This window comes from Aliiglaciecola sp. M165, assembly GCF_007197995.1.
Classification (GTDB): Bacteria; Pseudomonadota; Gammaproteobacteria; order Enterobacterales; family Alteromonadaceae; genus Aliiglaciecola.
This window is the reverse complement of record NZ_VKKH01000003.1, coordinates 346,029-402,778: the sequence shown is the minus strand read 5'-3', so window position 1 is coordinate 402,778 and position 56,750 is coordinate 346,029. Positions and strand designations below refer to the sequence as shown.

General features: G+C 43.0%; 61 protein-coding genes, 1 tRNA gene and 1 other annotated feature (1 of these 63 only partly in view). Of the genes, 27 read left to right on the top strand and 35 right to left on the bottom strand.

Going from position 1 to position 56,750, the window contains the following annotated elements:
* The 8 genes from apt to FM019_RS07360 form a co-directional block, all read left to right on the top strand.
* A protein-coding gene (apt, locus tag FM019_RS07395; RefSeq protein ID WP_143835282.1) for an adenine phosphoribosyltransferase crosses the window boundary here: on the top strand, positions 1–119 show its final stretch. Its footprint begins 418 nt before the window's first position; 119 of the gene's 537 nt are visible here — the last part of the coding sequence; its start codon lies beyond the left edge, outside the window; the stop codon is at positions 117–119.
* 6 nt (positions 120–125) lie between these two features.
* Positions 126–2,708: a DNA polymerase III subunit gamma/tau gene (gene dnaX / locus FM019_RS07390; RefSeq protein WP_143835281.1), complete on the top strand. Its 2,583-nt coding sequence runs from the start codon at positions 126–128 to the stop codon at positions 2,706–2,708.
* 25 nt (positions 2,709–2,733) lie between these two features.
* Positions 2,734–3,060 (top strand): YbaB/EbfC family nucleoid-associated protein, encoded by a 327-nt coding sequence (locus tag FM019_RS07385; protein ID WP_143835280.1) that lies wholly within the window; start codon positions 2,734–2,736, stop codon positions 3,058–3,060.
* 23 nt (positions 3,061–3,083) lie between these two features.
* A complete protein-coding gene (gene recR / locus FM019_RS07380; protein ID WP_143835279.1) occupies positions 3,084–3,683 on the top strand; it encodes a recombination mediator RecR in 600 nt (199 codons plus the stop codon).
* Positions 3,684–3,805: 122 nt separating this feature from the next.
* The gene (gene htpG / locus FM019_RS07375) at positions 3,806–5,728 is read left to right on the top strand and encodes a molecular chaperone HtpG (protein WP_143835278.1); all 1,923 of its coding nucleotides are present in this window, start codon (positions 3,806–3,808) and stop codon (positions 5,726–5,728) included.
* Between the two features lie 206 nt (positions 5,729–5,934).
* The gene (gene adk / locus FM019_RS07370; RefSeq protein WP_143835277.1) at positions 5,935–6,579 is read left to right on the top strand and encodes an adenylate kinase; all 645 of its coding nucleotides are present in this window, start codon (positions 5,935–5,937) and stop codon (positions 6,577–6,579) included.
* 51 nt (positions 6,580–6,630) lie between these two features.
* Positions 6,631–7,032, top strand: coding sequence for an MAPEG family protein (locus FM019_RS07365; RefSeq protein WP_260681558.1), 402 nt, complete (start codon positions 6,631–6,633; stop codon positions 7,030–7,032).
* Between the two features lie 157 nt (positions 7,033–7,189).
* On the top strand, positions 7,190–8,161 hold the full coding sequence (locus FM019_RS07360; protein ID WP_143835276.1) for a YncE family protein: 972 nt from the start codon (positions 7,190–7,192) through the stop codon (positions 8,159–8,161).
* Between the two features lie 88 nt (positions 8,162–8,249).
* Here FM019_RS07360 and FM019_RS07355 read toward each other — a convergent pair whose 3' ends face one another.
* From FM019_RS07355 to hisG, 11 genes are all read right to left on the bottom strand, one after another.
* Positions 8,250–8,687 carry an Hsp20 family protein gene (locus tag FM019_RS07355; RefSeq protein ID WP_143835275.1) on the bottom strand — a complete coding sequence of 146 codons (438 nt, stop codon included), beginning with the start codon at positions 8,685–8,687 and terminating at the stop codon, positions 8,250–8,252.
* Positions 8,688–8,876: 189 nt separating this feature from the next.
* Positions 8,877–9,521 carry a signal peptidase I gene (gene lepB, locus FM019_RS07350; protein ID WP_143835274.1) on the bottom strand — a complete coding sequence of 215 codons (645 nt, stop codon included), beginning with the start codon at positions 9,519–9,521 and terminating at the stop codon, positions 8,877–8,879.
* 119 nt (positions 9,522–9,640) lie between these two features.
* On the bottom strand, positions 9,641–10,333 hold the full coding sequence (locus tag FM019_RS07345) for an aspartate/glutamate racemase family protein (RefSeq protein ID WP_143835273.1): 693 nt from the start codon (positions 10,331–10,333) through the stop codon (positions 9,641–9,643).
* Positions 10,334–10,482: 149 nt separating this feature from the next.
* Entirely contained in the window at positions 10,483–11,103 is a 621-nt protein-coding gene (hisIE, locus tag FM019_RS07340; RefSeq protein WP_143835272.1) for a bifunctional phosphoribosyl-AMP cyclohydrolase/phosphoribosyl-ATP diphosphatase HisIE, read from the bottom strand.
* A gap of 46 nt (positions 11,104–11,149) precedes the next feature.
* A complete protein-coding gene (hisF, locus tag FM019_RS07335; RefSeq protein WP_143835271.1) occupies positions 11,150–11,944 on the bottom strand; it encodes an imidazole glycerol phosphate synthase subunit HisF in 795 nt (264 codons plus the stop codon).
* The gene (hisA, locus tag FM019_RS07330) at positions 11,926–12,663 is read right to left on the bottom strand and encodes a 1-(5-phosphoribosyl)-5-[(5-phosphoribosylamino)methylideneamino]imidazole-4-carboxamide isomerase (RefSeq protein ID WP_143835270.1); all 738 of its coding nucleotides are present in this window, start codon (positions 12,661–12,663) and stop codon (positions 11,926–11,928) included. Before hisA ends, hisF begins: the two co-directional genes overlap by 19 nt.
* A complete protein-coding gene (hisH, locus tag FM019_RS07325; protein ID WP_143835269.1) occupies positions 12,660–13,277 on the bottom strand; it encodes an imidazole glycerol phosphate synthase subunit HisH in 618 nt (205 codons plus the stop codon). The genes hisA and hisH overlap by 4 nt, the downstream gene beginning before the upstream one ends.
* Positions 13,277–14,347 carry a bifunctional histidinol-phosphatase/imidazoleglycerol-phosphate dehydratase HisB gene (gene hisB / locus FM019_RS07320; RefSeq protein ID WP_143835268.1) on the bottom strand — a complete coding sequence of 357 codons (1,071 nt, stop codon included), beginning with the start codon at positions 14,345–14,347 and terminating at the stop codon, positions 13,277–13,279. Before hisB ends, hisH begins: the two co-directional genes overlap by 1 nt.
* The gene (gene hisC, locus FM019_RS07315) at positions 14,344–15,459 is read right to left on the bottom strand and encodes a histidinol-phosphate transaminase (RefSeq protein WP_143835267.1); all 1,116 of its coding nucleotides are present in this window, start codon (positions 15,457–15,459) and stop codon (positions 14,344–14,346) included. Before hisC ends, hisB begins: the two co-directional genes overlap by 4 nt.
* Complete coding sequence (hisD, locus tag FM019_RS07310; RefSeq protein WP_143835266.1) at positions 15,459–16,763, bottom strand: histidinol dehydrogenase; 1,305 nt, start codon at positions 16,761–16,763, stop codon at positions 15,459–15,461. The genes hisC and hisD overlap by 1 nt, the downstream gene beginning before the upstream one ends.
* Positions 16,764–16,766: 3 nt before the next feature.
* Positions 16,767–17,666, bottom strand: a complete 900-nt coding sequence (hisG, locus tag FM019_RS07305; RefSeq protein ID WP_143835265.1) for an ATP phosphoribosyltransferase — start codon at positions 17,664–17,666, stop codon at positions 16,767–16,769.
* A gap of 70 nt (positions 17,667–17,736) precedes the next feature.
* Positions 17,737–17,853, bottom strand: a sequence feature (His leader region).
* Positions 17,854–18,165: 312 nt separating this feature from the next.
* On the opposite strand from hisG, the gene FM019_RS07300 reads away from it, so the two are divergent.
* The gene (locus tag FM019_RS07300; RefSeq protein ID WP_143835264.1) at positions 18,166–18,453 is read left to right on the top strand and encodes a hypothetical protein; all 288 of its coding nucleotides are present in this window, start codon (positions 18,166–18,168) and stop codon (positions 18,451–18,453) included.
* Positions 18,454–18,934: 481 nt separating this feature from the next.
* Here the strand turns inward: FM019_RS07300 and FM019_RS07295 are convergent, their stop codons facing one another.
* Positions 18,935–19,258: a hypothetical protein gene (locus FM019_RS07295; protein ID WP_143835263.1), complete on the bottom strand. Its 324-nt coding sequence runs from the start codon at positions 19,256–19,258 to the stop codon at positions 18,935–18,937.
* 120 nt (positions 19,259–19,378) lie between these two features.
* Here FM019_RS07295 and FM019_RS07290 point away from each other — a divergent pair, with 120 nt between their 5' ends.
* A complete protein-coding gene (locus tag FM019_RS07290; RefSeq protein ID WP_143835262.1) occupies positions 19,379–20,281 on the top strand; it encodes a LysR substrate-binding domain-containing protein in 903 nt (300 codons plus the stop codon).
* On the opposite strand, the gene FM019_RS07285 is transcribed toward FM019_RS07290, so the two are convergent.
* A complete protein-coding gene (locus tag FM019_RS07285) occupies positions 20,282–20,527 on the bottom strand; it encodes a DUF6482 family protein (protein ID WP_143835261.1) in 246 nt (81 codons plus the stop codon).
* A 63-nt stretch (positions 20,528–20,590) separates the two neighbouring features.
* On the bottom strand, positions 20,591–21,820 hold the full coding sequence (locus tag FM019_RS07280) for a saccharopine dehydrogenase family protein (RefSeq protein ID WP_143835260.1): 1,230 nt from the start codon (positions 21,818–21,820) through the stop codon (positions 20,591–20,593).
* 123 nt (positions 21,821–21,943) lie between these two features.
* Between FM019_RS07280 and FM019_RS07275 the strand changes: the two genes are divergently transcribed.
* Complete coding sequence (locus FM019_RS07275; protein ID WP_143835259.1) at positions 21,944–23,044, top strand: DUF2855 family protein; 1,101 nt, start codon at positions 21,944–21,946, stop codon at positions 23,042–23,044.
* 26 nt (positions 23,045–23,070) lie between these two features.
* On the opposite strand, the gene FM019_RS07270 is transcribed toward FM019_RS07275, so the two are convergent.
* The 7 genes from FM019_RS07270 to FM019_RS07240 form a co-directional block, all read right to left on the bottom strand.
* A complete protein-coding gene (locus tag FM019_RS07270) occupies positions 23,071–23,892 on the bottom strand; it encodes a formyl transferase (protein ID WP_143835258.1) in 822 nt (273 codons plus the stop codon).
* 51 nt (positions 23,893–23,943) lie between these two features.
* Entirely contained in the window at positions 23,944–24,123 is a 180-nt protein-coding gene (locus FM019_RS07265; RefSeq protein WP_143835257.1) for a DUF2897 family protein, read from the bottom strand.
* Positions 24,120–24,800 carry a M15 family metallopeptidase gene (locus tag FM019_RS07260; protein ID WP_143835256.1) on the bottom strand — a complete coding sequence of 227 codons (681 nt, stop codon included), beginning with the start codon at positions 24,798–24,800 and terminating at the stop codon, positions 24,120–24,122. The genes FM019_RS07265 and FM019_RS07260 overlap by 4 nt, the downstream gene beginning before the upstream one ends.
* A complete protein-coding gene (gene dapE, locus FM019_RS07255; protein ID WP_143835255.1) occupies positions 24,797–25,927 on the bottom strand; it encodes a succinyl-diaminopimelate desuccinylase in 1,131 nt (376 codons plus the stop codon). The genes FM019_RS07260 and dapE overlap by 4 nt, the downstream gene beginning before the upstream one ends.
* Positions 25,924–26,268, bottom strand: a complete 345-nt coding sequence (locus tag FM019_RS07250) for an ArsC family reductase (RefSeq protein WP_185969219.1) — start codon at positions 26,266–26,268, stop codon at positions 25,924–25,926. Before FM019_RS07250 ends, dapE begins: the two co-directional genes overlap by 4 nt.
* Positions 26,269–26,339: 71 nt before the next feature.
* On the bottom strand, positions 26,340–26,846 hold the full coding sequence (locus FM019_RS07245) for a PTS glucose transporter subunit IIA (RefSeq protein WP_143835254.1): 507 nt from the start codon (positions 26,844–26,846) through the stop codon (positions 26,340–26,342).
* Entirely contained in the window at positions 26,846–27,229 is a 384-nt protein-coding gene (locus FM019_RS07240; RefSeq protein ID WP_143835253.1) for an ACT domain-containing protein, read from the bottom strand. The genes FM019_RS07245 and FM019_RS07240 overlap by 1 nt, the downstream gene beginning before the upstream one ends.
* A 254-nt stretch (positions 27,230–27,483) precedes the next feature.
* Between FM019_RS07240 and FM019_RS07235 the strand changes: the two genes are divergently transcribed.
* Positions 27,484–27,876, top strand: coding sequence for a VOC family protein (locus tag FM019_RS07235; protein ID WP_143835252.1), 393 nt, complete (start codon positions 27,484–27,486; stop codon positions 27,874–27,876).
* On the opposite strand, the gene FM019_RS07230 is transcribed toward FM019_RS07235, so the two are convergent.
* Positions 27,868–29,175, bottom strand: a complete 1,308-nt coding sequence (locus FM019_RS07230) for a hypothetical protein (RefSeq protein ID WP_143835251.1) — start codon at positions 29,173–29,175, stop codon at positions 27,868–27,870. The genes FM019_RS07235 and FM019_RS07230 overlap by 9 nt on opposite strands.
* Positions 29,176–29,397: 222 nt before the next feature.
* Here FM019_RS07230 and FM019_RS07225 point away from each other — a divergent pair, with 222 nt between their 5' ends.
* A complete protein-coding gene (locus FM019_RS07225) occupies positions 29,398–30,462 on the top strand; it encodes a patatin-like phospholipase family protein (RefSeq protein WP_143835250.1) in 1,065 nt (354 codons plus the stop codon).
* Between the two features lie 122 nt (positions 30,463–30,584).
* Positions 30,585–30,661, top strand: a tRNA-Val gene (locus tag FM019_RS07220).
* Positions 30,662–31,088: 427 nt separating this feature from the next.
* On the opposite strand, the gene FM019_RS07215 is transcribed toward FM019_RS07220, so the two are convergent.
* From FM019_RS07215 to FM019_RS07205, 3 genes are all read right to left on the bottom strand, one after another.
* The gene (locus FM019_RS07215; RefSeq protein WP_143835249.1) at positions 31,089–32,042 is read right to left on the bottom strand and encodes a transposase; all 954 of its coding nucleotides are present in this window, start codon (positions 32,040–32,042) and stop codon (positions 31,089–31,091) included.
* 410 nt (positions 32,043–32,452) lie between these two features.
* Positions 32,453–33,226, bottom strand: coding sequence for a hypothetical protein (locus FM019_RS07210; RefSeq protein ID WP_143835248.1), 774 nt, complete (start codon positions 33,224–33,226; stop codon positions 32,453–32,455).
* Between the two features lie 187 nt (positions 33,227–33,413).
* Complete coding sequence (locus FM019_RS07205) at positions 33,414–34,178, bottom strand: hypothetical protein (RefSeq protein ID WP_143835247.1); 765 nt, start codon at positions 34,176–34,178, stop codon at positions 33,414–33,416.
* A gap of 288 nt (positions 34,179–34,466) precedes the next feature.
* Here FM019_RS07205 and FM019_RS07200 point away from each other — a divergent pair, with 288 nt between their 5' ends.
* Positions 34,467–35,162, top strand: a complete 696-nt coding sequence (locus FM019_RS07200; RefSeq protein ID WP_143835246.1) for a PEP-CTERM sorting domain-containing protein — start codon at positions 34,467–34,469, stop codon at positions 35,160–35,162.
* A 160-nt stretch (positions 35,163–35,322) separates the two neighbouring features.
* Here the strand turns inward: FM019_RS07200 and FM019_RS07195 are convergent, their stop codons facing one another.
* Positions 35,323–36,330, bottom strand: a complete 1,008-nt coding sequence (locus FM019_RS07195; RefSeq protein WP_143835245.1) for a catalase family peroxidase — start codon at positions 36,328–36,330, stop codon at positions 35,323–35,325.
* 338 nt (positions 36,331–36,668) lie between these two features.
* On the opposite strand from FM019_RS07195, the gene FM019_RS07190 reads away from it, so the two are divergent.
* Complete coding sequence (locus FM019_RS07190) at positions 36,669–37,781, top strand: PQQ-dependent sugar dehydrogenase (RefSeq protein WP_260681562.1); 1,113 nt, start codon at positions 36,669–36,671, stop codon at positions 37,779–37,781.
* Positions 37,782–38,129: 348 nt separating this feature from the next.
* On the opposite strand, the gene FM019_RS07185 is transcribed toward FM019_RS07190, so the two are convergent.
* The 6 genes from FM019_RS07185 to FM019_RS07160 form a co-directional block, all read right to left on the bottom strand.
* Positions 38,130–39,086 (bottom strand): DUF3080 family protein, encoded by a 957-nt coding sequence (locus FM019_RS07185; RefSeq protein ID WP_143835243.1) that lies wholly within the window; start codon positions 39,084–39,086, stop codon positions 38,130–38,132.
* A 101-nt stretch (positions 39,087–39,187) separates the two neighbouring features.
* Entirely contained in the window at positions 39,188–39,391 is a 204-nt protein-coding gene (locus tag FM019_RS07180; RefSeq protein WP_143835242.1) for a CPXCG motif-containing cysteine-rich protein, read from the bottom strand.
* Between the two features lie 8 nt (positions 39,392–39,399).
* On the bottom strand, positions 39,400–40,143 hold the full coding sequence (locus tag FM019_RS07175; RefSeq protein ID WP_143835241.1) for a pteridine reductase: 744 nt from the start codon (positions 40,141–40,143) through the stop codon (positions 39,400–39,402).
* Between the two features lie 95 nt (positions 40,144–40,238).
* A complete protein-coding gene (locus FM019_RS07170; protein ID WP_143835240.1) occupies positions 40,239–41,099 on the bottom strand; it encodes a fructosamine kinase family protein in 861 nt (286 codons plus the stop codon).
* Between the two features lie 142 nt (positions 41,100–41,241).
* On the bottom strand, positions 41,242–41,763 hold the full coding sequence (locus tag FM019_RS07165) for a DUF1993 domain-containing protein (RefSeq protein ID WP_143835239.1): 522 nt from the start codon (positions 41,761–41,763) through the stop codon (positions 41,242–41,244).
* 97 nt (positions 41,764–41,860) lie between these two features.
* The gene (locus tag FM019_RS07160) at positions 41,861–42,532 is read right to left on the bottom strand and encodes a hypothetical protein (protein WP_143835238.1); all 672 of its coding nucleotides are present in this window, start codon (positions 42,530–42,532) and stop codon (positions 41,861–41,863) included.
* 193 nt (positions 42,533–42,725) lie between these two features.
* Between FM019_RS07160 and thrS the strand changes: the two genes are divergently transcribed.
* The 4 genes from thrS (at position 42,726) to rplT (ending at position 45,914) form a co-directional block, all read left to right on the top strand.
* Complete coding sequence (gene thrS, locus FM019_RS07155; RefSeq protein WP_143835237.1) at positions 42,726–44,642, top strand: threonine--tRNA ligase; 1,917 nt, start codon at positions 42,726–42,728, stop codon at positions 44,640–44,642.
* A 19-nt stretch (positions 44,643–44,661) separates the two neighbouring features.
* Positions 44,662–45,201 carry a translation initiation factor IF-3 gene (gene infC / locus FM019_RS07150; protein ID WP_143835236.1) on the top strand — a complete coding sequence of 180 codons (540 nt, stop codon included), beginning with the start codon at positions 44,662–44,664 and terminating at the stop codon, positions 45,199–45,201.
* Positions 45,202–45,341: 140 nt separating this feature from the next.
* Positions 45,342–45,539 (top strand): 50S ribosomal protein L35, encoded by a 198-nt coding sequence (rpmI, locus tag FM019_RS07145; RefSeq protein ID WP_133470421.1) that lies wholly within the window; start codon positions 45,342–45,344, stop codon positions 45,537–45,539.
* Between the two features lie 18 nt (positions 45,540–45,557).
* Entirely contained in the window at positions 45,558–45,914 is a 357-nt protein-coding gene (gene rplT / locus FM019_RS07140) for a 50S ribosomal protein L20 (RefSeq protein ID WP_143835235.1), read from the top strand.
* 3 nt (positions 45,915–45,917) lie between these two features.
* On the opposite strand, the gene FM019_RS07135 is transcribed toward rplT, so the two are convergent.
* Positions 45,918–46,364, bottom strand: coding sequence for a hypothetical protein (locus FM019_RS07135; RefSeq protein ID WP_143835234.1), 447 nt, complete (start codon positions 46,362–46,364; stop codon positions 45,918–45,920).
* A 178-nt stretch (positions 46,365–46,542) separates the two neighbouring features.
* Here FM019_RS07135 and FM019_RS07130 point away from each other — a divergent pair, with 178 nt between their 5' ends.
* From FM019_RS07130 to FM019_RS07110, 5 genes are all read left to right on the top strand, one after another.
* Positions 46,543–46,797, top strand: coding sequence for a hypothetical protein (locus tag FM019_RS07130; RefSeq protein WP_143835233.1), 255 nt, complete (start codon positions 46,543–46,545; stop codon positions 46,795–46,797).
* A 719-nt stretch (positions 46,798–47,516) separates the two neighbouring features.
* Positions 47,517–48,497, top strand: coding sequence for a phenylalanine--tRNA ligase subunit alpha (gene pheS / locus FM019_RS07125; RefSeq protein WP_143835232.1), 981 nt, complete (start codon positions 47,517–47,519; stop codon positions 48,495–48,497).
* A gap of 14 nt (positions 48,498–48,511) precedes the next feature.
* Positions 48,512–50,899, top strand: coding sequence for a phenylalanine--tRNA ligase subunit beta (gene pheT / locus FM019_RS07120; protein WP_143835231.1), 2,388 nt, complete (start codon positions 48,512–48,514; stop codon positions 50,897–50,899).
* Positions 50,900–50,903: 4 nt separating this feature from the next.
* Positions 50,904–51,206: an integration host factor subunit alpha gene (gene ihfA, locus FM019_RS07115; protein ID WP_143835230.1), complete on the top strand. Its 303-nt coding sequence runs from the start codon at positions 50,904–50,906 to the stop codon at positions 51,204–51,206.
* Positions 51,207–51,348: 142 nt separating this feature from the next.
* Entirely contained in the window at positions 51,349–51,957 is a 609-nt protein-coding gene (locus tag FM019_RS07110; RefSeq protein ID WP_143835229.1) for a hypothetical protein, read from the top strand.
* Between the two features lie 45 nt (positions 51,958–52,002).
* On the opposite strand, the gene FM019_RS07105 is transcribed toward FM019_RS07110, so the two are convergent.
* The gene (locus FM019_RS07105) at positions 52,003–53,460 is read right to left on the bottom strand and encodes an MFS transporter (protein ID WP_143835228.1); all 1,458 of its coding nucleotides are present in this window, start codon (positions 53,458–53,460) and stop codon (positions 52,003–52,005) included.
* A gap of 244 nt (positions 53,461–53,704) precedes the next feature.
* Between FM019_RS07105 and nagZ the strand changes: the two genes are divergently transcribed.
* Together nagZ and FM019_RS07095 are read left to right on the top strand one after the other, a co-directional pair.
* Positions 53,705–54,721, top strand: coding sequence for a beta-N-acetylhexosaminidase (gene nagZ, locus FM019_RS07100; RefSeq protein WP_143835227.1), 1,017 nt, complete (start codon positions 53,705–53,707; stop codon positions 54,719–54,721).
* Entirely contained in the window at positions 54,711–56,090 is a 1,380-nt protein-coding gene (locus FM019_RS07095) for an SLC13 family permease (RefSeq protein ID WP_143835226.1), read from the top strand. Before nagZ ends, FM019_RS07095 begins: the two co-directional genes overlap by 11 nt.
* A gap of 17 nt (positions 56,091–56,107) precedes the next feature.
* Here the strand turns inward: FM019_RS07095 and FM019_RS07090 are convergent, their stop codons facing one another.
* On the bottom strand, positions 56,108–56,692 hold the full coding sequence (locus tag FM019_RS07090; protein ID WP_143835225.1) for a DsbA family protein: 585 nt from the start codon (positions 56,690–56,692) through the stop codon (positions 56,108–56,110).
* Positions 56,693–56,750: the final 58 nt, after the last annotated feature.

Here is a 56,750-nt window from a genome sequence, read left to right as displayed (position 1 = left end):
TAGGTGGTATCGCTGAACATGCTGGCTTTATTATTTCATTACCTGACCTAGGTGGTGAAAAGCGTTTAAATGATCATGGTGTAACGTGTCACTCGTTATGTCATTTTGATGGTGAATAACGTCTGATGGCTTATCAAGTTCTGGCCCGAAAATGGCGACCTAGTCGCTTTTCCGAATTAGTCGGGCAAGAGCATGTTGTCAGTGCGATATCAAATGCACTCGATAATAACCGATTACATCATGCCTACCTGTTTACTGGCACCCGGGGTGTTGGTAAAACCACTATCGCACGGATTTTTTCAAAAAGTTTAAACTGTGATAAAGGCATGAGCGCTAACCCCTGTGGTGAGTGTCATACCTGTAAAGAAATAGAAAACGGTAGCTTCGTCGATTTATTGGAAATCGATGCTGCGTCACGCACTAAGGTTGAAGATACCCGTGAATTGCTCGATAACGTGCAGTACAAGCCGACACGTGGTGATTTCAAAGTCTATCTTATCGACGAAGTGCATATGCTCTCTAAGCATAGTTTCAATGCATTGTTAAAAACCCTTGAGGAACCACCTCCTCATGTCAAGTTTCTGCTCGCTACAACGGATCCCCAAAAGTTACCGGTAACAATATTGTCCCGTTGTTTGCAGTTTAATCTCAAAGCGCTTTCACGAGAACAGATTAGCCAGCAATTAACCCATGTTCTGACGCAAGAGCAGATCACCTTTGAGCCTTCAGCGATTCAACAACTGTCCAGAGCTGCTCAAGGTAGTATGCGCGATGCGCTGAGTCTAACCGATCAGGCGATTGCCCAAGGAAATGGCAATGTCAGTGCTCAAGTTGTAACTGACATGTTAGGCTTGATGGATAAAGGGCAGGTTTTAAAACTTGTTCATAGTGTGTTTAATAATGATGCCCAAGAAGTTATGGCGCTCGTTGAAAAGCTCGCAGCACATGCAATTGATTTTGAGAACGTTTTAGCTGAGATGATGAGCTTGCTGCATCAAGTGGCGTTGACGCAATTTGTGCCAGAAGCGTGCAAATTGGAAACCGGCTCAGCCAGAGCGATATTCCAGTTATCTAAAATGCTCCCCCCTGAGCAAGTTCAGCTAGCCTATCAAATTGCTTTACAAGGTAAAAAAGATTTACCCTTTGCTGCTGATGCGCGAGTGGGTTTAGAAATGACCTTGTTGCGCATGTTGGCATTTAATCCATCGCCTTTGAATTTGTCTTCGCAAGAAACAAATGACTTAGCCGTTGAACAGGTTAAATCTGATCACCAAGACGGTTCATCAGCTCAAACCAAACAATCGATAGACGCTCTTAACGTTGAGCAAGAGACGCTGTTAAAACAGGCTCAAGCGTTGGGTGCACAGATAAAAAGCACTGAAGTAGATGCCTCTGAAAGCGAAGCAGTTGAGTCTTCAAAAGCGATTGAAAGTGATTTAATACCAGACTCTGAGCCAGAAACTGACAAGGCTGAAATAAAGCCTGTAGTGCCAGTTGAAGCAACTTCTGCGTCCTTCTTTGAAAAGCCAGACTACAACGAAGAGCGCTTTTCTGAAGAGATGCCTCAAGGTGAGTCCAGCCTTGCTGACTTTTATGCAGAGGAAAACATGGCCGCTGTTGCCCAGCCGTCATTACCAACTCCAGACAATTCGATTGACCTTAGCCATCAAGCTGAAATGGCAAAGCAAATGGACCACAACACAAGTAGTGAATCTTTGATCACGTCAACACAGAACTTGATCGCACTAAAAAATCAATTAGCGCAAAAAGAGATTGCTTCGGAGGTAGCTGATACTCCAGTAAAAAAGTCTGAGCTGGAATTCAATCCCAAGCAATTTGCTGCCAAAAAGCTAGATTCACAAACGGCTCCAACCTCAATTCCCTCGCTTGGTGAGAATTCAACCGCTGCTGAATTTGAAGATAGTCTCAAAAATGAATCAAGCCCGGAAATACAGCAGGTTGAGACGGTTGCCGAAGAAAAGGCTTTTCAAGAATCTGCCTTGTACTCCAGCGATGTCGACGATTCTGCAACAATGGAAAACCTTTCACTTGATCAACCTATTGCTGACGAGTCTGAAAAGGTTTTAACAACCACAGAGCCAGCAAAAAATGAACCTGAATTGCCTGTTGCTTCACAACAACAGAGCAGTGATACTCCGCCGTGGAGTGAAGAATCATCCAATCCAATAACGCTTGAATCAGCTCCACCACCAGAGCAGAGCGAACTGGCGGAAGCATTCGACCCTATGGCTCACTTGAATGAGCCTATTGAAGTAGAAGTTGATTTTGATGTCCCAGCTTTTTTGCAAAGCGGTGAAAAAGTCACGGCAGCACAACAACTGGATACCTGGAGTCAATTAATCGAGCAAATGCAAGTGACCGCGTTGACCAAACAATTAGCGCTGCACTCGGCTTATGAAAAAAATGCTCAGGTTGTAACCTTGAAGTTGCTGGATTCGAAACCACATCTAGATACAGAGTCGGCACGAAATCAACTTCAGCAGGCGCTAAGTCAGCTTTTTAATGAAGACATTGAGTTGATTGTTGAGCACACTCAACCCATCAATACGCCTTTTGCTGTGCAGCAAACCATTAATCAAGTGCGTATGCAACACGCAAGGAAAGTGGCTGACAATGATGAAAATATTAATCGATTAAAGTCGACGTTTGCCGCGCATGTGGTGGATGACAGTATAAAACCAAGATAATTTAGTAAGATAAGAGAGACAAATTATGTTTAAAGGTGGCATGGGTAATATCATGAAGCAAGCTCAGCAAATGCAAGAGCGTATGCAGCAAACCCAAGAAGACCTGGCGAAAATCGAGGTGACAGGCGAAGCTGGAGCAGGGATGGTTAAAGTGACTATGACCTGTAACCACAATGTCAGACGTGTCGATATCGACCCTTCGCTGATGGATGATGATAAAGAAATGATTGAAGATCTGGTTGCGGCCGCAATCAATGACGCAGTTCGCAGAGTTCAAGAAACCAGTAAAGAAAAAATGAGTGAAGTGACTGGTGGTATGCCGTTGCCGCCTGGCTTTAAGATGCCGTTTTAATCATCAGGCGATAAAATTCAAACATGAAATTCAGTCCTCTTATTTCTGAGTTAATCAGTTCTTTGACACATTTGCCGGGTGTTGGCAAAAAAAGTGCTCAGCGAATGGCGTTTCATTTGCTTGAGCGCAATCGCAAGGGGGCGCTGCAACTTTCACAAGTGCTGCATGATGCGATGGAGCACATCAAGCACTGCCAATCATGCCGGACCTTTACCGAGTCTTCGCTGTGCGAAATATGTGATGATCCAGGTAGAGAAGCGTGTGGGCAACTCTGTATAGTAGAGTCTCCTCAAGATGTATTGTCTATCGAGCAAACTGCAGAATTTAAAGGGCGTTACTTTGTATTGATGGGGCACTTGTCACCTATTGACGGTATTGGGCCAAATGAAATTGGTTTGGACGAACTGGAACAACAGCTAGCGTCAGGAAAATTTCAAGAGGTTATCCTGGCTACCAACCCGACGGTTGAAGGTGAAGCGACCGCACACTACATCGCGCAGATGTGTAAAGCAAAGCAAATCAGCGCAACCCGTCTAGCCCATGGAATGCCTGTTGGTGGCGAACTAGAATATGTTGATGGTAACACTCTTGTCCATGCATTTACGGGGCGTCGCGCGCTCTAGTACGCCTCTTTCATTCCATTTAGCCAAATCCTTATTTAAATAAAAAAAGATGCTTGAAATGCATTGAATTGGCCTCATCTTCTTAGCCAAGTAGTTTTGTGATAATTAGGAGAAATTTGTTTATGGCTGAAACAGCTCATCAAGAAACGCATGGATTTCAAACGGAAGTAAAACAGTTACTTCAATTGATGATCCATTCACTTTACTCAAATAAAGAAATATTTTTACGTGAATTAGTTTCCAATGCTGCTGATGCTGCAGATAAATTACGATTCAAAGCGCTATCTGACTCAAGCCTTTTTGAAAATGATGGTGACTTAGCAGTTAAACTCAGTGCAGATAAAGAGGCTAAAACCATAACCATTTCTGATAATGGTATTGGTATGAGCAAAGAAGATGTCATCGAACATCTAGGAACGATAGCAAAGTCGGGTACTAAAGAGTTCTTTAGCAATCTTTCAGGTGATCAAGCAAAAGATTCACAGTTAATTGGCCAATTTGGTGTTGGCTTCTATTCTGCGTTTATTGTTGCAGACAAGGTAACAGTGCGCAGTCGCAAAGCGGGTGATTCAGCAGATAAAGGTGTTGAATGGGAGTCTGCAGGCGAGGGCGAATTTACCACAAAAGACATCGAAAAAGCTGAACGTGGAACAGAAATCGTTCTGCACCTAAGGGAAGACGAAAAAGAATTTGCAGATGACTGGCGCTTGCGTTCAATCATAACCAAATATTCTGAGCACATTGGTATCCCTGTTAAAATGTGGAAAGACGAAGTGCCAGAGTCAGACGGACCCGATGGTGAAAAAATTGCAGCCCAGCCCGGAGAGTGGGAAGCAGTCAATAAAGCCACTGCACTGTGGACCCGTGATAAGTCTGAAATCAGCGCTGAAGAATACAATGAATTTTACAAGCACGTGTCACATGATTTTACTGATCCTTTGCTGCATGCACACAATAAAGTCGAAGGTAAAACTGAATATACTAGCCTGCTTTATATCCCTTCAAAGGCTCCCTTTGACCTTTGGAATCGTGAACAAAGCCATGGCTTAAAGCTTTACGTACAACGAGTTTTCATTATGGATGACGCAGAGCAGTTTATGCCTGTTTACCTGCGTTTTGTGAAAGGTTTACTTGATTCAAACGATCTGCCTTTGAACGTTTCTCGTGAAATTCTTCAAGACAACAAAATCACGCAGGCTATCCGTCAAGGCTGCACCAAACGTGTTCTGCAGATGCTAGAACGTCTGGCTAAAAATGATGCCGACAAATATCAGCTGTTCTGGAAAGAATTTGGTAACGTGCTCAAAGAAGGCCCAGCTGAAGATTTTGCTAACAAAGACAAAGTTGCAGGCCTACTGCGATTTGCTTCGACTGAGAACGACAGTGACGCACAAACCGTGTCATTGGAAGATTACATCGGCCGAATGAAAGAAGGTCAAGACAAGATCTACTTTATAACTGCTGACAGCTACCAAGCAGCTAAATCAAGCCCGCATCTTGAGATCTTCCGCAAAAAAGGCATCGAAGTATTGCTTATGTCAGATCGTATTGACGAATGGCTAATGTCTCACCTTAGTGAATTCCAAGAGAAACAGTTCCAGTCAATTGCGCGTGGCGCGCTTGATCTGGGTGATTTGGAAGACGAAGAGAGCAAAAAAGAGCAAGAGCAGGCAGAAAAAGAAGTTGAAGGTTTGCTCGAACGTGTGAAAACGGCTCTAGGCGACAAAGTCGTCGACGTAAAATTTACTCACAGATTAACCGATTCACCTGCTTGTATCGTCACCGATGAGAGTGGCATGTCGACTCAGATGATCAAATTAATGCAGTCAGCAGGGCAACCTGTACCAGAAGCTAAGTATCATTTTGAAATGAATCCTGAGCATCAGTTAGTAAAAATGCTCGCTGACGTGCAAGACGAAGCTCAATTTTCTCAATGGGTTGGCGTATTATACGATCAGGCCGCTCTATCTGAACAAGGCAGTTTGAAAGATCCGGCTAGTTTTGTACAGAACCTGAACAAACTACTTATGGATCTGGCTAAATAATCGAGTTCTAAATAGTTTAAAAAACGGGCACTTCGCCCGTTTTTTTGTTTAAAACCTTTATTTTAAAATTCTATGTGGCCAAGCGAAGGTTTTAATAGGAATTTTTTGCGACTTTAGGCGTAGTGTGCGTCGATATTCTTGTATCCCTGCATGTGAATGTGTAAAGTTGCGCTTGGATTGAATTTTACTACTTAAGAGGACATGGCATGCGCATTATTTTACTTGGCGCGCCAGGTGCAGGCAAAGGCACCCAAGCTCAGTTTTTGATGGGCAAATATGGGATCCCGCAAATCTCAACGGGCGATATGCTAAGAGCGGCAATCAAGGCAGGCACTGAACTGGGATTAGCTGCGAAGAAAGTCATGGATGAAGGTAAGCTAGTATCTGATGAATTGATTATTGGTCTGGTAAAAGAACGCATCGCTCAAGATGATTGCGCAGGTGGATTTTTGTTAGATGGGTTTCCACGCACGATACCTCAAGCTGATGCAATGAAACAGGCAGGTATAAAAATCGATCATTGTATCGAGTTTGATGTTGCTGATGATGTCATTGTCGAGCGCATGGCAGGGCGTAGAGTCCATCCTGGCTCAGGTCGCGTTTACCATGTCACCTATAATCCGCCTAAGCAGGAAGGTAAAGACAATGAAACTGGTGAAGAGCTGGTGATACGCCCTGATGATGAAGAGCAAACGGTTCGTAAACGTTTGGAGATTTATCATGAGCAAACCAAGCCTCTAGTGGATTATTACAACAAAGAAGCGCAAAACGGCAATTGTTCCTATTTGAAAATAGATGGGACACAAGCAGTTGAAGTTGTGAGTGCACAGTTAGAAGAAAAATTGGGCTAACAAATTCTTCTAAAAAAAGGTTAGACTAAACCCACGTTCGTGGGTTTTTTTATGGCAGAAACTATAATGACAACGCCAATAACGGCCTTCTATGCTGGTCTTTTAGGTATCACATTTGTTTATTTATCCATTCTGGTCATCAATCAGCGTCGTAGTAAAAAAGTCTCTTTAGGAGATGGTGGAGACGCGCATTTTTTAGGTTTTATTAGAGCTCATGGCAATTTCGCCGAATACGTTCCTTTGGCGCTAGTCATGATGTTGATTGCCGAACTCAACGACAGTCATCACATATTGCTCCATTTAGCCGGTGTTCTCATGCTCGCAGGCCGCTTGCTGCATGCGTACGGCTTACGGCATCATGTTGGGGCAAGTTGGCAACGAATTTGGGGAATGCTTATGACCTTTGCATCTTTGCTTATCGGTTCTGTTTTATGTTTGCTCATTTTGTACTGATGATTGCAATCCTATGATAACAGTCCGTAAGTTGCATTTACGCATACTTTTAACAATAACTTTGATCGCTTCACTCATCGGCTGCACCCCTCGAACCACATCAAATGCTGATCTTGTGAGTCATTGCGAAGCTATCGGCAACGCCAAGCCGTACTGCATGTTTACCAATCCCGAAGATATGGTGAGTATTCCTGACACCGATTTTCTCATCGTCAGTGAAATGGGTACATTCATGTCAAATGAACCTGGAAATTTAGTGCTCTTTGATACGGCAAGAAAACACAAAATGTCTATTGATATTAACTGGCAATTGGCAGGTGAGTCATGGGGAATGAATGATTGTGAGCAACCGGATACCGAAGCATTTAGCCCACATGGGATAGACTTCCACCGACGCAGCGAAAATGAGCTTGCTCTGCTAGTGGTTAACCACGGCGGGCGTGAAACTGTCGAGTTTTTCCAGATTATCGAGAATAGTGATACTGATGATCCCATCGGACCATGGCGACTTCAATGGCGAGGCTGTGCAACTCCTCCAGGAGATCCCTTTATTAACGATGTGAGTAGCTTGGAAGACAAAGGATTTGTTGTGACACACATGTGGAACAAATCTACACCGTACTGGTTACTCGTGACTAAATATTTGTTAGGCATGGATACTGGATGGGTTTGGCGTTGGCATCCAGAAAGCGGCTTTACGAAGTTAGAAAGCGCAAGCGGAGCTGCGCCCAATGGCATAGCGGTTGATCGGCAAAAAAACATCGCCTTTGTGAACTTGTACGGTGACGATAAAACTATAAAAATTGATATTGCTAAAGATCAAAAACTAGGCGAAATGGCCGTTCAGCAACCTGACAATATTACTATCGATTCATCAGGCCAATTGTGGATAGCATCACATTTGCACAACCCTATCAGCGAAGAATGCAATCATGAGACCAGCAAACCTTGTATGTTGCCTTTCGAAATATTACTGGCCGACCCTAACACTCTAAACGTTGAATTCCGTTTAAAACAAGCTGACATGCCGATGGGGTATGCCACGGTCGCATTGCGAGAAGGAAAATACCTGTATCTTGGCAGTGCGCACGGAGACAGGATTGTCCAAATCGATTTGAATATTATGTAATGGAATTGCTCAACCTGTTAAATCAAATCCAATAAAAAAACGGCGTCCTAAGACGCCGTTTCAACACACATGTTTATTTTATTTGAGGTTAGGACTGGTTTTCAATCAACCTGCTGCCAATCTCAATTTTTCTAGGTTTTTTGGCCTCTGGAATGACACGTTCAAGTTCTATATGCAGCAAGCCATTTTGCATGTCAGCATTGAGTACTTTTACATGGTCACCCAACTGGAATTTACGTTCGAAGTTTCTTTCAGAAATACCTTTGTGCAGGAACTTACGCTCTTTGGGTTCTGATTCCAAAGTGCCTGACACTTTCAGTGTATTTTCTTGTACTTCGATACTGATATCGTCTTGTGAAAAGCCTGCTACAGCCATTGTAATGCGATACTTGTCTTCTTCAAGTAACTCAATGTTGTAAGGAGGGTAAGACGTTTGTTTTTCGCTTTGTGATGCATCAATCATAGATGCCAAGTGATCAAAGCCGATAAAAGAACGATAAAGTGGAGATAGATCGATATTACGCATAATTCATATCCTCGCAATTAAGCAATATGTTAACTATTAGAATAATGTCCCGACTATTCGGCGACATCGTTTGTCGACCCTTTCGGCGTCGACAATAAAGATATGTGGCGAACACGATATTTTTCAATACTTAATTTTCAAAAAAATTTAAAAATATTTTTAACTATCTGAAAATAATACATAAAAACATTAAATCAATTTAATGAAATTTCTATTTTCTTTGGGCAAATAGTAATTTTTTGAATCAAAAGAGGCAATGACGCCAATTGCTTTTCCTTGTAATTCGGCCGCACTGACAAATCCATAATAACGAGAATCACGACTATTATTTCTATTGTCACCCATGACAAAATAGTGATCGGCAGGAACTACAATCGTATCAAACGAATGTTTAGGGCTAGGAACAGGCACAAATTGAACTTGATGCTGCAAACCTAAAAGATCCTCAGAATAAAAATGACTTTCCTGTTCATTTTGATATTGAATGACGTGGCCATTGATGATCAGTTGGTTATTTGTCATGGATATTTGATCACCAGGCATACCAATCACACGTTTTACCAGCCTTTCATTGGCAGCAATAGAGTTAAAAACGACGATATCCCCGCGTTCGGGTGACCCTGTTTGCATAATAGGCACGTCAGTGAAAGGGACTTCTAATCGATAAGCCAGCTTGTTAACAAAGATACGGTCGCCTACCTCAATGGTTGGTAACATCGAGCCAGAAGGGACGTGATACCAGTCAGCCAAACTACTGCGTGAGGCAAACATCAGCAGAATGATCAGTAAAAAGCCCCAGTTTTCTTTGGCTAATGTTTTCAACTTATCAGTCATATTTATGGTCCTGCGATCCTAAGTTTGAGTATATATTTGAACAATTTCTTGTCGCTGAATTCAAGTTCGCTTTGTAATGAAATGTGTCTAGTTGTTCAAACTCAATAGTCGAAATAGCGCTATTTTAGAGCAAAGGCAACAGCGGTATCGGCATGAATTAATGTCGTATCAAAAAGCGGGATTGTGGTGTCTTGTTGTTTAACCAGTAGACCTATTTCGGTACACCCCAAAATAACCCCTTGTGCACCTTGCTTGTGGAGTTCTTTGATAACTTGTAAATAGAACAATTTTGATTCAGGTTGGATTTGTCCCACACATAGCTCTTGATAAATCACTTGATGGATCTTATCCCGCTGCGCTTGGTTAGGTGTGAGTACTTGTATATCGTGCTGTTGATTCAGTCTACCGGCATAAAAGTCCTGCTCCATGGTAAAACGCGTACCTAGCAACGCTACCCGCGAGATATTTTGATGCCGCAATGCATCAGCCGTTGCGTCTGCAATATGAATAAGAGGGATGGATACGGCTTGCTGCACCTGCTCAGCGACTTTGTGCATGGTATTTGTGCAAATAAGAATGCAATCGGCCCCTGCACTTTCTAGACCTGCAGCTGCTTTGGCGAGTATCTCTCCCAATGCTTGCCATTGGCCCTGATGTTGGAGTTTTTCAATTTGTGCAAAATCGACACTGTGCAGTACCACTTTTGCTGAGTGCAATCCACCGAGTTTAGCTTTGATTTGTTGATTCATTCGTTGGTAGTAGGTGACCGTTGATTCCCAACTCATTCCACCAATTAATCCCAAGGTGCGCATAACTCACTCAGTTTAATCTAGTCTTATTGTGATTTAGACGGTTAATTAAACATAAACAATCGGTAGACGCAAACCAGAAACGACAAAAGAAAAGTAGGGGGGGCAGTGTCGGTTTGCCTCTTCTACTGCCAACAACTATTGAATAAAAACTAGCCCTGGTGTCGCTGCTTTAACACCTCAATGACATCATTTAACGACAAATCTGAAGCCTGTAATAGCACTATCAGATGATACAACAGATCCGCAGATTCATTTTTTAGCTCTTCGAGATCTTTGACGGTCGCGGCGAGTGCCGTTTCCACGCCTTCTTCTCCTACTTTTTGAGCAATGCGTTTTATGCCTTTACTATAAAGTTTTGCAGTGTAGCTAGATTCAGGATCGGCATTTTTTCTTTGCGCTAATAAGGCCTCTAAATTGGCTACAAAAGTAAACGCAGGATCTTTGCTGTGGGCCCAACATGACTCTGTGCCCAAGTGGCAAGTTGGTCCTTGTGGATGGACTAAGGCTAGCAAGGAGTCTTGATCACAGTCTGCGCTGATATCGACTAGATTCAATACGTGTCCGGAACTTTCTCCTTTGGTCCACAATCTTTGTTTTGAACGGCTGAAAAAGGTAACTTGTCCACTTTCCAACGTTTTTGCCAATGCTTCTTGATTCATGTAACCCTGCATCAACACTTTTCCGCTTGACGCATTTTGTACAATACACGGTAAAAGGCCGTCCATCTTTTCCCAGCTCAATTGCGTGATATTGTCAGTTGTCATTTTCATTATTTAGAACCTAATTATTGTCTATGGGTTGTCTGTTTTTGCGTGGTTATGCACTTTTGCGACGAAAATCATCTCTGATCACTACGCCTTGTGCGCGCAAGAAATCTTTAAGCTCAGGAATCGGGATAATGCCTTTGTGGAACACCGAGGCCGCTAGAGCCCCATCAACGTCTGCTTGCTTAAACACATCATAAAAATGATGTTTTTCACCAGCGCCTCCTGATGCAATCAAAGGCACGGAACAAGCTTGTCGAATATTGGTTAATTGTTCTATATCGTAGCCTTGGCGCACGCCATCTTGGTTCATGCAGTTGAGGACAATTTCACCAGCACCACGTTGTTGCACTTCAGCTACCCAATCCGCGGTTAAACGTCCTGTGTTTTGTGTGCGTTTTTCATCACCAGTAAATTGATACACTTCGTATTGACCACTTTTTTCGTTGAAATAGCTGTCTATCCCGACGACAACACATTGTTGTCCAAAGGTGTCGTGCAATTGAGTGATCAATTCTGGGTTCTCCAAAGCCGGGGAGTTGACGGAAATTTTATCAGCACCCATTTCTAGAATTCGACCAGCGTCAGCAACTGACTTAATGCCGCCAGCCACACAAAATGGAATGTCGATGACCTCAGCAATGCGACTGACCCAACTTTTATCTACTACACGTTGGTCACTGGACGCGGTGATATCATAAAAGACCAGCTCGTCAGCACCTTGCAACGCGTATTGCTCAGCAAGAGGAACGATATCGCCAATGATTTCGTGATTGCGAAATTTAACGCCTTTAACAACTTTGCCGTCGCGAACATCTAAACAAGGAATTATGCGTCTTGCCAGCATGCTATCGCCTCCGTTAGAGTGAATTTACCTTCTAACAATGCCCGGCCTAAGATAACACTGTCGACGTGAGTCGGTTTCAGTGCTTCGATATCAGCTAGCGAGCCAATGCCGCCTGATGCTTGCCAAACCACACTGGGAAATTGTTGTTTCATTTGTGCATAGAGAGATTCGTTAGAGCCTTGTAAGGTGCCATCGCGGCTTATATCGGTGCACAACACATGTTTGGCGCCAACCGATAAAAAGTCTTCTAACAGTCCTTCTAGGGCGACGCCCGAGCTTTGCTGCCAACCGTGAGTCGCGATCATTTTGTTGCCTTGTTCATCGATGTTGACATCTAATGCCAATACTATGGCTTCCGGCGAATACTTGCTGACCCATTGTTTGACAAGTTCAGGTTGTTTAGCTGCCAGTGAACCTATCACAATGCGCTTAACGCCAATATCTAATAATTGGCTGACATCTTTTTCACTGCGGATCCCACCACCTGCCTGGAAATCCATACGTTTGGTTTCGACCATCCGTTTAATTAATGAAAGCTGGCGTTTGTCAGTGTCTTTTGCCCCGGTTAAATCAACTATATGCAACCAATTTGCGCCCTGGTTGGCATAGTCATTCACCACATCAACGGGATCTAACTGGTATTGCGTTTTTTGTGCGTAGTCGCCCTGAAACAAGCGAACAACCGCTCCGTCAATTAAATCGATTGCTGGAATAATCATAATGTTAAAAAGTTCTCCAAGAGGGTTGCACCGGCATCTCCTGAGCGTTCAGGGTGAAATTGCACACCAAAAAAGTTGTCTTTGTGCAACGAGGCAGAAAATGACTGACCATATTCTGATGATGCTAATGTATGTTCATAAACATCCACGGCAAAACTATGCACAAAGTAAAAGTAAGTGCCTGCAGGGATCCCTCTAAAAATCGAAAGGTCATTTTTTGGCGAGACCGTGTTCCAACCCATGTGCGGTAGCCGTAAATCGCCAACTTGCATGCGTTTCACCTGGCCAGGAATCACATCAAGACAGGGGGTAAAATCTTGCTGACTCTGTTGCGCTTTTTCCTCTGAACGCGTCACCATCAATTGCATGCCTAAACAGACCCCAAGCACGGGTTGCTTGAGCGTTTGAATACATGCGGTTAGGCATTTATGTTGAATACTGTCCATCGCGGCATTAGCACTGCCAACACCCGGCAAAATAATTTTATCGGCAGCTTGAATTTCGCCGACATCTTCTGAAACGCTGACATTGTCAGACAATCGCTGCATGGCAAACTTAACCGAAGAGATATTGGCACAGCCGGTGTTGATGATGACCGTTTTTTGCGTCGCCATTACAACGCTCCTTTACTACTTGGTAAGGTATCACCAACTTTAGTAATGGCTTGGCGTAATGCTCTACCAAATACTTTAAACAAGCTCTCGACCTGGTGATGGGCGTTACCCTCTGTCGTGGACAAATGCAATGACAAGCCCATTGCTTGTGCGATTGAGTAGAAAAAGTGTGGGACCATTTCCGTCGCCATTTCACCCACCGCCTCACGGGTAAAGGGTGCATCAAATTGCAAATGTGGGCGATTGGAAATATCCAAAATACACTCTGCTCGGCATTCATCCATAGGCAATGCAAAACCAAATCGACCAATACCCCGTTTGTTGCCTAGCGCTGATTTGAGGGCTTCGCCAAGGGCAAGGGCGGTGTCTTCGACGCTATGATGATCGTCGATATGCAAATCGCCATTCACTTTAAGCTGCAATTCAAACCCGCCATGAGTAGCGATTTGATCAAGCATGTGATCAAAAAAGCCAATTCCGGTTTCAATCTTTGATTTGTTTTCTGAATCAAGATCAACAAAAACGGATATTTGCGTTTCAGACGTATTGCGCTGAACTGTGGCCGTTCTGCTTGCGGTTAGAATCGACTTTTCAATGGCTTGCCAATTGTTTGATTCGCGGTCGTATTTTTGACTTTGGATCCCCATATTTTTAGCAAGTTGAACGTCTGTGTCACGGTCGCCAATGACCATAGATCGGGTAAAATCGATGCGTCCTTGTTGCAGATAGTCAGTAACCAGACCCAAATTGGGCTTACGGCAGCTGCACTGTTCATGATCAAAGTGGGGACAAATCAACACATCATCAAAGTGCACGCCTTGTGAGCTAAATATTTGCATCATTAGATCATGCGGCGCATCAAAATCCTTTTGCGGAAAAGCATCTGTTCCCAGTCCGTCTTGATTACTTACCATTACCAGACGGTAGCCTGCCTGTTGCAACTTTAATAAAACGGGGATGACATGAGGTTCAAAAACCAGTTTTTCGAGCTTGTCTAATTGTTTATCTACTGGCGGCTCTTCTACAAGCGTGCCATCACGGTCAATAAATAAAATGGGTTGGGCGCTCATAGTGCCTGATCCTGTTGTTCTGGTGAAATGGATAAAAAGAATGACGTCAACAAGCTTATTAATTGCTGATTTTGTTTTTCGTTACCAATGGTAATGCGTAAACAATTGTCCAGACCTCGCTGCTTGGATTGATCTCTAATTAATATTTGGTTATCGATTAGGTATTGCATAAGTGCATTTTTTGCAGCGCAACGAAACAAAATGAAATTAGCTTTGTCATCGCCAACTAACTCCACAGAAGGGAAAGTAAGCAATGCATTCTTCATGAGTTCGCGCTGTTCGCTGATGGTGTCAACTTGATCGCGCATCAATGTTATCCCTTCATCCGTTAGTGCTTGTTGGGCAATCTGTGCCACAGGCTCTGGAATGGGGTAGGGAGCAATGACTTTTAACATTGCCTGGATGACTGATGGGTCTGCCAGAGTGAACCCACATCGCAATCCAGCCAGTGCAAAGGCTTTTGAAAGCGTGCGCAATACAACAATGTTAGGGTGTTTAGACAGCTTGTTCGCCCAGCTGTTTTGCCAATCAAACTCAATATAAGCTTCGTCAACCACTACCAGTGCAGAGTCAGCAAAATGTTCAGCGACAGCAAGCACCTGCTGCGGATCAACACAGGTACCCGTGGGATTATTTGGTGAGCAAATAAACACTAGATTAACCTTATCTTTAAATTCGCAAATGGTCGGCACATTTAAGCTAAAGTCAGGATTCAATGGCGCCTCAAGCACCCCAACGTTGCATGTTTGCGCACTGATAGCGTACATGCCATAGGTCGGTGGACATATCAGGATGTTGTCTATATCGGGTGTACAAAACGCGCGAATGAGCAGTTCTATTCCCTCGTCTGCACCGCGTGTTACCAAGGTATTTTGTGCAGCAACACCAGAATAGGCAGCATAGCTCTGTATAACCTTACTGGGCTGACAATCCGGATAACGATTAAACCGCGAATCATCCACTTCATAGGGATTAGCAAAAGGCGATTCATTGGCGTTAAGCCAAACTTGTTGTTGCCCAGACTCTGATGCAGCAAACAATCGACGGGCAGATTCATAAGGTTTTAAGGCCTTTAACGAATCACTGGTTAATTTATCAACTAATGCGCTCATCACTTATCACCTTGCAATCTTAAGGCTACTGCCTGCCTGTGTGCATCTAAGCCCTCAGCATCTGCCAGGTTCATTATCGCTGGCCCAATATTTTGCAGCCCTTCATAACTGAGTTCCTGAACTGTATAGCGACGCATAAAATCAACCAGACCTAAGCTAGAGTAGTTGCGCGCATATCCGTAGGTGGGCAATACATGGTTTGTCCCGCTGGCGTAATCGCCGGCGGACTCGGGCGACCATTGGCCGACAAAGATCGAACCGGCATTGTTTAAGCTAGCAAGCAATTGCCTGGCATTTTGAGTTTGCACAATCAGGTGCTCCGGAGCATATTCGTTACTAACCTGAACGGCTTGTTCAATACTGTCGGTCAGTATGTAGCGGCCGTGTTGCATTGCCATCTGTGCAATGTCACGACGATTAAGTTGGGCGAGTTGCTTTTCGACTTCCTGTTGAGTTTGACTGATAAGACTTTGGCTATTGCTCACCAAAATGGCTTGGGAATCTGTTCCATGCTCAGCTTGTGAAAGTAAATCTGCCGCTACAAAAACTGGATTAGCTTTTTCATCAGCAATCACCAACACCTCAGACGGACCGGCTGGCATGTCGATAGCCGCACCATCAGGTCGAGTACTGACTTGTTGTTTTGCTTCGGTTACGTAGCTGTTGCCTGGGCCATAAATTTTATCGACTTTTGCAATCGAAGCCGTGCCAAACGCCATAGCCGCAATAGCCTGGGCTCCACCCACCAGATATATTTCCTCAATGCCACATATCGATGCCGCATAACGGATTTCTACTGCGATATTGCCTTGAGCATCGGGCGGGGTGCACAAGATACGGCGGGGACAACCTGCCACTTGAGCCGTTGCGCCAAGCATCAACACGGTTGAAGGAAGAGGCGCTGTTCCACCCGGGATGTATAAACCGACTGAAGCAAGAGGCGTGTGTTTGAGTTCACAGACTACGCCAGGCTGTGTCTCAACCTTAACGTCCTGCGGAAATTGCGCTTGGTGAAACGCCCTTATATTTTGATAGGCCAGATCAATCGCGTCCTTTACTTCCGGCGCAATAGTATTTTTGGCTTCCTCAATGGCCGCCTCAGCGAGGCGGATTTTACCCAACCTGACCCCATCAAATTGTTTTGTCAGCTCGCGAATACCTTCATCGCCTCGTTGCTTTATCGTTTCTAGTATATTTTTAACGCTGGCAGTCAACCCTTGGTTATCTGCTTGCGCTGGGCGACTCAACAACGATTTTTTTTGTCCATCGTTGAGTGTTGACCAGTTTTTTACCGTCGCTGTCATCGATTAACCCATCATTTTTTCAATTGGCATAACCAAAATGGAGCTACACCCTAGGGCTTTGAGTTTTTCCATGGTTTCCCAAAATAAGGTTTCGGAGCTTACAACGTGTATCGCTACCACATCTTGGTTATTCGCGAGAGGCAAAACCGTAGGGTTTTCTGCACCGGGTAACAAGCTTTTCACTTGTTCCAAGTACGCTTTTGGTGCATGCAGCATAATATACTTGCTTTCTTTTGCTTGCATAACGCCGTCAATCCTCGGCAATAAACGATTAATTAAAGCTTGTTTATCTTCGGTTAACTCACCATCACGCTGAATTAGCACCGCCTTAGATTTAAATATTACTGCTTCTTCCTTGAGGCCATTCGCTTCAAGAGTAGCGCCGGTAGAAACTAAATCGCAAATGGCATCGGCGACACCTGCCCGCGGCGCAACTTCAACGGAGCCGGTTAGCATGACGGCTTGTGCATCGATATCGTTTTGCTCAAAAAATCGTTCCAACAAGAAAGGATAGGTCGTGGCAATTTTAAGACCATTTAAATCCGATAACCCTGAGTAGTGAAATTCGTTAGGTACTGCGATGGATAATTGGCAGCCGCCGTAGTCAAGGCGGCGCAACGTTTTAAATTCGTGAGCTCGGTCAGACTGCTTGCGTTCTAACATCTTTTCTTCAAGCTCATTTTCACCGATAAACCCCATATCAACCACACCGTCCATAACCAGACCTGGGATATCGTCATCACGTACTAGTAACAAATCGATAGGTTGATTGGTTGAATGGGCAATTAAGAGGCGATCTCTGATTTGAAGTTTGATCCCAATGGCTTTAAGCAACGAAATACTTTCGTCACTCAGTCGTCCTTTTTTCTGCACTGCAATGCGTAGTCTCTTGCTATCGCTCATTTTATTGCCTCAATGTTGTCATCTATCTGATTAATACGTCGATCGTGTTACTTCGAATTTGTGTCAGTACAAACAAAAACCCCCAGAAGTTTCCTTCCGGGGGTTTAGAAAAATTCTGCTCCACTGGAAGGACAATAAACCTTCCAGCACGAACCTGAAAGGTTATGCTATATGATGATGCGCATGAAAACGTGTATTTGCTGCTAAACAGATCATATTCTTTGGGTTCGTTCATTTCATTAAGTAAAGACGCGACGAACATTATCCAAATGGCTTAAATAATGCAAGAGTAAACACAGCAAAACATAACAAAACCTTGCAACATTCTGTGTATTAGTTACAACAAAATGATATGAGCTTGATTTTAATCAAACCGTGAACTGATAGGTTTGTGCAAAATATGAACGAATAAAGCTAAAGTTGGTCAATAACAATACGATAGATGAGAAAGGAAAGTTAAAAACGCAAACTCGTATGATGATAAATAAAGGAGCTCTCTATGAGCAATGATCTACTGTTTTCTGTCCTACCTCGAGAAGGGAAAACCGCAATCGAGAAGGAAGAGTTGCGTGTCAAACAGGTTGATAAGGAAGCCAAGCTTCGTCGACTAAACGATGAGGAAAAAGAATTAAATGCTGAGGAACGTGAGGCCAGAGAAAAGTATTTTAAAAAATCCGATGACAATGCTGACAAAGAAGAAAAGCCAAAGGATGTTAAACCCGAGGTTGATCCAGAATTACCCACGACCGATAAGCACGGCAGAAAACATCTGGATATTTATATTTGAAGTTATAATTCCCTCTCCCTCCGCTACACTCTAATTTGTAAATCGTCGTCACGTTAAAAACATTTTGTCACTCCGTCATTCAAGAATACACGTCATTCCCCGTTCAAAAAAACGTCATCCCTCGTTCGAAAAATACGTCATCTCCGTTCAAAAAATACATCATGCACCGTTCAAAAATATACGTCATCCTCGAGTGCTCTTGTCGAGGATCTCTCAATGGCCACAGAGATCCCCGACAAGAGCACTCGGGGATGATGTAATTGTAAGGAGATGATGTTGTTGGATTGAGATGACGCAGCGGGTTGCAGACGACGTTGTTGGTTAAGAGACTACGTCATTGAAATGAGATGAAGTTGTTGGTTCTAAGTTGACGCCCCTGGACTGGCTAGGTATGAGACCCTCTATATTCGAAACAAAAAAATCCCCGCTAACGGTAAGCGGGGACAAAAACGCTCCTAGGGAGCGGGAACAATCTTTATGTTTAAAAGGTTTGTGCCAACCAGGTTTTGGCTTGGCTGCGAGCAAGACAAGATGACAGTGGTTTCTGTTCAAATCGATTTTTTTTCACGTATACAGTGTCGCTTTTGTGCAAAGACCCCTTGTTTTCCAATTCCACAGAACAACTGATGCCTTGCTGGTCTTCACTAAATAAAATCTTTACTGAATCGACTCTTTCAACGAGTAAACCGTAAGGGTATCCCTTTTCGGTAAGGCGTTTTTCCATATCTCCCGTGATTTCTGCTGATGCGATTGATGTAGCCAAAGCTGCTATAAATAAAAGCGTGTAAGCGATTAGGTTTTTCATGGTAGAGCCCTCTTATGTGTTGATGACAGGATTAAGGATAGGGCGATAATTTGTGTTGAACAAACGATAAAAACTGAACTATAGTTAAGAAAAATTTAAGTTGTATTTGCGGAGTTAATAATGAATCAGCGTCTACCACCGCTTAAATCACTTCATTTTTTTTTGACAGCAGGTAAGTTAAAAAGCTTTAAGCTTGCCGCCCAGAAATTAAATGTGACACAGGCCGCGGTTAGCCAACAAATTAAGTTGTTGGAGCAACAACTGAATGTGCAATTATTTGTCAGAGGGACACGTCAAACTGACTTAACCGCAGAAGGGCAGGCTTTACTCCCTCATATAGATGCAGGGTTTGAACATTTCCAGGAAGGGATCAGTCGATTATCCAGTGATCCAAATCCAAATATATTGCGTGTATCAACACTTTATTCATTTGTTTCTTTTTGGCTAATGCCACGCCTACAAACGTTTCAACAGGAGAACCCAGATATTATGGTGCAACTGGCTCCAAGTAACGAATTAGTTGACTTTTCTAGTGGCGACATTGATGTAGCGATTCGAATGGGAAAAGGCAATTATACAGGTGTGAAGAGTAAAGTTTTATTTAAAGAACGACTTGTTTTTGTCGCAAGTCCAGATTGTGTTGCACAAATAGACCGGCAGGATCCTAAACAGGTCTTCCAGTTGCCTTGGCTTGAAGACGTGAGCCGCAGTATCACCGCGATCTTCAACGAAACGTGCGAAAATTTCGGTATTGACCGAAGTAAAATGGTTCCGATTGTACGGTCAAATAATTCGGTGCCACTGATTGAAAACGCCGTCGCAGGACGAGGGTTTATGTTAGCTAACTATATTTTGGTATCGGACTACTTATTGAGGGGAGAGTTGGTGACTTTGTTAGACTTCAATGTAGCCAGCCCGTATTCATTATTTCTAGTTGCTCCTGAACATCATTTTTCCTGGCACAAAGTCAGCCAATTTGAAAAATGGTTGGTGCCTATTGCAAAGGAGAACTTCAGTCAATAATCAATGCCAATCAATTAACATTTCCAGCTTTTCATTTTTGTCATCTAATCCACACATCTCATCGTAAGGTGTGTTTTGCTTCAGCCAAACCTGTTCAAAATCCTGGCCATCGAAGTGTTCTTTAATTTCATTTAAGCAATGAAATGCAATGGGTTTGCCGTTATTTTTGGCTAACTCTTGCTCAGTGTTGTTTTCGACCGTGGCTAGATATGTACCGCCTTCGATAGATTCAATATGGAGTTTCATCTGTGATCCCAGTTTGCTCATTTAGCAATTTGAACGAAAAATAACCAAACTAAGATCAAACATTTATTCAACGACAGAAAAGGAGAGCCCTGCATATTTTTCTAATCGCACTAATAATGGCTCGGCCATCGCAGAGGCTGGTGTCCAAAATCCACCCTTGCGCTCATTTTTATCGATATCAAGCGCTAAGCATGCTGCCGACTCTGCCAACATTTTGCCGGTAGAACCGTAACCCGGATCTCTGTCACCTGTGACTTTGCATTGAATTTTATTACCCGAAGCCGTTTGCGCAAAAAAGCGAAGATCGTAAAAGCCTTCCAATTGTTCTTTTTCACTCGGTCCTTCACCAGGTTTGGGTAAAAATGTTTTCTCCATTAACCAGCGGGTTGGAGGCAGAGCCGCGGCCACCATGAATCCACCGAGTCCTGTTGATAGCAATCCCGCTCGCATCCCGCCTCCAGCGCCTTTGCCCATCATCATGGCTTCATCGTATATAAAATCGTCACCATAAGCGTTGCCCTGCATGGCATTGCTGCGATGCACCACACGTGTGTTGATCGCAGCCATAATAAAAGGTGCAATCCAGCTTTGAGTGTTTTCATCGAAACGTGCGGTTTTTAAGTTTTCCTGTCGGGCTTTAAAAGGATGTTCCTGCGGGCACAAGGCATACGGATTTGCCAGCATGCGTCGTAGGTCTTTGTCGGTTGTCGCTTCTTTAACCAGGTTCATCATACTTGCTACCGTGCCACCACTTGCTGCGCCTTTCATGGCTTTGACACGCATAAATATTTTTTGACAGGTTTCATTAAAGGTCGCATTAGCCTGCTTTTGGGTGTACCAAACCCCTAAATCTGATGGTATTGAATCAAAACCACAACAATGGACGATCCGTGAACCACTAATTTGCGCGACTTTTTCATAACGTTTGAGCATTCTGGCGATCCATTGAGGCTCGCCGGTTAAGTCGCAATAATCGGTTCCACTGGTCACACAGGCTTTTATAAGTGGTTCGCCGTAAAGAGCGTATGGGCCTACCGTTGATACGATAACCTTGGCCTGCTCGCACATTGCATTAAGCTGTTCTTCATTGGCTGCATCGGCGACGATGGTTGACAAAGACTGGCCATGTTCACCCAATTCGTCTTTAAGTGCTTTTAACTTCGCTTCACTTCTTCCTGCGATGGCCCAAGTTGGTGCCTTGTCGTGTTTGGGAAAGGTGTCCATCATGTAACGCACCATGATTTTGCCAACAAAACTCGTTGCACCAAATACGACTATGTCAAAGGTTTGCATGGATTCATCCTCATTATTTTTTGCTATTCAAAACTATGATTAGGCTTTGCTATAACAACCACTATGATACACATATGTAATGAATACCACGGCAAATTGCCGTTAACCCAAAAGGTGTGCTCAATGACAGTCGTTTCTAATACCCAAATTCAAATAGACAAGTCAGCATTGTCAAATGTGAAAGTTGTGAATCAAGACATCGATTCGAACGCTTTAGAGCATGATGAAGTATTACTGAAAATAGAGTCATTCGGATTTTCTGCCAACAATATTACCTATGCACTGATGGGCGATATGATGGGTTATTGGGGGTTTTTCCCCGCTGAGGAGGGTTATGGCATCTTGCCCATCTGGGGATTTGCCACCGTTGAAGCAAGCCGCTGTGACGAGGTGAAAGTGGGAGAAAAGGTCTTTGGTTATTTGCCACTGTCGTCCCATTTGGTGATTAAAGCTGGCAACATCACTCGGCAAAGCTTTTATGATGTGAGTGAAAAACGCAAGAGTATCTCGCCTGTTTACGATCAATACGTCAGAACAGCCGTTGACCCAGGTTATGATCCCAAAAATGAAGATTGGCAACTTAACTTCCGCCCATTGTTCATGACGTCTTTCGTATTGGACGACTTCGTAAGCGAACAAATTACGTCTTCGACTAAAACTGTAGTGCTGACTAGCGCTTCAAGCAAAACCGCTTACGGTGCAGGGTTTTTATTAAAACACCATGCTCAACAAAGAGGCGTCGATTACAAGGTGGTTGGGTTAACCTCAAAAGGCAATATAGCCTTTACCAAGGAAAGCGGTTGTTATGACCAAGTCCTGAGTTATGACGAATACAACATTCTTAGTAATCAACAAGACACCATAGTGCTGGATTTTGCGGGTAACAAACCCTTGTTGCTCAATATTCAAGAGCACCTGGGTGATGCTATGCAAAGCATGATTTACATCGGGGTGACAGATGTGAAATCGCAAATGAAAAAGTTTGAGGGAGAGCTAAAAGGGCACTTATTTTTCGCTCCTTCACAAGTGAAAAAACGCACGGAAGAATGGGGTGGACAAGGGTTTATGCAAAAGTATGCGGCTGCATGGATGGCGTTTGCCAAGCATATTCACCCTTTGCTCAGCACTGATCAAGTTCAAGGAACAGATGCGATTTGTCATCTCTATGTGGAAGGGCTACAAGGAAATTTTGATACACGAAAAATGTATCAGGTACGATTTTAAGGCATAAATATAACGCTCAGAAATTGTTAAGTTAAATCAAAGGGGGTTTGATAATACCACTTTGCAAACTCAACAATTTCTGAGTAGTCCAATAAGCGATTGCCTTGCTCATTAAACCTGTTGAGTGCCTTATCGTCTGGGTGACTGAAGTAGTTGCCCCGGTTGATATCCATTGGCTTCGATTTTAAATCAAGGCCCTGTTCAATTTCTTTTATCGAATCAACAATTTGTTTCGCACCCGCTGAATAAAGAGATAACACATTGTAAAGATAAGATTTTTTGCAATCGAGTGGGTGTTTAGTCGTGGATATTATATTTCCTGCATCAATCTTGTTTGAATCGATATAGTGTAAGCTTGTTCCATACTCTGTCTCTTGATTTAACATCGCCCAAAATGTTGCCATAACCCCGCGATAATTCGGCAGCAACCCAGAGTGCAGATTAATGACACCAAATTCCGGAATATCTATTATCGGTTGTTGCAAGATTTGCCCAAATCTAATGGATACAATGAGATTCGGTTTAAAGGCTGCGACAGCTGTCACTCCCGCAGCTTGATTGATGTGACTGATGTTAGCGACAGCAATGCCTTTTTGCTTGAGCCCATCAAAGCTATCCAGACAATGACTTCCCTTCTTATCTAGCTTATTTGCGAGTTGAAAAATGATGTCGTTAAACAAATGTTGTTCAAAAAACGCAAGTTCATTGAGCTGGGCAGGTAAGTCGCTGGTTGAACCGACTTTTGAAGACAATAAAATGGAATAGGTATGCTGTGGTGCGGCGTTAAGCAATAAATTAATCGCTAGATTGCTGGCCAAATCTTTATTTGCCAAAATCAAGATGCGCATAATTTAGCCCTCCATTTGTGGATCCACATATTCGCTTAATTTAACGAATAGCTATTTTTTATCATCCCCGTCGTCGAGACTATCATCGTGAGAGTCGTCTTTTTTCGAGGAGGGGGTTAGCGATTTTTTAGGCTTCTCGAATTTCATTTTTGCACTATATTTTAACAGCATAATATTGCCAACAATAATCCCCAAAGCGACCAATAAACTAATGATTAACCATGTGTTCATGCGGCGCCCCCGTTAAGCGTATAACGCTTGAATAATGCTTCTAAGTGTCGCAGTAAGGTGGCCTTTCCGCCAATTTCTGTTTTTTCGATCTGCTGATGTAACGCCACAATATCCAAGGAATTGACGATTTGGCTCGATACTGGCTCGTAGCTTAGATGCCATGCTTCGGGAGCGACCCCACCATTGTACGAAGCGTAAGGGCGGATAAAGCCAAATTCAGACGCTCTTTCGTTAAGCCAGCAGTTCAGCTCGTAACAGGGGCCGCCTGGTTGATATTCCTGGCTAATCAACTGAAAGGGCTTTTTGCTTCGTTTGCTACTATCCCGATCAAATACGTCAAAATCCGTACCCCAATGATGACGACTGCCCCCTGGCATTGCTGACCAGCTCATAATGGCGTGAATTTTCGCCAAATCATCTAGCTTAGCGCCATTGATGAGCTCATTTTCAATACTGTAAAGTGGCAACTCGCCTATCCATTTGCGTTGCCAGATTGACAACTGCTTTTTAAAATCGCGGAAGCTGCTAACCAATTGTAAATCTATGTTGTCGGCATGTGCGGCATCTTGCATGGCTAAAAAAGCATGCTTAGTCGCTTTTTCCAGTCCATGTATATCATCGATAGGTTGAATGTGTTCGTCGGTCAGACCTAGCCAATGACGAGCAGTTAAGTTCACGAGAGTAATCGCCTCAAGATGTCGTAATAAATATCAGTTAAGGTATTCAAATCATCCATTTTTACACACTCATCAACTTTATGAATGGTTGCGTTGACCGGCCCCAATTCAATAACTTGAGCACCGGTTGGCGCTATGAATCGACCATCAGATGTGCCGCCTGCGGTCGACAGTTCAGTGTTTAAGCCCGTTATCGCCTGAATAGCATGCTGAGTTGCTTCGACCAGGGGGCCGGAATCGGTTAAAAAGGGTTGGCCGTTGAACGTCCATTTGATGTCATACTCTACACCATGACGATCCAATACTTCATAAACACGCTCAATTAATTGTTTGTCGGTTACTTCGGTGGAAAACCGGAAGTTAAAACACACACTGAGCTCGCCTGGAATAACATTGCCAGCGCCAGTTCCGCCGTTGATATTGGAGATTTGAAAGCTCGTTGGTGGGAAAAATGCGTTACCATCATCCCAATGAGTTTGGGCTAATTCTGCTAAGGCCGGCGAGGCCACATGCACTGGATTTCTCGCCAAGTGTGGATACGCAACGTGGCCTTGAACGCCTTTTACCACTAGATCTCCGGTTAAGGAGCCGCGGCGTCCGTTTTTGACAATGTCCCCGATCTTTTCTGTGCTTGAAGGCTCTCCAACTAAACACCAGTCGATCTTTTCATTTCGCGCTTCCAATGTATCGATGACTTTAGTGGTGCCATTTATGAAGGGACCTTCTTCGTCACTGGTAGTTAAAAAGGCAATGCTGCCTTGGTGGTTTGGAAAATCCTTAACAAAACGCTCGGTTGCCACCAACATCGCGGCAAGACTACCTTTCATATCGGCTGCACCGCGACCATACAAAAAGTCGCCTTTTTCTGTCGCTTCAAATGGCGCTGTAAGCCAATTTTCTTCAGGGCCAGAGGGAACAACGTCGGTATGACCGGCAAAGCAAAACAGCGGCCCAGTGGTTCCTTTTCTTGCCCACATATTGGTGGTGTCATGAAAAACCATGGATTCGATATTAAATCCTAATGGAGCCAATATTTCCGCCATCATCTCCTGACAACCGGCATCTTCAGGTGTTACTGAGCGGCGATTAATGAGGTCTTTGGTTAAATCTATGGTTTTTGAAGTCATGAAAAAATGGCCTCATACTCAGCAGGCTTAAATCCAAGATAGGCTTGTTCTTGATGCATTAACAACGGGCGCTTGATCATGGCAGGCGCTTCAAGCATTAACAGTATAGCTTTTTGCGCATTTAAATCAGATTTTTGCTCGTCACTTAATTTCCGAAAAGTTGTTCCCCGTTGATTCAGCAGTTTCTCCCAACCCACAAGGGACTCCATCTGCACCAACCACTGCTCATCGATACCGTCGACGCGATAGTCATGAAATACGTAATCTATGCCATTTTGCTCCAACCATTTTTTGGCTTTTTTAATAGTGTCGCAATTTTTAATACCAAACATCTTTGTCATTGGGGGTTTTAGTCTCTAGAAAATAAGTGATATGAATATAACGGTTTGTGAACAGGAGAGTAAATCCGTTTTTAAACAATGACAGAAAAAAGTACATCCTCCAGGGCAGTGACCTTGCGCTGGTTTAATAGGATACCCTGGACTTTATCACTGTTTAGCAGGGTGACAGCAAATTTAGGATCATCTAACGACTGACGCAATTTTCTGCCATCGAACTCCAGTAGTACTTGGCCTTGTCTGACCTTTTGTGCCACCTTGACTTTGCGTTTAAAACCTTCGCCATATAAACGATGGGCATTAACGCCACATTGAATATGCAGGCGCAAGCCATGTTTGTCGCGTAACCGAATGTGCGCGGCAGTCATGGGGAACTCAGTGACTACACAATCAAATGGCGCGACCACCTGAAACCCGCTCACTTCAATGGCTGCGCCTTCGCCAAAAATGCGCTGGCTTAGGGTTAGGTTGCTGAATGCATCTAAAGGTTGGACATTTCCACTGACAGGAGAAAGCACATCTATTTTCTTTTTATGCGGCGGAATATTATCGCCGTCAAGCAAACAGGAAAGCAGGCTCATTACAAAATGACTTTATATCCGTCTTGTTCAAGCGCAGATGCAGCGGTGTTGAGATCTTTTTGTTTCACCAGGAAAAAATCAGTTTCAAATGTGGAAACGATAAAGATGCTGACTTTTGCGGCGGCTAAAACATTGCCAATTTGCGCCATGATCCCGACCATGGATAATTCAAGTGGCCCTAACACCTCCAACACACGCCAGTCTTCATCGCATTCTTCCGAGTCAACCTGCACAGTCTGGGGTACCACAATTGACAATTCATCGTGGGTTTTGCCAATGAAATACAGGGATGCATTCAGTACCTGAGAGGGGATCTCTGCGTGAACAGGTAAGCTATGGATCACGAATTTATCAGGCAAGGCAGCAAGCGTCTGTTTCGGCATATTTATTCCTTTATATTTGGTCTATCATTTTGCGTTAGCTATTATGTAAGTCAAGGGTTGAAATTCAGACTCAGTAAAAAAGGTGAAAAATATACTCGTTTAAGGTTATCCACTGATTCTGTGGATAACCTTGTGCAGGAAACTTTATATCTTTATTAAGAATATGATAATTAAGGATTTATTCCAGCTGTGTGTTTTTGCATCACGGGCGTTTTCAGCGCCGAGGAAATCAACAACTAACAGGAAAGCCAATTATGTCTGATGGTCAAGTGGGTTCAGTGGTTTGGACTGATATCACAGTAGAAAATGCGTCAGGGCTCAAAGATTTTTACCAGCAAGTAGTAGGGTGGAAGGTTAACCCAGTCAGCATGGGAGATTATGAAGATTATTCCATGCAATTACCTGGAAATGGCCAGGACACCGTAGGCATTTGTCATGCCCGAGGCGGAAACGCAGACTTACCTTCTCAATGGTTATTGTATTTTAAAGTTGCCAATCTAGATGAGTCCCTTGAAGCGGTCGAAAACATGGGCGGTAAAACAGTGTCATCAATGAAAACCTACGGGGGCGAAAGTCGCTACATCATCATTCAGGATCCTGCCGGGGCAGTGTGCGCGTTGTTTGAGGATAATTCGGGTTCAAGTTGATATAGATAAAGCCAAACATATGGGTTCTTCCATCTGATAACATAAACTTCCGTTTTCAGTGAAAGGCTTTTCGCCCGTATATGGATTCGTATATTGGTCCTTTTCAAGGATCCTCTCTATGCCATTGTGCTCCAATTCAATCAGGATATTGAGCAAATATAGCTTTAGGTCCGCTTCGATAGCGTCATCGTAAATATCTAAAAATCTGGGGGCAATTGTAGTAGCTAGTATTGAACCAACAATATTTCGAGGGTTCATTAACGGGATTAAAAACATATGCTTACTAATACTACGCCAACTATCATAGTGTTTTTCTCGTTCAATACCCTTTTCAGTAAGCTCCTCAAGCAGCACACTTTTTTCAGGTGACTCAATCAGATCATATTGTAATCTTTCGTATAGTCTGTTGTTTGTTGCGTTCTCTTTATAACGCAGCTTTGCAGTCATTCTGTTTAAATGACTGTTTTCTTCGATTTGGTTCGCAATTGATTCGAATTTTAAGGAATGATAGCCATCAGCAAACATATTTATATGCATCTGATTATTAGATAATTCCTCCATGCTTAAGGGGGGCAATTGATTTCGCAACTGTTGCCATTGGTTAAAGTCTGAAGCAATCAAATGCTGAATTATTGGAATATAAAGAGCTTGAACGTTTACGATAAATGAAATAAAAAAGCTCCCTTTTCCAGAGTGTTCCATTAGTTTCCGATCGATATGAATGAGCGAGCTTAGATTTTGGGAAACTGTTGTATGGTCTTTGTCCAAATATGCGTTGTAGGTGTCAATCGCAGCAATGTTAAACATGAACCGCAGTTGATTAAGGTCTTGTTGAGTTGCCATCGAGTTGATATGGCTAAAATTCGAGAGTTCGCTTAGAGAAATTAACTTTTTAATTCGTTGTGCATGCAAATTGATAGTAGGTTCGATTTTTGAACGGTTTAGCTTAAGTTGTTCAAAACACTTCTCTTCATCAAAAGTGCAAAATAGTGAATTCTCGTGGAAGTCAAAATAGCCAGGAATTTCAGGATATGTTATTAACCTTTCGTCGTCCACAAATCCATTTTTGATGTGCTTAACGGAGTCTTCATATCGATTAACCGCCAATTCATATGCATTTTCTGAATCACTTCCTAAAGCAATAAATTCAATGAAAATGTTCTTATCTAGATTTGCAGGTTTTGAATAATATTCTATCCATTTTTGTGCTTCCGGGTTTAGCTTCTCGTCACTAAAAAAATAATAAATTGCGGCTATAAAAACCGCCAAGGTTATCAATACTATCGTCCTTGAACGCATTTGTTGCCTCTTGTGAAAAAATGCAATGAGCTGTAATTGTATTCTAACAGCACTCTTAAATATGCTGCTGAGAAATATTAATTTAAACCAAAAAACATTGGTCGTTGAAAAAGCAAATATAAGACTATCAATAACTTAAATACAAAGAATCGCTACTTTGTCTTGCAATAGCCTTATTGATTGATACATTAGCTCCATTACAGTAACCGTTGATAGGCAAACGTGCACGTTTTAGATTTATATGCAGGGCCAACCGCGCTCAAAGCCATTGAACAAAATGGACTCGATCAATCTTTGTTTGATTACATGCTGGGGGCTTCTGGCGGGCCTAAATGGTTTGTGCTGGCGGGGTTGGACAGGGTTGTTTTCTCGCAATTCTTTGCCAATAGAGAAAGACCGTTAAACATCATTGGCTCGTCTGCAGGTGCTTTTCGCTTTGCATGTTTTGGTCAAAACGATCCCCTAGCGGCCATAAATCGATTGGCCGAACGTTATTCCAATGTTACTTATTCTGCCAAACCGTCTATTCGAGAAATTACCTTATCGAGCCTGGAACTGCTTGACTATGTATTAGGCGAAAATGGCATTGAAGAAATCATCAATAATCCCATCATTAAAGCTCACTTTATTGTGGCTCGTTGTAAAGGTTTGACGCGATTCGAGAGTAAACCATTGCAAATGACAGGGTTACTAGCCAGTGCTGGTGCCAATGCAGTTAAACGTACCTTTTTACAGCGCTTTTATGAGCGTTACGTGTTTGCTTCACCTACTAGTGAATTGCAAATTGACGATCCGAACAAGATGCCAACCTATACCATCAATTTAGCCAAAAATAATTTAGCCCAAGCTCTGATGGCTTCGGGTTCCATTCCCATCGTCATTGAAGGGGTTGAGAATATCAATGGTGCACCAAAAGGAATGTATCGCGATGGTGGAATTATTGATTATCATTTTGATTTAACCTTTGGTCCTCAAAAGGGCCTTGTGTTTTATCCACATTTTTATCCGCGTCCCATTCCAGGTTGGTTTGATAAATCATTAAAAAGAAGACTCCCGCACAAAAGCAGTTACGACAAAGTGGTCATGGCGGTGCCTAGCTCAGAATTTATTGCATCACTACCGTATCAAAAGATCCCTGACCGAAAAGATTTTGAAACTATGCCAACAGAGCAGCGTATTGAATATTGGCAAACGGTCATCAAAAAGAGCGATCAACTCGGTGACGCCTTTATGCAAATGACACAAGATCCTAACGTTGCTGCTAAAGTGAAACCTTTTGCATTTTAACGACTTGCGAATGAATAATGAGCAAACAAGTTAATAGGAGCAAAAAAGCGCTTGAACAACAGCATTAGCATCGTTATTATACGCGCCGCTTAACACATTCGTGTTGAGTGTCTTGACAAAGTGCGTCCGTAGCTCAGTTGGTTAGAGCACCACCTTGACATGGTGGGGGTCGGTAGTTCGAGTCTACTCGGACGCACCATTTTTTCATAATAAAATCATATGTTTATACTTTTAGGCTCCGTGCTTTTGTCATTTTCGAGTGTGTCAAAGTGAGTCAGGCTATATTTACATCGATTATCATCTAAGTTATTGTATTTACTGGTGTGTCACCAGTGTGTCATTTGAGATTTTCTCGTTCTTGAATTTCCCAAATTTTCACTGAGTGTGTCAAAAGTGTGTCAAGAACAACTTCATGGACAGCCATAATATTTTGAATATTATGATTTGCATTTCCTTTCCGTTTTGCGCGTGACTTCGACTCTTTTAACTTGGCGAATATGCATAATTTTCATGAATTGGAAAACTTCAACGTGCGAAATGGAGTGAAATTACCGTTTTTAATGCAGCCTAAATTGGCGCGTTTAGCGCTTTTAAGACTAGGAAGGTTTGAATCGTGGTAAGCGTCTCTAATGAGATTGTCGTCTTTGCCTTCTGTGTTTTCTGTGTGTGTCCAATGTGGTCACATTTCCGGCCGCCACACTGAAATGTCGTTCAAATTCAGACGTTAATCTCTCCCAGAGTGTTTCATCAATTCCGAGTCGCAACAGAATAGGGGATTGATTGATATCTATCGCGCCGCGTTTATGAGAATGCAGAATTTTGCCAGATTGCTCTACCAAGTTGATGTAGTCTATCAGGTTGAATGTTAGGCCATGGGGTAGGGTTTGCCGCGGATTACCCACAAAGGGCATTAGTGTTCTGGGCTCATAGCCTCGTTTAAGGTCTTGGATGCGTCGTCTAATGCTGGTGTGCTCTGACGTTTCAGGTGTTTTTGCCATGTTAGCACGGATTGGATTTAGGTCGACATACGCCATGCAGGCAGCCAGTGCATGTTCATCCAGTAATGCTTGTGATTTAAATCGTCCTTCCCAGAAATGGCCAGTGCAGTTGTCTTCTTGGTTGGCTTGACGGGCAATGGGTTCGTTTAATTCCCGCATAAACCAGCTGATATCCATGAGTCTCTGTCGGTAAATGGCAAGAGTCGACGCAAGCGTTAACTTTTCAGCGTCACACAATGAATCAGCACCTTCGGACGCAAATCGCTGAGTAAGCAGTGTACCCTTGTGGAGTTTGTGCCATCGAAGACAAATGTCTTTATCAGACAAACCGTTTGCTTTCTCTGTATTGACAAATAACACCACATGAAAATGATTGTTCATTATGGCGTATGCGCACACGTCGATGGCAAAGGCCGTTGACAAAAATAACAGGCGGTCTTCTACCCATTGCCTGCGATGTTCATAAGATTGACCGGAATAGGCATCTTCCCCACACAAAAACGCTCGGCGCACACAACGTGAAACACAATGATAGTAGGGAGTGTCTTCTAAACTTATCTGGCGCTTCCTTGGCAATGGCATGTCAGTTTCCTTTTACACTAGTCACTCAAGCTTAGTTGATTGGGTTAACTCGATGGTATAGTTTGTGGCTGTCCACTCTTCTTCGTTTTGAGCCAAGCGATATCCTATTTTGAGGTGGCATTTGCGCAAGGTGAGTCTGGCAGTCTGACGCGGACGGTCAAGGCCGCGCTCCGCACCACCGCTCTCTATGACCCGGTCCAATGGTCGATAATTCGAGTCTACTCAGACGCACCAATTTCCGTGCAAATTCATCGAAACGAAATGTTGAGCGAAGTGAAATCCAATTTTAAGGTGACATTTGCGCAAGCTGAGTTTGGTTGTGCGAAATAATCTAATATGTCCAATCAAAAAGACGCCTTAAATAGACGTCTCCATATAGTGGATTTATAAACTGATTTATCAATAGGCAACTAACTTTGTTGATTTTGTCCGGTAAGTCGTTTAATTCGCAGGTCTAAAACTTCTCTGCGCACGCCATAATCCGGATCATGGGTTCGGTCTTGTAGCAGTGAACTGGCAAGTTCTTCGTTTTCGCCAAATTCGACCACAAAGTAAACAGAAAAACGACGTACCCACTGATCTGGGTGGTGTTTTGCAGACCAGGCAAAGAACTCGACGGTCTCGTGGTCTTGTCCTGGCATCCAAGCTAGTGTGTATGGGATGGTGCTCTTAGAGCCTTCTTTAGCTGACGCGGCCAGGGCTTCAAACAATGCATTTTTTATATTGGGAATATGTTCTTTTACATCTAACCAAAACTGACGCCTTTTTTCAGGAAATCCACTTTCTTCATCGTGGGTAAACTTAACGTTCACAGCGGAAAACGCCGAGGCAATTTTCACCCTCTGTGTTCTATCTGGATGTGCAAACAAAGGAAGTATCAAACCTGGCGATTCATCTTCGAAAAATACCTTGCGGACCAATGCTTCTTCTTTTAAGAAATCCGTCGTGATTTTTACGGATTCAGTCTCGTCTAACTGTTTGCCAACTGTTTTGGATGCGTCAAGGGGATATGCATTGGAGTACTGCAATGTTGTAGCATACTTTTTAACAAAACTTGGTGGCTCGGCAAATAAAACTGGACGGGCACCTAAGCCAGCCAATGCATAAACGAGAAAAGCACCCACAACAATTGCCACGGCGGCCGTTGCCATGAATATTTTTTTTAGCGTAGCGCCAATGATCATAATGTTGTCCTTATGTAAAAAAAGCGAGAATTTAGAAATTAGTGAATTGCGTTTTTCATAACCTAGAGGAACTAAAATCACATTAAATGATTTTTCACTGACGTTTTGCTGAAAAATACATGTGGCGGGTATTGATGATATAAACGTGGTGTCAGAACGTCAGAACGTCAGAACGTCAGAACAGCTGCTACTTGCCTCCCGCTAGCTTAACATCTGAGACAAAACGGTAATTTGAAAAAACGTCGCGAGACACTTCATCTATTTCGCTGAAAAAAGCAAAGGTCCCCTTCATGTTTAAATTTTGTTGATGCAGTAGAATGGCATCATTGATTTGTACAAACATAATGGTTAGTTCCAAATCACGAATAGTGGCGGAAAACATCGGAGAAAATTCCGCTTTATTGGTTATGACAATACTTTCGATGAAACCATATTGCTTGTTCAATGTTAGCCTACCTTGCAATTTATCTTTTGCATCTGAACCCAAGCGGTCTAATTGAACGTTAAAATTGATATCAAGGATATTTTCACTTTCCTTAATGAGCGTTAATGAATCAAGCTTGATAAGTTTTCGCAACTCAATAGAAAGACTCTTATCTGAACGCTTTTGGTCTTTGACTTTGCTTTTGACAAAATTATTGATTTGCTGAGGAGTCGGGGCCTCGCCGTTAATTTGGGTCAATGTCCATTGTTTGGATACATCAACATTAGGTGTGTAATGCTCTATGCTGCTGCTGATTTGCCCCTCTTCATTTTCATAGCGAGATACTTGAAAAGCCCAATTTTCTTTTGGTGTTTGTTCATATCGTTCAATAGCAGCCTTTACTGAGGAAACTAATACACTCTGTTTATTGGGAGAGTTATCTTCAAGGGAAGCTTCAGTTACTTTTACAACGCCAAATGAATAAATGCTAACGAGTACTCCAAAAGCCAATGCTTTTTTACTTTTCATCTTTTATTTCTTTAGTTACGCAGTGAATAGCTAAAAAGATACGACAGTAGATGTGAAATACGCGTGAAAAGCCAATGAATCGATAAGGACTAAGTTTGATTTCTTTTATCTAGATTATTTAAAAGTTATGGCGAATGAATTATCAAGCTTGAAAATATCCAGTGTCAAAAAAATTTACATTTAACTGTAAAATTTTCCGTATATCATTGAAAAATAATAATTAAATAGTTGGCACAGAAAGTGCTTTTAGGTCGACGTCCTTATTATTTAATTGATGTAGTAGTTGTAATGAAATTAAAGTTGTTTAAAAAATTATCTGTGTTGACTGCCAGCTCAGTATTAATGTTTTCTTGTTTTCAATCTTTTGCTCAACCCACCTATGTTTTTCCTCTTTGGGATGAAAACAATACAAATATCAGCAACGAAATGATCTTTGCGGACGGCGATCTGATGCTTTCTGTGACCGCCTGGACCACAAGTTATAATTCCGATGGTGACCAGTTGGAAGCATGGCAGATGGTTACCGAAGATGGTTTCGGTGTCTTCCAAGATGACGAAGGATTAGGTGTACTTTCTTCTGCCGATGACGGTAATGATCTGGATGGTGGTTCAAGCAGCAACTATGCAACGGACCCTGATGAAGGATTGCTATTTTCTTTCAGCCATAATGTGAATATTTTCGATTTCTTTATGGGAGATTTGGGGCGCTCGGACGATTTCAACGTGTCTTCTGTGCTTTTTAACAACCCGGATTCCATCATACTTGGCGAGTCGATATTTGATGTGTCTGGCCCCGATGGGGAAAGAGAGTGGGCATTTGAGATGCAAGATATGTTTATCGGCACCCACTTTATGCTTTGGGTAGATGGCAGCAGCGATGATGTCGAAGTATTAGGCGTATCAGCGATTCCGGAGCCAGGTTCACTTGCCTTGCTTTCAATTGCGCTTATGGCATTGGGCTTTGGGCGTTTTCGCAAATCGTAACATTTTGTCCCGTCGCTTAAGTTGTTAATACCTAAATAAAAATTGCTCAATCGCAGCAATAACAAAAAAGGCAATAAAATGATGAATAATCACTTTGTTGCCTTTTTGCTATTTGGCGGGTTCGAATGTGCAGCTTTGACGGTTTTGAATGGTAAAAAAACTACTGATTACTCAAACGCTTCCCAAATGAAATCGCATAAGCTGGCGAGCGCATCCGCAAAATAGGATCTGCACTAGGCGAAAACCCTTTAGACAGCAGATTTGGATCATAGTTAGTGTTGTTGCAGCTGTCATCTCCTGCACTGGTGAGGGTGATTTTACCCAAACTCACTTTTGCTCTTTGTGAGGGCCATTGGCTTGAAGGGTCGATATCACTGTCTTCGGCTTGGCCAATGCTTGCATGCAAGGTAAAGCTTACAGTTGAATCTGCCATTTGCTTTTTCATCGTGTCAGCCAGAAATGCTTCTGGTTTTTGGGCGGCTTCGTCTTTTGATAGTGTTTGCACGCCTAGATCAGGCGTGAGATGCCACCTGAATTTCGTTTCATTTGCCTGTCCTTGATTATAAAAAAATGTGTGTAAGCCAAAGAACTCAGTATTTGCATAAGACGCCGCAGTTTTTGCACTTTGTTGCCACGCAGCGTGAGCCTGAACGCTTGGGTTTTCCATGATGAATTTACCGGTTCTCTTAGGGTCTCTTACACCGTCTTCGTCAGGCAACAAAGTAGACAAAAAGCCAAAAAATGTTTCGGGATCTTTACCTGCAAATACTGGGAAGTTATTACCAGTAAAAACGTGCATACTTCCGTCAGGAAGTGATATTTTCATTCCCATCCCTCTGGTTCCGGGTGCACGTTCGTCGGCATTAGGGTTGGCGCCACCAAGTGAAAAGCGCATACTTACTGGTAATTCACCGTTTGAAAGCAGACTGGCGCTTTTGAAGTGTTCTTGCATGGCTTGGTCGGTAGAAGGTGTAAAAATGCCCGAGGCACATAAGCCGCGGGCATGTGCTTTTCTAAAACCCGGATGTTTACCACCTAACTTTTCAAATATTTCAACTAAATCATTAGCTTGAACAGGCTTTTTCGCGCTGTCTTGAGCGAAGGACTGTTGGTTTACCGCCACCACAGCAAACATCGATAACAGAATAGTAATTCGAGAAGTAGTCATAGAATTTTCCTTGGGTAACTCGTTACTTTAAATATGCTACCCAAAGCATAGAGGTTTCGTTCACTACTCACTAACTTATTTTTACTAATGACTATTTATCATTGAAAGTCATGGCGTAAAAATGGTGTTTGGTCTCAATGTCGTTACAAACAGAATTTATGCATGGTAAACACCTGTTTTCAGTCAGCGCTAATACCGATTCATTCCAACTTTGAGATGAATTAAGTATGGGGGTGAGCTTTCTTTGGCTTAGGCGCGTATATTCATCACGATCAATATATTCCCAAGGGAACGCTATGAAACTAAAGACAATTACACAATTGACGTCGATATTTTTAATGATGGTTTGCCAACCTGTTTTTTCACAAACAGTCATCGAGATGAAATCAACTGACGGCGCTGAGTTAAAGGGCGAGGTGCTCGAGACGTTCAACCGTCCATGGGCAATGGCCTTTCTGCCTGACGGACGAGCATTGGTATCAGAGAAAGCGGGTGCTATTTGGTTGCTCGACCGCAACGGCAAAAAACAAGCCGAAGTAATAGGCGTGCCTGAAACTCAAGCAAAAGGGCAAGGAGGATTGGGAGATATCGTTGTGCATCCAGACTTTGCCAGTAACAACACCGTATTTATTTCTTATGTTGGTCGGGATAAAAACGACGACAGGTTCAGTGGTGCGGTAGTAGAGCGGGCTAGGCTAGAGTTAACGTCTGACTCCGCGCGTTTGACCCAGCGGGAAAATATATGGGAACAGTCTCCAAAAGTGACCGGCAATGGTCACTACGCCCATCGAATAGCCTTGTCTGCGGATGGCTATGTTTTCATTACATCAGGTGATAGGCAGAAGTTTACCCCTTCTCAAAATATGGCAATGAATATTGGCAAGGTGGTTAGAATTCATCAAGATGGCTCTATTCCCGACGACAATCCATTTGCCAAGAACGGTCCTGTGACCAATGAAATATGGACACTTGGTCACCGTAATCCTTTAGGTATAGATTTTGATTTGGACGGTAATCTATGGGTACATGAAATGGGTCCTGCTCACGGAGACGAACTCAATTTAATAGAAAAGGCCCGAAACTATGGTTATCCAGTCGTATCTGAAGGCTCTCATTATTCAGGTGTAGAAATTCCGTCTCATGCAAGCATGCCAATATACGTAGCACCTACCGTGGCATGGGTACCTGCCATTAGCCCTGCAGGGTTTATGATCTACAAAGGAGACAAATACGCTGATTGGCGAGGAGATGGTTTTATCGGTGGGTTATCATCTAAAGCAATCATTCGTGTTGAATTTGAAAAACATGAAAAACGTCCACATCATCGCGCCAAAGAAGCCGCTAGATACGAGTGGGGACAGCGTGTCCGAGAAATAGAACAAAATGCTCAAGGAGATATTTTTGTTTTAGAAGATGGGACTTCAGGAAGACTCATCAAAATTACTAACTAGTCAGATTTGGCACAAACGCTCACATTACTTTAAAAATGTGAGCGTTTTTTTGTTTGATTGTTCAATGTCGCTGATATCCGTAATAGTGCTTTATTTTCCCCCACGACCAGTTCAAATCGTTGTCCTCCAACTTTTCTTTTATGATTTCTGGATGATCATAACTGTTGAACGGTAAGCTCTCTGTTAAATATTTAATTCTCCAGGTCTTGAAAATCGGCTCTCGCTGAAATTGAATTTTACCGACCAACTCACCACGTTTATCATATATAAAACAGGTTCGTTGAGAGTATTTGATGTTATCTTGCTGCATGGCTGTAATTATATACAGTTATTTTTGGCGTTTAAACGTTAATTAGGCGAAAGATCACATCGGGTGAAGAGTCTTTGCCAAAATTTTACGTGTACCAAAACACTGTTTTGATATCGCAAAAAACTTTGTTGCCGCGCGTTTAAGAACACCCTCAAGGCTTCACTGATGTCGCTGTTATCTTGCAAGGAATCGATGATAGGTCGCAGTGCATATTGATTTTGATCAAGCTGCGCTGCGAAGGGCTGAATGCGATCGATGAAAAACAATTGAAATACATTTTTAAGATATTCAGCTTGTTGTTGATTCGATGCAGAGTCGCACAGCAAATTGGGTTCGATAGCCAAGAGTTGTTCATTTAATTGTTCTAATTGATTAGACAGCAACGATTGTGTGCGCCACAGTCGAGCAAATAATGGGTTTTGTCGTAAAAAATTAAGTGCATTTTCTAATTTCTCTGCGTCAACGTCTTCGTGGTGCTGATACAACGAAATAATATAGTGCCATGATGTCTTATATTCAGCTAATCGTGCATCACTGTGGGCCGTGAAATACCCTTGGTTGTCAGTTAAGGTTTGCTTGATTTCGCTGCTGTTTTGCAGCATATCAGCCCATACACGCTGAACATTGCTGCTTTTTTGTGTTAACCATTGCGTTAGAGCCTGTCGTTGATTCGGCTCATCGGCTTGGGCCAAACATTGTTGCAATCCGTCTATTAAATTAACTTCGTAAACGTAGCGGGTCGAAGGGAGTTGGGTTTTACCCAGAGCCGTGTTGCGCTGTGCAATAAGTGTCGAAACTTCACAATTATCCAGAGCATAAAACTCGCGAAGATTAATGGTTATTTCAGGGATCGTTACTCTTAAATCGACCGCGGCAGGAAACCTTAATGTATCTGTCGATGGCTTAAGAACGATGGGTTGCCCTAGTACATTCGAGAGTCGGCCAGCATAGTCTTTCAAATGAGATTCGATTGGTGCTCGAGTACAACCCGTCATGATTGTAACAACAAGCAAGAGGGCAAGGTATTGATATCTATGGTACCTAATGCTTGAACTAGCCGAGTCGTTGCCTAATAAAAACGTAAAAATAACTGTCCCTAATATATCTGCTCATCGTCTGAAACAATATTTACGTCCAACTTTCGGTGTAGATCATCAATATGCATTTTGATGTGAATGTCATGACAACAGTTTGGACATTCATCGAAAAAATCTTGATCGCCATTACTGCTATCAAGTGATACGTGAAGATGATGCCCGCAATGAGGGCATTCAATGGTTTGCTCATGTAACGAAGACATAAATCCTCCTAAGCACTATGCGGATTTGCAATACTACGTCCTCCATCAACGGCAAGAATTTGCCCGGTGATGTAGGGCGCATCGATCAAAAAGGCGATAGCTTGAGCAATATCTTTTTCGGTACCCATTTTTTGCAGAGGAATTTGCCGCAAGATGTGATTTTTTTCACTTTCTTGCAACGCTTCGCTGGGCCACAATATCGCCCCCGGAGCGATACCGTTCACTCGAACGTCAGGAGCAAGCTCCTGAGCTAAAGACTGTGTCATGGTTACCAATGCCGCCTTCGCCATACAGTAAACAGTATGGCTCTTTAATGGGCGCTGTGCATGGATATCAACCATATTCACAACAACTCCTTGATTCGCTTCAAGTTGTTTTTTACATAGTTGCGTAAGAAATAATGGGGCCTGGGCGTTGCTGGCAAATAAGCACTGCCAGTCCTGTTCTGTGATGTGGCCCATTGGCGTTGGATAAAAAGCTGAGGCGTTATTTATCAAAACATCAAGTCTACCAAATGCTTGCGTGGCTTGTTCGGCGATCGTAGAAAGGGCTTCGATACGAGTCAGGTCGCCCTGGACAACTTTTGCGGAGAACGCTCGGGTTTTATTTAACGTTGTCGCGAGGTCGTTGGCTTCTTGCAACGATTGGTTGCAATGAATTACGACATTAAAGCCTTTTTCATGAAGGTAAGCAGCTGTGTATGCACCGATGCGCTTTGCACTGCCGGTTATAAAAGCAACTTTGGTTTGCATAAAACTAAATTTCTATAGACCGAAGGTGAACGAAGCCTATATTCAATCTAGGCAGCGCACAAGCGTATCAAGCCAACAATTGCGATTGTACTTTGTTAGTTATGTAAGTTTTTTAAGGTGGCTTGTGCAGATTGGAGATAATGGCCGCCAAACATCACAGCATGATTAAGCAAATGATATAACTGATAGATAGATTTACGATATTGATAGTGCTCACTCAGAGGCCAAGCTGCTTCATAGCCTTGATAAAAAGCAGCAGGAAACTTGTTGAATAACTCGGTCATTGCAATATCAGTTTCACGATCGCCATAATAAAATGCGGGATCGAACATCACCGCTTGGTTCTTATTAAAGCCGGTATTTCCGCGCCACAGATCACCGTGCAACATTGAGGCTACAGGGTTATGCCCAGATAATAAATTTTCGACGGAGCTAACGACTTCATCGATGTCGCCTAGCTTATGGCCTTTTTCAGCCAGTAGCTGCAACATAAAGCCAATACGCTGCTCAGCAAAAAATTGTGGCCATTTTTTATGCCAGCGATTGGGTTGCGGACTAAGCCCGATAAAATTATCGTCTTGCCAACCATACATTTGTTGTGTTTGATTTTTGTGTAAATTGGCGAGCTGTTTACCAAAATCCGCCCAGGCTTGGTCATCACCTTGTGAAAGGGTGATAAATTCCATCACTAAAAAGCTATTGTCTTCACAGACTCCACAGCAAATTACTTGAGGCACCCTGAATAACTGTGTCTTATCAAAATGCACCAAACCTTCCGCTTCTGCCTCAAAGTGGGGGAGCTTGTCCGCGTGATTAACTTTCACAAAATAACGTTTTCTACCATCTGAAATACGGTAGGCCTTGTGCGAATCGCCAGCGTCCATGTCTCGAATGTCGTCACAAATAAAGTCATTCTGCGTTTGTTGACTAATTTGATCGCTAATAAAGTGCCACATGATATTGCTTAAAGTGATTACTCAATTTTGAGTATGGATCACGCAGCCAAAGATGATGGTTCATTTAACTATTTATTTTGTCATTGTTATAACGAATAGTAATTAACACTTGGTCAGACCAACTCCGTGCAAGTTCGGTTGATTAATCGGCGTCGAAGTAAAACCCTTCTGGGTAGGCATGATAGCCATCGAAATCCCCTTTACTAAGAGGAACGCCATTTTTACGCAAAATTGAATACACCATACTTAGGTGAAAAATGAAATTCGGTAGTCCGTAGGCATAGATATATTCCATTGCATGAAATTCATTTTCTTGAAACCCTGAAGTCGATTGGATCATTGGCAGGTTATCTGCGAAATGTTGATCAATTTCCAGCTCATAAAGTCGCTGAATCATTTGCTCACAACTAGCTATGCAATCTGCAAAACTTTTTGTATTGATGGGCACATTTAAGTGAGGGTTGTTTGCTAAAGGTGCACAAATTCGTATGGTAAAATTTATCGCTGTCGAGATTTGTTGTTTAAGCGGGAACATATCAGGCGCAAGTCGTTCTTCCAACAACTCAGTTTCTTTGATTGTTTGCTCTGCACAAAACCCTTGGGCTTTTTCGAGTATTGTAATTAGTTGATTTAAATACCGTTCAAATATTTCTATAGGTTCCATAAGCTCGGTCTATTTATTCAGATGGTCAACGGTACTATTAATAATGCAATACTAGTCGGCGTAAAACACACATTATTTGAAAACAGCATTTACTAGCCTATGGCGAAACAAGATTTAATTGCTTTTTGATACCAACAAAGGTGTCAAACGTTGATGAGACCAAAATTTGATTTGCCAACCACAACGGGATTTTGCCAGCAGGTTCACCATAACCCTCGTACATGAGCTCATATTCGTTTTCAGCCAAGGTTCTAAGCGACCACGTGCCATGCACAGCCTCCATTCGCACGTGTTTATCTGCAGCCGCGACATTTTGTCCGTAATCCACAACAGTGATGGTAATGTCGCCGGTGTGTTCATCGATTACCGTGTTAGATCGCGTGACCATATCTCTGTCTTTAACCGGCCATGGAGCCTTGAAATATGTATGCACGACACGCACAGATTGGCCTTCGCTGGCGATAAGCTCAACCTTCTTACAGTTTGCTATCCAATCGGGGCCAATCTCGATATTGTCCAATAGCTTGACGAAGTCTGTCTGCGAGCCGTGCACTTTTGTTTTGGCTCTAACATATTTGTAGCCATTCGCATGTGGACGAGTGGCAATTTCTATGCCCCATTTCGATTTAACCACGCGCCATTCTTGTGTGTCTGATTGTTGCGCAATCGCAAACATAGGACACAGCATCAATAGCATTGTATTAATCAGTAATCTTTTGAAGATTCCTGTTCGATTTGATTGCATCATTCTGGGCTTGTTAGTTATCATAGCTTCCTGGCTCTGATCGTAGCAGAGTGTTAGATGTTTTTTATTACGTATAGCGCGTCAATAAGTTGCACTGAACACCCAAATGTGGGTGTTTTTTTATGGTTGCTACTGCTTATACAGCTATAGACCGCTTCAACAAAGATTAATTCACACGTGGCGCTTGGTAGGTGTCACCACTGTGTAAGGAAATATGATGTTAACAATAACCCTTCCCGATGGCAGTCAACGCCAGTTTGATAATGCAGTTTCTGTTCTTGATGTTGCCAATGATATTGGCCCAGGATTGGCAAAGGCCACCATAGCCGGCCGTGTCAATGGCGAGCTAGTTGATGCCGTCGACATGATAACCGAGGACGCAAAACTACAAATCATTACTGCTAGAGACGAAGAAGGGTTGGAAATTATTCGTCACTCTTGTGCCCACTTGATTGGTCACGCAATTAAACAACTTTACCCAGACGTGAAAATGGCAATCGGCCCGACTATCGACAATGGCTTTTATTACGACATCGATATGGAACATTCGTTAAACGACGATGACCTACAGAAGCTGGAAAAGCACATGCTTGCTTTGGCCAAGAAAAATTATGATGTGGTGAAAAAGAAAGTTAGTTGGCAGGAAGCCCGTGATACCTTCGAACAACGTGGCGAAACCTACAAAATAGAAATTTTGGATGAAAACATCGCCAAAGACGATCAGCCTGGGCTATATCATCACGAAGAATACATTGATATGTGTCGTGGTCCCCATGTGCCCAACATGCGTTTTTGCCAGCATTTCAAAATTATGAAAGTTGCCGGAGCTTATTGGCGTGGTGATAGTGAGAATAAAATGCTTCAGCGTATTTATGGCACTGCATGGGCTGACAAAAAGCAGTTAAAAGCGTATCTAAATCGTCTGGAAGAAGCAGAAAAACGCGATCACCGAAAAATTGGTAAAGCGTTAGACTTATTTCATTGGCAAGAAGAAGCGCCAGGCATGGTGTTTTGGCACAACGATGGGTGGAGCATTTATACAGAACTTGAAAAGTTTATTCGCGAAAAACAACGTGAGTACAACTTTGGCGAAGTAAAAGGGCCATTGATGATGGACCGCGTTTTGTGGGAAAAATCTGGTCATTGGGACAAGTACGCAGAAAACATGTTCACCACTGAATCTGAAAAGCGTGAATATGCGATCAAGCCAATGAATTGTCCGGGTCATGTGCAAATATTTAATCAAGGCCTGAAATCTTATCGTGATTTACCTTTGCGTATGGCCGAATTTGGTTGTTGTCACAGAAACGAACCCTCAGGTGCGTTGCACGGATTGATGCGCGTTCGCGGCTTTACTCAAGATGACGCACACATTTTCTGCACTGAAGATCAAATCCAAGATGAAGTCGCTAGCTGCATTGAAATGATCTATGACGTATACAAAGTGTTTGGCTTTGAAAAAATCGTTGTAAAACTGTCTACTCGTCCTGAAAAACGGGTTGGTTCAGATGAAGTTTGGGATAAAGCTGAACAAAAACTTGCCGATGCATTGCATTCTAAAGAAATAGAATTTGATTATCTGCCAGGCGAGGGGGCATTTTATGGCCCTAAAATTGAATTTACTTTGCATGACTGTTTAGACAGAGCGTGGCAATGCGGTACCGTCCAACTGGACTTTTCTATGCCAGGCCGATTAGGCGCGACTTATGTAGCCGAAGATGGTGAACGAAAAGTGCCGGTGATGATCCACCGTGCAACTTTAGGATCGCTTGAGCGATTTATTGGAATTCTTACCGAAGAATACGCTGGCTTGTATCCGACCTGGTTAGCACCAAATCAGGTGGTAGTGATGAATATTACCGACAAACAAGGTGAATATGCATCAAATGTAGCGAAAAAATTACAAGAAAATGGATTTAGAGCAAAGTCTGACTTGAGAAATGAGAAGATAGGCTTTAAAATCCGCGAGCACACTCTTAGGCGTGTTCCATTTTTATTAGTCGTTGGTGATAAAGAAATGGAAGCAAACGAAGTGGCTGTGCGTTCACGCAAGGGCGATGACCTAGGTAAATTTACCGTTGATGCATTTATTGAGTTAATAAATGACAAGGTCGTGTCTAAGCAACTAGATTAATTTCGTGGAGGAATAACATATTAAAGGCGCTAATAATAAGGCTCAAGGCGATAAAGCCAATATCAATGAAGAAATCACAGCGACAGAAGTTCGCTTAATTGGTAAAGAAGGTGAACAGTTAGGGGTTGTATCTCTGGGTGAAGCACAAGATCTTGCCGACCAAGCTGGTTTGGATTTAGTAGAAATTAGTCCAAATGCTGAGCCGCCTGTATGTAAAGTAATGGATTACGGAAAGTTCCTTTTCGAGAAGAGTAAAGCTCAAAAAGAGCAAAAGAAAAAACAAAAGCAAATTCAGGTCAAGGAGATTAAATTTCGCCCTGGCACTGATGAAGGCGACTACCAGGTAAAACTGCGCAACCTGCGTCGCTTTCTAGAAGGAGGTGATAAGGCCAAGGTAACGATCCGCTTTCGCGGACGTGAAATGGCCCACCAAGAGATCGGCATTGAACAACTAAAACGTGTTCGCACGGATTTAGAAGACATTGCCAACTGCGAGTCTTTCCCTCATAGGGTAGAGGGTCGTCAGATGATCATGGTGCTCGCCCCAATTAAGAAGTAGTTTAGGTTTACAAGTAACTAAGGACCGTAAAATCGGATCTGCACCTAGGTTCACCTTGCTGCTAAGTTGTAAACATGACCCCAAAGCAGTCGTGCATTGCACGTCCTTTGAAGTGGTCTTAACAATGCGGAGTTTTAGCTATGCCTAAAATGAAAAGTAATAGTGGAGCAGCCAAGCGTTTTAGAAAAACCGCTTCAGGTCGTTTCAAGAGCAAACAGTCTCACTTGCGTCACATCCTGACCAAGAAGAGTTCTAAGCGTAAACGTCACTTGCGTGGCAAGAAATTAGCCCATGTAGCTGACACTGCGTTGATTCAACGCATGTTGCCTTACGTTTAAGATAGAGGAGACTGAAAAATGGCAAGAGTAAAACGTGGTGTAGTTGCCCGTGCCCGTCACAAGAAGGTACTAAAGCAAGCCAAAGGTTATTACGGAGCTCGTAGTCGAGTTTATCGCGTTGCTGTCCAGGCGGTAACAAAAGCTGGTCAATATGCATACCGTGACCGTCGTCAGCGTAAGCGTCAATTCCGTCAATTATGGATTGCACGTATTAATGCTGCTGCCCGTCAAAATGGCATGTCTTACAGCCGTTTTATCAACGGTTTGAAGAAAGCGTCTGTCGAAATCGATCGTAAGATCCTTGCCGACATCGCTGTGCATGACAAAAACGCGTTTACTGCTTTGGTTGAAGCAGCAAAAGGCGCATTGGCTTAATTTTTAACAATTAAGTTTAAGTTCTTTCGGAAAAAGGCGAGCCTGGATGGCTCGCCTTTTTTCGTTTTGGAAACCGCAAAGCACGTCATCACTAACTTTTCCACTATATCCTCTCCGTACGCACCCACTACATCCGTGCGCTCCCATTACGTCCTCTTCGTGTGCACCAACTACGTCCTCTCCGTATGCTCTCACTACGTCATCTTCATATGTTCCCACTATGTCATCTTCGAATGCTCCCATTACGTCCTCTTCGTGTGCACCAACTACGTCCTCTCCGTATGCTCTCACTACGTCATCTTCATATGCTCCCACTACGTCATCTTCATATGCTCCCGCTACGTCCTCACCGCATGGTCCCACTACGTCATCTTCGAATGCACTGACTACGTCCTCACCGCATGCTCCCACTACGTCATCTCCGAGTGCTGTTTTCGGAGATCTCTTCAAACCCCAAGAGATTCCCCACAGCGTCCTTGCCATAAGAGCTTGCGGGAATGGCATAAAAACAAATATTGCTATTACAAAAAGCTATTAAAAACTGGACCATGGGTCTAGTTCCAATGGTTATGCTTTTCACTATGCTCATAGAGTCACAATGATGTGACCTAAAAAATAAGGAAATACAATGCAATCATTATCTGATAAGCAAATTGAGCAAGTTAATGGTGGGGCTTTTCCCCTCATCGTGGCTATCGCATCGACAGCGTATTCTTTTGCAGGACACTTCGCCGTGCGCAGTCTGGGTGGCTATGTTGCGTCTAGAGCAGCTAGTCTGGCTGCCTTGTATGGAGGTTTGAAGGCGGCCCAAAGCTTTTCAGGAGGCTCTGCCAACAGAGACAGTAATAACGTTGGCGAGAAAGACTTGAAAAAAACAGACTAATAAAAATAGCCTATAAACTTAATAAAGTCGCCCCGAAAGGGGCGCTGTTTGGAAGCAATTATGTTAAAGCCACAGAGAACTTGTCCAGAATGCAAGCGAGGCAAAATTGAAACGAGTGAACTGAGCTCAGCCGTCACTTGCTCGTGCTGTTCAAATAAAATAGAGGTAAATTTTATTTATGTCGTGCTCACAAACGTGTTTCTTTGTTGGGCGACGTTAACTTTGATGAAATTTGAATACTTGATTTTGGGTAGCATCTCTCTAATTTTGACGATTACCTATGCCATTTTCTTTAAAACAATTAACGCGAACTATTTACCATTGAAATGCTATGAAAAAAAATCCTAATAATTTCCAACAGATTCTCAAAAAATATAATCATGTCATAGGCTTGTTTTTCTGCATTTTATTGGCAGTCGGAGCTTACTTTTACAACATTTCAATTTGGACTGTGTTAGGAGTCGCTGTGGTTTTCACTGTGATTGAGTTTGGGACTAACAAAGAACAAGACTAATTGTTTTCCCCCTTCACTATAAATATTTCTCAAGAAGATCCAGAATGTAACAATAACAAACGATTTATCCCATAATTTCAACTAATTGACGCTAGCCTACAACGCCTTATTTCGTGTAGAATTGCGGGTTCTTTTTTTAAATGCTTTTTCACTTCATTTACCAGTGAAAATAGAACGCGAAAATCTAATCCAATTCGGGGAAAATATGGATCTTGATGCCATAATCAAACAAGCAGAAGAGCAGATAAACGCTGCTCAAGACGCCAACACCCTCGACGCTGTGCGCGTTGAATTCATGGGTAAAAAAGGGCGCATGACTGAATTACTCAAAGGTTTGGGTAAATTGTCTGCTGAAGAAAGACCTGTCGCTGGTCAAAAAATCAATGTAGCAAAACAGAAAATTCAGGGAATGATCGGTGCTCGAAACGAATTCCTGAAAGATCAAGAGCTAAACGCAAAGCTGGCTAATGAAACGATTGATGTTACGCTACCAGGCCGAGGCGATGAAGTTGGCGGGCTACACCCTGTTAGCCGCACTATCAAACGTATTGAGACATTTTTTGGTGAATTGGGTTTTGCGGTTAAATCTGGGCCTGAAGTTGAAGACGGTTTTCACAACTTTGATGCGTTAAACATCCCTGCGAATCATCCTGCACGCGCAGATCATGATACGTTCTATTTCAACCCAGATGTCATGCTTCGAACCCAAACGTCAGGGGTTCAAATTCGAACCATGGAAGTCGAAAAACCGCCTCTTAGGATCATTTCACCGGGACGAGTTTACCGCAATGATTACGATCAGACACATACGCCAATGTTTCATCAAGTTGAAGGATTGATGGTTGACGAAAACGTCAGTTTTGCGGAGTTGAAAGGCATTCTTCATGACTTCTTGAACAATTTCTTCGAAGAAGATTTGAAAGTGCGATTTAGACCTTCTTATTTCCCATTTACCGAACCTTCTGCAGAGGTAGATGTGATGGGTAAAAACGGAAAATGGTTGGAAGTATTAGGCTGCGGAATGGTGCATCCTAACGTTTTGAAAGCTGTGAACATAGATCCAGAAAAATACACAGGATTTGCATTTGGTATGGGGGTCGAGCGACTCACCATGTTGCGTTATGGCGTGAACGATCTTCGCGCGTTTTTCGAAAACGATCTTCGTTTCCTCAAGCAGTTCAGATAAGGAAAGCCAATAACATGAAATTCAGTGAAAAGTGGTTACGCGAGTGGGTCAATCCATCTATTTCGACCGATGAACTGTCAGAACAACTTAGTATGGCAGGTTTAGAAGTTGATGGTATCGAACCTGTTGCTGGTGAGTTTTCAGGTGTTGTCGTTGGCGAAGTTGTCGAATGCGGACAACACCCTGATGCCGACAAGCTTCGTGTCACTAAAATAAATGTCGGTGAAGAAGAATTGTTGGACATTGTCTGTGGTGCTCCTAATTGTCGTCAAGGAATTAAAGTCGCTGTTGCAATGGTAGGCGCTGTTCTACCTGGTAACTTTAAAATCAAAAAAGCAAAACTTCGCGGTCAGCCTTCTTACGGCATGTTGTGCAGTTTTTCTGAGCTGGGAATCAGTGATGATCACGACGGCATAATGGAATTAGCCGACGATGCACCAGTTGGCAAAGATATGCGCGAATATTTAGAGCTAGACGATGTGACCATTGAAGTGGATTTAACGCCAAATCGAGCCGACTGTTTAGGTATTCGAGGTCTAGCTAGAGAAGTCGGCGTTTTAAATCAGTCTGAGGTTTGCGCGCCAGACATCTCACCTGTTGAGGCTTTACATGATGAGAGCCGTGGGATTCAACTTGAAGCGCCAGAAGCCTGTCCTCGTTATTTGGGAAGGGTGATTAATAACATCAACCTTGACACACAATCGCCACTTTGGATGCAAGAGAAGTTGCGCCGAAGTGGTATACGAAGTATTGATCCTGTAGTTGACGTCACAAACTATGTCCTATTGGAACTTGGTCATCCAATGCATGCGTTTGATCATGAAAAACTTGAAGGTGACGTGGTTGTCAGGTTTGCGAATAAATCTGAAAAGCTGGTTTTACTTGATGGCAATGAAGTCGAGCTTAATGAAAATACCTTGGTAATCGCTGACCAGCAAAAAGCCTTGGCGATGGCCGGAATTTTTGGTGGTGAATATTCGGGTGTGACCAAAGAATCAAAACATATATTCCTGGAAAGCGCCTTTTTTGCCCCTGATGCCATTATGGGTAAAGCGCGCCAGTACGGTTTACATACAGATGCCTCTCACCGTTATGAGCGTGGTGTCGACCCGCAGCTTCAACGTCAAGCGATGGAAAGAGCAACACAACTGCTATTGTCAATTGTTGGTGGCGAAGCTGGCCCAATCACTGAAGGGATAAGTGAGTCACACTTGCCCAAAGCCCGCGAAGTTTCTTTGCGCGCCCAACGGTTGAATAAGGTTTTGGGCATTGAGGTTAACCCTGAAAAAGTCACAGACATATTGCGACGCCTCGGCTTGCAAGTAAGTTTCAAAGAAAATGCCTGGACAACGCTTGTTCCTGCGTATCGATTCGATATTAGTATTGAAGAAGATTTGATTGAAGAAGTCGCAAGAGTCTACGGCTATAACAGTATTCCTGAGATTTCTCCTACTGCAAAATTAAAAATGTCAGTTCATCGGGAACAAAACCTGTCAAACGATAGACTAAAACAGACATTGGTTGAAAGAGACTACCAAGAAGCCATTACCTATTCATTTGTTGATCCTAAGGCGCAAGGCGAATTATTCCCTGATATGCAGGGTATGGTTTTACCGCATCCTATTTCAGCAGACATGTCAGTAATGCGTGTGAGTTTGTGGACAGGGCTTCTGCAAGCGGTTTCTTATAATCAGAAACGCCAGCAATCTCGTGTGCGTTTATTCGAAACAGGTTTGCGCTTTATTCCTGAAAAAACAGAAAAAACAGGCGTTCAACAGCAACAGGTTATCGCCGGTGTCATTTCAGGCAATCGATTAAACGAAAGTTGGAATGACGAAGACAGAGCGGTAGACTTTTTTGATATTAAAGGTGATGTAGAAGCTTTGTTAGCGGTAACCGCGAATAAAGGCGCATTCACTTTTGTGGCAGAGCAGCACAGTGTATTGCATCCAGGTCAAAGCGCTGCAATATATTTAGACGATAAGCGTGTTGGTTTTGTTGGTGCTGTGCATCCTAAGTTCACCAAGACACTGGGTCTTAATGGTAAAACCTTTGTATTTGAGCTGGATTTTGCTGCCATTGGTCGTAAAAAACTGCCACTTGCCGAGGAAATATCTAAATTCCCTGCAAATAGACGTGACATTGCGATCGTTGTAGAGGAAGATAAAGTTGTAGGTGAAATATTATCTTACATCGAAAAATTTGGCGGAAATCAACTAGTTGGCCTAAACTTGTTCGATGTATACAGAGGAAAGGGTATCGAGGCCGGTCATAAGAGCCTGGCAATCTCTCTTACCTTACAGGACCAAACAAGAACTCTTGAAGAAATTGAAATTCAAGCAGTAGTAGATGACATTCTGTCCCAGTTATCAGAAAAGTTCGGGGCATCATTGAGGGATTGACGGTATGGCGTTAACCAAAGCCGAAATGGCAGAACATTTGTTTGAAAAATTGGGTATTAACAAACGAGATGCAAAAGATCTTGTTGAATCGTTTTTTGAGGAAGTTCGAGAAGCGCTTGAGTCAGGTGAGCAAGTTAAGCTTTCTGGTTTTGGCAATTTTGATTTGCGTGAAAAAAACGAGCGGCCTGGTAGGAACCCTAAGACAGGTGAAGATATTCCAATAAAAGCAAGACGTGTTGTAACTTTCCGACCTGGGCAAAAGCTCAAAAGTCGGGTAGAAAACACCGAGCCATCCGGTGGTCAATAATCAATAAACGCACTCTTAGAGTGCGTTTTTTTCGTATTATATTTTTATCAATTTTTCGCGCATCAAAACCTTTTTTCTGGCGAGTCGATAGCGGCTCGCGTGTTTGCGGAAAGCGTAAAAGGTTCTCAACAAGAAACTCCTAATGAATAAAAAATACTTAATTGCACTTGGTGCTTTGGGCGTCATGGTTGTAGCTATTATTAGCCTGCAACATTCTTTTCTAGATAAAAAAGTGGACGCGACAACCCACAGACAAGTGGCAGAGAACAATGAAAACCCGGTTCCAAATCAACAACTGAGCATCTTACCAAGTATCAGTTATCAAACTATTTTGGAAAATGATGAGTTTCAATCGGGCATGCAAGCTGCGGTGAAAAACAGTGATATTGAAGCTGCCAAGGCACTGCAACAAAAGGCCATAGAAATAGCAATAGCCGCTAATTTGCCGGCTTCACAAATAAATTTACTTTCCAGTGACAGCGGTCTGCACTTTATGCAGTTTTTGGCGAAACGTCAGTTGTTTTCCATTGCGTTTGAAAAACGATACCGAGAGTTAAAAGGCATACAAGATCTCAAACTTATCTATCCAGAAGCAAAGGATTTATTTGCAAGATCTGATGAATTGTTGGCCCTACGTGACAAGCAAATTTTGCAAATTGCTCAACAATTAGCTGGGGACGAAGATGTTGCTCCGTATTTAAAACAAGCCCGAGAACAGTGGCTATTGCTAAACCAGCGCGTGGCTCAGTAGGAGCCACGCACCGGATAACGAATACCTCAAAGTTAAAACCATAATTTAGTGTGCGCCACCGCCCACAGTTTCAACTTCATTCACGGTGGATATATCCTCTCGAACAGACAGCCAGGAGACGGCTGATATTGCCAGGCTTATCCCACAAATCACGAACAACAGGTTCTTATCTTCGACTTGTTGAATGACTTTTCCGATGCCTAAACTTGAAACCAGTTGAGGAAGAACAACTGAAAGGTTAAACAAACCCATGTACAGCCCCATTTTTGCGGCATTGACTTTTTGCGACATGATTGCGAAGGGCAAGCTGATCGTTGCGGCCCAACCTATACCTAGAAATGCCATCATCACATAGATGGTAAGTTTGCTACCACCCAACTGCGAAAGTGCGAGGTACGCAATAGCCATAGAAACGATGCAATAGGTGTGAACTTTAACACGACCTATCTTTCTGGCTAGAGGCTCCAATAACAAAGCGGGAAGAATCGCCGAAACTACGCTAAGCACCAGAAAGCTGGCACTGATCACCTGGCCTGTTTGTGTATCGGTTAATTCAGGCAGGTTCTGATTCAAAAAGCCAATCATGTAGATAAACATTGACTGCACTCCGAGCCAGGTAAACGAATGAGCCGCCAATACTTTTTTAAAGCCGATTTCACTGGTGCCATCCGCTTTGATTTGTTCCGCAGCCATTAAGGTTTTTGCAATAAATCCAAGGGTAATTAGCAAACAAGCTATTTCAACCCAATAATGGGTGATTTCGATCCCCGCCATTTTGATTGCAAAGGCATACAGCGAGTAAATTAAGAATCCCCACAAAGGCTCTATCATTTGCATGCCGTTGATGAAACCTAATTTGGGAATGGGTTCTGCTGCTGAATCGTCGCCAAGCACTTCAGGCTCTTTGATAAACAAAGGCGGGATAATTGACATGATGAACACAAGCCCAACACCTATGTAAATCAGCGCATAGTTGTTCCAAAACGTGCCAATAACATAGGCCAGTACGCCAAAGGACCCCGACACAGTCTGCATCCAGGTATAACCTTTGGTGCGTTCATGCCCTTTGGGAGTGACATCGGCTATGATTGCTCGTGTTGGATTAAAGCTTACATTGATTGATAAATCCAAGGTCAATGCGATCAAAACGGCTACACCTAATATACCGTTTACCCCAAGTGCCGATGAAATCACTCCAATATTCGGTAAGGCTAATAAACTAAGTGCTGCAAGCACACCACCAATGATAATGAAAGGACGTCGACGGCCATTCCACAGCCAAACGTTGTCGCTGATCACGCCAACAATTACTTGTCCTAAAATGCCGGCGATGGGGCCCGCTGCCCAAACAAAACCAACATCATGTAAATCCAGCCCATACTGGGTAGTGAGCAACCAACTAAGGGCTGCTATTTGCACAGAAAGCGCAAATCCCATAGCAGTTGCGGGTAAGCTAAGTAACGCGTAAAACCCATTGGTCAGATTTTTCTGAAATGCAAACATGTTATCTCTCTACCGATATTTGTTAACAAGATTGTAACCTAAGTGCTGCCTTGTTCACTGCAAACATACGTATGCAATTATTAGGAATTGGTCGATTTTTCGAATAAATGGCGTCAAAGTTGATAAATTGGGACTTTAATAATCGAAAGAAGGAGAGCAGCGTACAATTAGATGACAATTTCACTTTAGTTATGTTTTTCATTCTTTTATAGTTTTAACAGAATCTAATCAAAAAGAGTGCCGTATGGGCCCAATAATGCTGGACGTTGCAGGATTCGAGCTATCTTCAGAGGAAAGAGAAGTTCTTGCCCATCCTCTAGTCGGTGGATTAATCCTATTCACACGAAATTATCATGATCCGCAACAATTAGCCGAACTTGTCAGACAAATTCGTCAAAGTGCCAAAGATGATATTCTCATTGCAGTAGACCATGAAGGGGGCAGAGTACAGCGGTTTCGTAAAGGCTTTAGCAAAATCCCCGCGATGGGTAAATTGTGGTCAGAAGTTACAGTACCGGACGAACAGTCTCTAACGTTAGCTTCAGAATTTGCTTGGTTGATGGCTTCAGAGTTACTCGCATTAGATATTGATATCAGCTTTGCCCCGGTGTTAGATATTTGTGGGATCAGTGAGGTGATTGGTGATCGCAGTTTTCATCCAATGCCGCAACATATTGTTCCTCTTGCCAGTGCATTTATTCAAGGTATGCATGAGGCTGGCATGAAGGCGACTGGCAAGCATTTTCCTGGTCATGGAAATGTTAAAGAGGACTCACATATTGCTATGCCGATAGATACGCGAAGCAAAGAGGATATCATGTCGATCGACATGCAAGTATTTCAGGCGATTCAGCAAAGAGGGCTGCTAGATGCAGTCATGCCAGCACACGTTATATACCCCGCAGTGGATACTTTGCCTGCTGGCTTTTCTTCGATATGGATACAGCATATTTTGCGCCAGCAAATGGGGTTTGATGGCGTGGTTTTTTCTGATGACTTGTCGATGAAAGGCGCGGAGCATCTTGGGTCTTACGCAGAGCGCGCGCATGCTGCACTGGTTGCTGGCGCTGACATGACATTAGTGTGTAATAACCCTGAAGGTGCCATTGAGGTATTGGATCAGTTAGATAACAATACACCATCATCAAAAAGGACTAGGACGATGTTAAAGTCACCAGTTCAGCTAACATTTGAAGCATTAAAAAAGACCCCCCGCTATCGCTCCGTAAGCGCTAAATTGGACGCTTTTCATGCAGATTAAATACCCCATTGTTGCGGGAGCTTTTGTTGTCTCGCTTCTGTTGTTCTTCATTCTTGTTAGCATTGGTGAGCCTAATCAGATTGCCTCGACAGCCGCGATAACCTTATTTGTAGCAGTTTTATGGGTGTCTGAAGCCTTACCCATTCCAGTCACCTCTTTAATTCCGTTTTTCGCGTTTCCTATGGCGGGCGTATTAACCCATCAACAGGCAGCATCGGCATTGGGTAGTCACGTCATTATGCTGTTGATGGGTGCATTTATGCTATCGAAATCATTAGAGAAGTCTAATGTTCATCAGCGTTTGGCCATTTACATGTTAAGGATGACGGGAAGTCAAAATGCTAAAAGGTTGCTGTTAGGCTTCATGTTAACTGCTGCTATTTTGAGCATGTGGATTTCTAATTCTGCTACCACGCTGATGTTATTGCCCATTGTATTGGCGGTGATACCCCATATTAACAATCCTCGAATTGTCACAGCGCTGATTTTGGGGATCGCTTACGCGGCCAGCCTTGGAGGTGTGGGGACACCGGTAGGGACACCACCAAATATCATATTTATGAGTGTTTACAGCGAGACGCAGGGCAAGGAAATAAATTTCCTGGAATGGATGAAAACAGGGATCCCGATAGTAATCATTGCAATTCCACTCATGGCGATGTGGTTAACGCGCGGGTTATCGCAGATGGAAGATTGTCATCTTCCTAAAGTTGGAACCTGGAGCAGCGCAGAAAAGCGAGTTTTGACAGTATTCGGATGTGTCGCCATAGCCTGGGTAACCAGACCTTATTGGAGTGAATGGCTAAATATGCCAAAGGTTGGAGACAGCACCATTGCATTGATTGGTGTTGTGCTGATGTTTTTGGTGCCTTCTGGAAATAAAACAGAAAAAGGAAAATCAGATTCGTTATTGGATTGGAACACCGCTGTTTCGATTCCTTGGGGTATGTTGTTATTATTTGCTGGCGGTATCTGTATTGCAAAAGCGTTCACCGCTTCAGGATTAAGCGAAGTCATGGGTGGATGGTTAACCGGTTTGTCTGAACTTCCCACCCCTTTGCTAATATTGAGTATTTGCTTGTTTGTTACATTCTTAACCGAAATTACCTCAAATACTGCTACCGCAACGTTATTAATGCCAATACTGGCTACCGCTGGCGTAGCGGCAGGCATTGATCCGGTGTTGTTAATGATGCCAGCGGCTATTAGTGCGAGTTGCGCATTTATGTTGCCTGTGGCCACAGCGCCCAATGCGATCGTTTACGGTACAGATAAAGTGAGAATTCAAACCATGGCAAGAGAAGGCTTTGTATTAAACCTCATTGCGGCAGGCGTCATTACACTTGTTACTATTTTCACCCGAACCTGACGGCGAACCGAAACTTGTTAAGCTTCATCAGACAACAAGGGATCAATGAGTGCTATCCAATGTTCAAGGGGCGAACGATGATTTACGGGCAGCTTTGCGCCATTGTTTACAAACATTGTTGGTGTTGCCCACACCGCTCGCGTAGCCGCATACCTGATTGGTGTGCGGGCAAGAATGTAAATATCTTCATCAGCCATTCGTTTTATAAACGCTTCTCTATTTATCTGGGCATGTTGTTGCGCTAAGTCCGCAACGAGCTGTTGCAAATCATTATGGGTTTTGTGTTTAAATTCAGCGTTGTAAAACTGCTCTTGGTTTTGATACATGAATGAGGCAAACGAATAAAAACGTTCAACGTCGCCTTGGGCAAAAGCAAACAGTCCCAAACTCATATCCCATGCTTGTCGATGATTACTCAGGGTGATCAAGTGTGTTCGTAAGCTAACGGATTGATTTTTATAATGTTCTACTAATGACATAAGCGTTGGCCACGCTTGCTTAGAGTGGGGACATTGCAAATCAACAAACACATCAATTGTCACATTTGCGTTAGCTGCACCCATTACAAAGCCACTCGCGCGATGGGGGATAGGTATTGTCATAATCGTTGTCTAACCTGCTAGCAAAAAACTAGAGCGTAGTTGCATTTTCCGTCACCAA

Bases quoted from the DNA above. Each gene is read 5' to 3' on its own strand.
- FM019_RS07090 (WP_143835225.1), bottom strand. From the start codon at position 56,692: ATGACAATACCTATCCCCCATCGCGCGAGTGGCTTTGTAATGGGTGCA.
- htpG (WP_143835278.1), top strand. From the start codon at position 3,806: ATGGCTGAAACAGCTCATCAAGAAACGCATGGATTTCAAACGGAAGTA.
- FM019_RS07165 (WP_143835239.1), bottom strand. From the start codon at position 41,763: ATGGAACCTATAGAAATATTTGAACGGTATTTAAATCAACTAATTACA.
- FM019_RS07360 (WP_143835276.1), top strand. From the start codon at position 7,190: ATGTTTACCAATCCCGAAGATATGGTGAGTATTCCTGACACCGATTTT.
- pheS (WP_143835232.1), top strand. From the start codon at position 47,517: ATGGATCTTGATGCCATAATCAAACAAGCAGAAGAGCAGATAAACGCT.
- FM019_RS07195 (WP_143835245.1), bottom strand. From the start codon at position 36,330: ATGACTACTTCTCGAATTACTATTCTGTTATCGATGTTTGCTGTGGTG.
- FM019_RS07160 (WP_143835238.1), bottom strand. From the start codon at position 42,532: ATGATAACTAACAAGCCCAGAATGATGCAATCAAATCGAACAGGAATC.
- FM019_RS07290 (WP_143835262.1), top strand. From the start codon at position 19,379: ATGAATCAGCGTCTACCACCGCTTAAATCACTTCATTTTTTTTTGACA.
- dnaX (WP_143835281.1), top strand. From the start codon at position 126: ATGGCTTATCAAGTTCTGGCCCGAAAATGGCGACCTAGTCGCTTTTCC.
- FM019_RS07110 (WP_143835229.1), top strand. From the start codon at position 51,349: ATGAATAAAAAATACTTAATTGCACTTGGTGCTTTGGGCGTCATGGTT.
- dapE (WP_143835255.1), bottom strand. From the start codon at position 25,927: ATGACTTCAAAAACCATAGATTTAACCAAAGACCTCATTAATCGCCGC.
- FM019_RS07190 (WP_260681562.1), top strand. From the start codon at position 36,669: ATGATGGTTTGCCAACCTGTTTTTTCACAAACAGTCATCGAGATGAAA.
- nagZ (WP_143835227.1), top strand. From the start codon at position 53,705: ATGGGCCCAATAATGCTGGACGTTGCAGGATTCGAGCTATCTTCAGAG.
- FM019_RS07205 (WP_143835247.1), bottom strand. From the start codon at position 34,178: ATGAAAAGTAAAAAAGCATTGGCTTTTGGAGTACTCGTTAGCATTTAT.
- rpmI (WP_133470421.1), top strand. From the start codon at position 45,342: ATGCCTAAAATGAAAAGTAATAGTGGAGCAGCCAAGCGTTTTAGAAAA.
- FM019_RS07240 (WP_143835253.1), bottom strand. From the start codon at position 27,229: ATGCCGAAACAGACGCTTGCTGCCTTGCCTGATAAATTCGTGATCCAT.
- hisIE (WP_143835272.1), bottom strand. From the start codon at position 11,103: ATGAAAATGACAACTGACAATATCACGCAATTGAGCTGGGAAAAGATG.
- FM019_RS07280 (WP_143835260.1), bottom strand. From the start codon at position 21,820: ATGCAAACCTTTGACATAGTCGTATTTGGTGCAACGAGTTTTGTTGGC.
- hisB (WP_143835268.1), bottom strand. From the start codon at position 14,347: ATGAGCGCCCAACCCATTTTATTTATTGACCGTGATGGCACGCTTGTA.
- FM019_RS07095 (WP_143835226.1), top strand. From the start codon at position 54,711: ATGCAGATTAAATACCCCATTGTTGCGGGAGCTTTTGTTGTCTCGCTT.
- lepB (WP_143835274.1), bottom strand. From the start codon at position 9,521: ATGACTGATAAGTTGAAAACATTAGCCAAAGAAAACTGGGGCTTTTTA.
- hisA (WP_143835270.1), bottom strand. From the start codon at position 12,663: ATGATTATTCCAGCAATCGATTTAATTGACGGAGCGGTTGTTCGCTTG.
- FM019_RS07235 (WP_143835252.1), top strand. From the start codon at position 27,484: ATGTCTGATGGTCAAGTGGGTTCAGTGGTTTGGACTGATATCACAGTA.
- recR (WP_143835279.1), top strand. From the start codon at position 3,084: ATGAAATTCAGTCCTCTTATTTCTGAGTTAATCAGTTCTTTGACACAT.
- hisG (WP_143835265.1), bottom strand. From the start codon at position 17,666: ATGAGCGATAGCAAGAGACTACGCATTGCAGTGCAGAAAAAAGGACGA.
- FM019_RS07200 (WP_143835246.1), top strand. From the start codon at position 34,467: ATGAAATTAAAGTTGTTTAAAAAATTATCTGTGTTGACTGCCAGCTCA.
- FM019_RS07295 (WP_143835263.1), bottom strand. From the start codon at position 19,258: ATGAAAAACCTAATCGCTTACACGCTTTTATTTATAGCAGCTTTGGCT.
- FM019_RS07170 (WP_143835240.1), bottom strand. From the start codon at position 41,099: ATGTGGCACTTTATTAGCGATCAAATTAGTCAACAAACGCAGAATGAC.
- FM019_RS07185 (WP_143835243.1), bottom strand. From the start codon at position 39,086: ATGACGGGTTGTACTCGAGCACCAATCGAATCTCATTTGAAAGACTAT.
- FM019_RS07345 (WP_143835273.1), bottom strand. From the start codon at position 10,333: ATGCGCACCTTGGGATTAATTGGTGGAATGAGTTGGGAATCAACGGTC.
- FM019_RS07180 (WP_143835242.1), bottom strand. From the start codon at position 39,391: ATGTCTTCGTTACATGAGCAAACCATTGAATGCCCTCATTGCGGGCAT.
- FM019_RS07265 (WP_143835257.1), bottom strand. From the start codon at position 24,123: ATGAACACATGGTTAATCATTAGTTTATTGGTCGCTTTGGGGATTATT.
- FM019_RS07130 (WP_143835233.1), top strand. From the start codon at position 46,543: ATGCAATCATTATCTGATAAGCAAATTGAGCAAGTTAATGGTGGGGCT.
- FM019_RS07365 (WP_260681558.1), top strand. From the start codon at position 6,631: ATGGCAGAAACTATAATGACAACGCCAATAACGGCCTTCTATGCTGGT.
- hisD (WP_143835266.1), bottom strand. From the start codon at position 16,763: ATGACAGCGACGGTAAAAAACTGGTCAACACTCAACGATGGACAAAAA.
- FM019_RS07355 (WP_143835275.1), bottom strand. From the start codon at position 8,687: ATGCGTAATATCGATCTATCTCCACTTTATCGTTCTTTTATCGGCTTT.
- FM019_RS07300 (WP_143835264.1), top strand. From the start codon at position 18,166: ATGAGCAATGATCTACTGTTTTCTGTCCTACCTCGAGAAGGGAAAACC.
- FM019_RS07215 (WP_143835249.1), bottom strand. From the start codon at position 32,042: ATGCCATTGCCAAGGAAGCGCCAGATAAGTTTAGAAGACACTCCCTAC.
- FM019_RS07250 (WP_185969219.1), bottom strand. From the start codon at position 26,268: ATGACAAAGATGTTTGGTATTAAAAATTGCGACACTATTAAAAAAGCC.
- hisC (WP_143835267.1), bottom strand. From the start codon at position 15,459: ATGAGCGCATTAGTTGATAAATTAACCAGTGATTCGTTAAAGGCCTTA.
- FM019_RS07175 (WP_143835241.1), bottom strand. From the start codon at position 40,143: ATGCAAACCAAAGTTGCTTTTATAACCGGCAGTGCAAAGCGCATCGGT.
- hisH (WP_143835269.1), bottom strand. From the start codon at position 13,277: ATGGCGACGCAAAAAACGGTCATCATCAACACCGGCTGTGCCAATATC.
- hisF (WP_143835271.1), bottom strand. From the start codon at position 11,944: ATGCTGGCAAGACGCATAATTCCTTGTTTAGATGTTCGCGACGGCAAA.
- adk (WP_143835277.1), top strand. From the start codon at position 5,935: ATGCGCATTATTTTACTTGGCGCGCCAGGTGCAGGCAAAGGCACCCAA.
- thrS (WP_143835237.1), top strand. From the start codon at position 42,726: ATGTTAACAATAACCCTTCCCGATGGCAGTCAACGCCAGTTTGATAAT.
- FM019_RS07230 (WP_143835251.1), bottom strand. From the start codon at position 29,175: ATGCGTTCAAGGACGATAGTATTGATAACCTTGGCGGTTTTTATAGCC.
- FM019_RS07210 (WP_143835248.1), bottom strand. From the start codon at position 33,226: ATGATCATTGGCGCTACGCTAAAAAAAATATTCATGGCAACGGCCGCC.
- FM019_RS07385 (WP_143835280.1), top strand. From the start codon at position 2,734: ATGTTTAAAGGTGGCATGGGTAATATCATGAAGCAAGCTCAGCAAATG.
- ihfA (WP_143835230.1), top strand. From the start codon at position 50,904: ATGGCGTTAACCAAAGCCGAAATGGCAGAACATTTGTTTGAAAAATTG.
- FM019_RS07275 (WP_143835259.1), top strand. From the start codon at position 21,944: ATGACAGTCGTTTCTAATACCCAAATTCAAATAGACAAGTCAGCATTG.
- FM019_RS07285 (WP_143835261.1), bottom strand. From the start codon at position 20,527: ATGAAACTCCATATTGAATCTATCGAAGGCGGTACATATCTAGCCACG.
- rplT (WP_143835235.1), top strand. From the start codon at position 45,558: ATGGCAAGAGTAAAACGTGGTGTAGTTGCCCGTGCCCGTCACAAGAAG.
- pheT (WP_143835231.1), top strand. From the start codon at position 48,512: ATGAAATTCAGTGAAAAGTGGTTACGCGAGTGGGTCAATCCATCTATT.
- FM019_RS07245 (WP_143835254.1), bottom strand. From the start codon at position 26,846: ATGAGCCTGCTTTCCTGTTTGCTTGACGGCGATAATATTCCGCCGCAT.
- FM019_RS07105 (WP_143835228.1), bottom strand. From the start codon at position 53,460: ATGTTTGCATTTCAGAAAAATCTGACCAATGGGTTTTACGCGTTACTT.
- FM019_RS07270 (WP_143835258.1), bottom strand. From the start codon at position 23,892: ATGCGCATCTTGATTTTGGCAAATAAAGATTTGGCCAGCAATCTAGCG.